At 59.5% G+C, this 56,913-nt stretch carries 49 protein-coding genes and 1 pseudogene; 18 read left to right on the top strand and 32 right to left on the bottom strand.

Translation table 11 applies throughout. From position 1 onward, the window contains the following. Nucleotides 1-161 precede the first annotated feature (161 nt). Together zapE and E3O56_RS19810 are read left to right on the top strand one after the other, a co-directional pair. Entirely contained in the window at nt 162-1,268 is a 1,107-nt protein-coding gene (gene zapE / locus E3O56_RS19805; RefSeq protein WP_148853717.1) for a cell division protein ZapE, read from the top strand. Between the two features lie 165 nt (nt 1,269-1,433). Continuing rightward, nucleotides 1,434-1,928, top strand: coding sequence for a GNAT family N-acetyltransferase (locus tag E3O56_RS19810; protein ID WP_248128866.1), 495 nt, complete (start codon nt 1,434-1,436; stop codon nt 1,926-1,928). Between the two features lie 98 nt (nt 1,929-2,026). Here E3O56_RS19810 and E3O56_RS19815 read toward each other — a convergent pair whose 3' ends face one another. The 4 genes from E3O56_RS19815 to E3O56_RS19830 all read right to left on the bottom strand — a co-directional run bounded on the left by E3O56_RS19815 (nt 2,027) and on the right by E3O56_RS19830 (nt 6,820). Next, nucleotides 2,027-2,239, bottom strand: coding sequence for a hypothetical protein (locus tag E3O56_RS19815; RefSeq protein WP_032875909.1), 213 nt, complete (start codon nt 2,237-2,239; stop codon nt 2,027-2,029). Between the two features lie 142 nt (nt 2,240-2,381). Further along, nucleotides 2,382-4,619 carry a TonB-dependent siderophore receptor gene (locus tag E3O56_RS19820; protein WP_248128867.1) on the bottom strand — a complete coding sequence of 746 codons (2,238 nt, stop codon included), beginning with the start codon at nt 4,617-4,619 and terminating at the stop codon, nt 2,382-2,384. A 127-nt stretch (nt 4,620-4,746) separates the two neighbouring features. After that, the gene (locus E3O56_RS19825) at nt 4,747-6,489 is read right to left on the bottom strand and encodes a phosphoethanolamine transferase CptA (RefSeq protein WP_103734322.1); all 1,743 of its coding nucleotides are present in this window, start codon (nt 6,487-6,489) and stop codon (nt 4,747-4,749) included. Between the two features lie 154 nt (nt 6,490-6,643). Continuing rightward, nucleotides 6,644-6,820 (bottom strand): DUF6026 family protein, encoded by a 177-nt coding sequence (locus E3O56_RS19830; protein WP_157243918.1) that lies wholly within the window; start codon nt 6,818-6,820, stop codon nt 6,644-6,646. 259 nt (nt 6,821-7,079) lie between these two features. Here E3O56_RS19830 and gnd point away from each other — a divergent pair, with 259 nt between their 5' ends. From gnd to E3O56_RS19845, 3 genes are read left to right on the top strand one after another with little or no spacing between them, the layout of a single operon-like run. Then, nucleotides 7,080-8,063: a phosphogluconate dehydrogenase (NAD(+)-dependent, decarboxylating) gene (gene gnd / locus E3O56_RS19835; protein ID WP_032875901.1), complete on the top strand. Its 984-nt coding sequence runs from the start codon at nt 7,080-7,082 to the stop codon at nt 8,061-8,063. Beyond that, the gene (zwf, locus tag E3O56_RS19840) at nt 8,060-9,583 is read left to right on the top strand and encodes a glucose-6-phosphate dehydrogenase (RefSeq protein WP_005788671.1); all 1,524 of its coding nucleotides are present in this window, start codon (nt 8,060-8,062) and stop codon (nt 9,581-9,583) included. The genes gnd and zwf overlap by 4 nt, the downstream gene beginning before the upstream one ends. Beyond that, entirely contained in the window at nt 9,580-10,404 is an 825-nt protein-coding gene (locus tag E3O56_RS19845) for an HAD family hydrolase (RefSeq protein WP_248128868.1), read from the top strand. The genes zwf and E3O56_RS19845 overlap by 4 nt, the downstream gene beginning before the upstream one ends. A gap of 67 nt (nt 10,405-10,471) precedes the next feature. On the opposite strand, the gene E3O56_RS19850 is transcribed toward E3O56_RS19845, so the two are convergent. Further along, nucleotides 10,472-10,732 (bottom strand): hypothetical protein, encoded by a 261-nt coding sequence (locus E3O56_RS19850; RefSeq protein WP_032875895.1) that lies wholly within the window; start codon nt 10,730-10,732, stop codon nt 10,472-10,474. Between the two features lie 344 nt (nt 10,733-11,076). Here E3O56_RS19850 and E3O56_RS19855 point away from each other — a divergent pair, with 344 nt between their 5' ends. Further along, on the top strand, nt 11,077-12,399 hold the full coding sequence (locus E3O56_RS19855; protein WP_078821498.1) for a sigma-54 dependent transcriptional regulator: 1,323 nt from the start codon (nt 11,077-11,079) through the stop codon (nt 12,397-12,399). 543 nt (nt 12,400-12,942) lie between these two features. On the opposite strand, the gene E3O56_RS19860 is transcribed toward E3O56_RS19855, so the two are convergent. The 7 genes from E3O56_RS19860 to E3O56_RS19890 all read right to left on the bottom strand — a co-directional run bounded on the left by E3O56_RS19860 (nt 12,943) and on the right by E3O56_RS19890 (nt 18,911). Beyond that, the gene (locus E3O56_RS19860) at nt 12,943-14,250 is read right to left on the bottom strand and encodes an autotransporter outer membrane beta-barrel domain-containing protein (protein WP_032875889.1); all 1,308 of its coding nucleotides are present in this window, start codon (nt 14,248-14,250) and stop codon (nt 12,943-12,945) included. A 49-nt stretch (nt 14,251-14,299) separates the two neighbouring features. Continuing rightward, nucleotides 14,300-15,043 (bottom strand): hypothetical protein, encoded by a 744-nt coding sequence (locus tag E3O56_RS19865; RefSeq protein WP_032875886.1) that lies wholly within the window; start codon nt 15,041-15,043, stop codon nt 14,300-14,302. A gap of 37 nt (nt 15,044-15,080) precedes the next feature. Beyond that, a complete protein-coding gene (locus E3O56_RS19870) occupies nt 15,081-15,761 on the bottom strand; it encodes a C39 family peptidase (protein ID WP_103734319.1) in 681 nt (226 codons plus the stop codon). A 60-nt stretch (nt 15,762-15,821) separates the two neighbouring features. Next, the gene (locus tag E3O56_RS19875; RefSeq protein WP_103734318.1) at nt 15,822-16,559 is read right to left on the bottom strand and encodes a hypothetical protein; all 738 of its coding nucleotides are present in this window, start codon (nt 16,557-16,559) and stop codon (nt 15,822-15,824) included. A gap of 69 nt (nt 16,560-16,628) precedes the next feature. After that, nucleotides 16,629-17,177 (bottom strand): hypothetical protein, encoded by a 549-nt coding sequence (locus E3O56_RS19880; protein WP_032875877.1) that lies wholly within the window; start codon nt 17,175-17,177, stop codon nt 16,629-16,631. Beyond that, nucleotides 17,177-17,617: a hypothetical protein gene (locus E3O56_RS19885; RefSeq protein WP_005788654.1), complete on the bottom strand. Its 441-nt coding sequence runs from the start codon at nt 17,615-17,617 to the stop codon at nt 17,177-17,179. The genes E3O56_RS19880 and E3O56_RS19885 overlap by 1 nt, the downstream gene beginning before the upstream one ends. A 298-nt stretch (nt 17,618-17,915) precedes the next feature. Beyond that, nucleotides 17,916-18,911: a FecR family protein gene (locus E3O56_RS19890; RefSeq protein ID WP_032875872.1), complete on the bottom strand. Its 996-nt coding sequence runs from the start codon at nt 18,909-18,911 to the stop codon at nt 17,916-17,918. A gap of 149 nt (nt 18,912-19,060) precedes the next feature. Between E3O56_RS19890 and E3O56_RS19895 the strand changes: the two genes are divergently transcribed. Next, nucleotides 19,061-19,330 (top strand): PepSY domain-containing protein, encoded by a 270-nt coding sequence (locus tag E3O56_RS19895; RefSeq protein ID WP_032875869.1) that lies wholly within the window; start codon nt 19,061-19,063, stop codon nt 19,328-19,330. 20 nt (nt 19,331-19,350) lie between these two features. Here E3O56_RS19895 and E3O56_RS19900 read toward each other — a convergent pair whose 3' ends face one another. Beyond that, nucleotides 19,351-24,489 carry a DUF6543 domain-containing protein gene (locus tag E3O56_RS19900; protein ID WP_248128869.1) on the bottom strand — a complete coding sequence of 1,713 codons (5,139 nt, stop codon included), beginning with the start codon at nt 24,487-24,489 and terminating at the stop codon, nt 19,351-19,353. Nucleotides 24,490-24,659: 170 nt separating this feature from the next. Between E3O56_RS19900 and E3O56_RS19905 the strand changes: the two genes are divergently transcribed. Beyond that, nucleotides 24,660-25,691 carry an Ldh family oxidoreductase gene (locus E3O56_RS19905; RefSeq protein WP_078821494.1) on the top strand — a complete coding sequence of 344 codons (1,032 nt, stop codon included), beginning with the start codon at nt 24,660-24,662 and terminating at the stop codon, nt 25,689-25,691. Between the two features lie 33 nt (nt 25,692-25,724). Here the strand turns inward: E3O56_RS19905 and E3O56_RS19910 are convergent, their stop codons facing one another. After that, on the bottom strand, nt 25,725-26,045 hold the full coding sequence (locus E3O56_RS19910; RefSeq protein WP_032875861.1) for a DUF883 family protein: 321 nt from the start codon (nt 26,043-26,045) through the stop codon (nt 25,725-25,727). A 162-nt stretch (nt 26,046-26,207) separates the two neighbouring features. Between E3O56_RS19910 and E3O56_RS19915 the strand changes: the two genes are divergently transcribed. Beyond that, complete coding sequence (locus tag E3O56_RS19915) at nt 26,208-26,462, top strand: hypothetical protein (protein WP_003190904.1); 255 nt, start codon at nt 26,208-26,210, stop codon at nt 26,460-26,462. On the opposite strand, the gene E3O56_RS19920 is transcribed toward E3O56_RS19915, so the two are convergent. Further along, nucleotides 26,434-27,354: a LysR family transcriptional regulator gene (locus E3O56_RS19920; RefSeq protein WP_248128870.1), complete on the bottom strand. Its 921-nt coding sequence runs from the start codon at nt 27,352-27,354 to the stop codon at nt 26,434-26,436. The two genes, E3O56_RS19915 and E3O56_RS19920, sit on opposite strands and share 29 nt — an antisense overlap. 90 nt (nt 27,355-27,444) lie before the next feature. Between E3O56_RS19920 and E3O56_RS19925 the strand changes: the two genes are divergently transcribed. Beyond that, nucleotides 27,445-28,371 carry a carbon-nitrogen hydrolase family protein gene (locus tag E3O56_RS19925; RefSeq protein WP_078821493.1) on the top strand — a complete coding sequence of 309 codons (927 nt, stop codon included), beginning with the start codon at nt 27,445-27,447 and terminating at the stop codon, nt 28,369-28,371. A gap of 70 nt (nt 28,372-28,441) precedes the next feature. On the opposite strand, the gene E3O56_RS19930 is transcribed toward E3O56_RS19925, so the two are convergent. Together E3O56_RS19930 and E3O56_RS19935 are read right to left on the bottom strand one after the other, a co-directional pair. After that, nucleotides 28,442-28,903 carry an LEA type 2 family protein gene (locus tag E3O56_RS19930; RefSeq protein ID WP_248128871.1) on the bottom strand — a complete coding sequence of 154 codons (462 nt, stop codon included), beginning with the start codon at nt 28,901-28,903 and terminating at the stop codon, nt 28,442-28,444. Between the two features lie 12 nt (nt 28,904-28,915). Next, nucleotides 28,916-30,346 carry a nucleobase:cation symporter-2 family protein gene (locus E3O56_RS19935; protein WP_078821492.1) on the bottom strand — a complete coding sequence of 477 codons (1,431 nt, stop codon included), beginning with the start codon at nt 30,344-30,346 and terminating at the stop codon, nt 28,916-28,918. Between the two features lie 233 nt (nt 30,347-30,579). Between E3O56_RS19935 and E3O56_RS19940 the strand changes: the two genes are divergently transcribed. Continuing rightward, a complete protein-coding gene (locus E3O56_RS19940) occupies nt 30,580-32,205 on the top strand; it encodes a methyl-accepting chemotaxis protein (RefSeq protein WP_103734313.1) in 1,626 nt (541 codons plus the stop codon). A gap of 15 nt (nt 32,206-32,220) precedes the next feature. On the opposite strand, the gene E3O56_RS19945 is transcribed toward E3O56_RS19940, so the two are convergent. From E3O56_RS19945 to E3O56_RS19970, 6 genes are all read right to left on the bottom strand, one after another. Then, nucleotides 32,221-32,592: a hypothetical protein gene (locus E3O56_RS19945; protein WP_078821490.1), complete on the bottom strand. Its 372-nt coding sequence runs from the start codon at nt 32,590-32,592 to the stop codon at nt 32,221-32,223. A 119-nt stretch (nt 32,593-32,711) separates the two neighbouring features. Then, a complete protein-coding gene (locus E3O56_RS19950; RefSeq protein WP_032875844.1) occupies nt 32,712-33,692 on the bottom strand; it encodes an NAD(P)-dependent oxidoreductase in 981 nt (326 codons plus the stop codon). Beyond that, nucleotides 33,689-34,981, bottom strand: a complete 1,293-nt coding sequence (locus tag E3O56_RS19955; protein ID WP_032875841.1) for an MFS transporter — start codon at nt 34,979-34,981, stop codon at nt 33,689-33,691. Before E3O56_RS19955 ends, E3O56_RS19950 begins: the two co-directional genes overlap by 4 nt. Before the next feature lie 45 nt (nt 34,982-35,026). Then, a complete protein-coding gene (locus E3O56_RS19960) occupies nt 35,027-35,968 on the bottom strand; it encodes a sugar kinase (RefSeq protein ID WP_248128872.1) in 942 nt (313 codons plus the stop codon). Then, nucleotides 35,961-36,743 carry a sugar phosphate isomerase/epimerase gene (locus E3O56_RS19965; protein ID WP_248128873.1) on the bottom strand — a complete coding sequence of 261 codons (783 nt, stop codon included), beginning with the start codon at nt 36,741-36,743 and terminating at the stop codon, nt 35,961-35,963. The genes E3O56_RS19960 and E3O56_RS19965 overlap by 8 nt, the downstream gene beginning before the upstream one ends. Before the next feature lie 86 nt (nt 36,744-36,829). Then, nucleotides 36,830-37,891: a LacI family DNA-binding transcriptional regulator gene (locus E3O56_RS19970; RefSeq protein WP_078821486.1), complete on the bottom strand. Its 1,062-nt coding sequence runs from the start codon at nt 37,889-37,891 to the stop codon at nt 36,830-36,832. A gap of 261 nt (nt 37,892-38,152) precedes the next feature. Between E3O56_RS19970 and E3O56_RS19975 the strand changes: the two genes are divergently transcribed. From E3O56_RS19975 to E3O56_RS19985, 3 genes are all read left to right on the top strand, one after another. Further along, nucleotides 38,153-39,397, top strand: a complete 1,245-nt coding sequence (locus E3O56_RS19975) for a hypothetical protein (RefSeq protein ID WP_103734310.1) — start codon at nt 38,153-38,155, stop codon at nt 39,395-39,397. A 178-nt stretch (nt 39,398-39,575) separates the two neighbouring features. Beyond that, nucleotides 39,576-41,576: a hypothetical protein gene (locus E3O56_RS19980; protein WP_103734309.1), complete on the top strand. Its 2,001-nt coding sequence runs from the start codon at nt 39,576-39,578 to the stop codon at nt 41,574-41,576. Nucleotides 41,577-41,848: 272 nt separating this feature from the next. Then, nucleotides 41,849-44,116 carry an autotransporter outer membrane beta-barrel domain-containing protein gene (locus tag E3O56_RS19985; RefSeq protein WP_078821483.1) on the top strand — a complete coding sequence of 756 codons (2,268 nt, stop codon included), beginning with the start codon at nt 41,849-41,851 and terminating at the stop codon, nt 44,114-44,116. 61 nt (nt 44,117-44,177) lie between these two features. On the opposite strand, the gene E3O56_RS19990 is transcribed toward E3O56_RS19985, so the two are convergent. The 6 genes from E3O56_RS19990 to E3O56_RS20015 form a co-directional block, all read right to left on the bottom strand. After that, nucleotides 44,178-44,639, bottom strand: coding sequence for a hypothetical protein (locus E3O56_RS19990; RefSeq protein WP_032875821.1), 462 nt, complete (start codon nt 44,637-44,639; stop codon nt 44,178-44,180). A 252-nt stretch (nt 44,640-44,891) separates the two neighbouring features. After that, nucleotides 44,892-45,491 carry a LysE family translocator gene (locus E3O56_RS19995; protein WP_032875818.1) on the bottom strand — a complete coding sequence of 200 codons (600 nt, stop codon included), beginning with the start codon at nt 45,489-45,491 and terminating at the stop codon, nt 44,892-44,894. Nucleotides 45,492-45,545: 54 nt separating this feature from the next. Beyond that, nucleotides 45,546-46,385, bottom strand: coding sequence for an AraC family transcriptional regulator (locus E3O56_RS20000; RefSeq protein ID WP_032875816.1), 840 nt, complete (start codon nt 46,383-46,385; stop codon nt 45,546-45,548). 72 nt (nt 46,386-46,457) lie between these two features. Further along, complete coding sequence (locus E3O56_RS20005) at nt 46,458-47,099, bottom strand: DUF1345 domain-containing protein (protein WP_032875813.1); 642 nt, start codon at nt 47,097-47,099, stop codon at nt 46,458-46,460. A 138-nt stretch (nt 47,100-47,237) separates the two neighbouring features. Continuing rightward, the gene (locus E3O56_RS20010) at nt 47,238-50,336 is read right to left on the bottom strand and encodes an efflux RND transporter permease subunit (protein WP_248128874.1); all 3,099 of its coding nucleotides are present in this window, start codon (nt 50,334-50,336) and stop codon (nt 47,238-47,240) included. 6 nt (nt 50,337-50,342) lie between these two features. Next, nucleotides 50,343-51,485, bottom strand: coding sequence for an efflux RND transporter periplasmic adaptor subunit (locus E3O56_RS20015; RefSeq protein WP_248128875.1), 1,143 nt, complete (start codon nt 51,483-51,485; stop codon nt 50,343-50,345). A 227-nt stretch (nt 51,486-51,712) separates the two neighbouring features. Here E3O56_RS20015 and E3O56_RS20020 point away from each other — a divergent pair, with 227 nt between their 5' ends. After that, entirely contained in the window at nt 51,713-52,414 is a 702-nt protein-coding gene (locus tag E3O56_RS20020; RefSeq protein WP_005788610.1) for a response regulator transcription factor, read from the top strand. A gap of 3 nt (nt 52,415-52,417) precedes the next feature. Next, entirely contained in the window at nt 52,418-53,719 is a 1,302-nt protein-coding gene (locus E3O56_RS20025; protein WP_078821478.1) for an ATP-binding protein, read from the top strand. Here E3O56_RS20025 and E3O56_RS20030 read toward each other — a convergent pair whose 3' ends face one another. From E3O56_RS20030 to E3O56_RS20040, 3 genes are all read right to left on the bottom strand, one after another. Continuing rightward, nucleotides 53,720-54,394 carry an anti-sigma factor gene (locus tag E3O56_RS20030; RefSeq protein WP_078821477.1) on the bottom strand — a complete coding sequence of 225 codons (675 nt, stop codon included), beginning with the start codon at nt 54,392-54,394 and terminating at the stop codon, nt 53,720-53,722. After that, nucleotides 54,391-54,918 (bottom strand): sigma-70 family RNA polymerase sigma factor, encoded by a 528-nt coding sequence (locus E3O56_RS20035; RefSeq protein ID WP_103734303.1) that lies wholly within the window; start codon nt 54,916-54,918, stop codon nt 54,391-54,393. Before E3O56_RS20035 ends, E3O56_RS20030 begins: the two co-directional genes overlap by 4 nt. Before the next feature lie 61 nt (nt 54,919-54,979). Next, complete coding sequence (locus E3O56_RS20040; RefSeq protein ID WP_248128876.1) at nt 54,980-55,501, bottom strand: DUF3455 domain-containing protein; 522 nt, start codon at nt 55,499-55,501, stop codon at nt 54,980-54,982. A gap of 121 nt (nt 55,502-55,622) precedes the next feature. Between E3O56_RS20040 and E3O56_RS20045 the strand changes: the two are divergent. Next, nucleotides 55,623-55,928: pseudogene (locus E3O56_RS20045) on the top strand (SAM-dependent methyltransferase); the annotation flags it as partial. Between the two features lie 82 nt (nt 55,929-56,010). Then, a complete protein-coding gene (locus E3O56_RS20050) occupies nt 56,011-56,796 on the top strand; it encodes a sulfite exporter TauE/SafE family protein (protein ID WP_078821474.1) in 786 nt (261 codons plus the stop codon). Nucleotides 56,797-56,913: the final 117 nt, after the last annotated feature.

Here is a 56,913-nt window from a genome sequence, read left to right on the forward strand (position 1 = left end):
TGTCGAATTCCGGCCAGCGTGGTTTAACGGGGCGCCTGAGATCAAAAGCAGATCAAGATCAAGAGCGGCTCGCTTCGCATCGTGGTTACGGTTGGTGACTACAAACCAGGCTCAACGGGGCGTGCCCCCTCTCATATTTAGTCCGCAGAGCAGCATCTGACATGACGTTCGACTCGCCCCTCATTGCCTACCAGCACGCTATCGCCCAGCAAGGCTTCGTCTCCGACGACGCCCAGCGTCGGGCGGTGCAGGCTTTGCAAACCTGTCACGAGGGGTTGCATCAAGGCCATTCGCCAGTTGCCGGGGTCTATCTGTGGGGGCCGGTGGGGCGTGGCAAGACCTGGCTGATGGACCAGTTCCACCAAAGCCTGCGTGTGCCCGCGCGGCGTCAGCATTTTCATCACTTCATGGGGTGGGTGCATCAGCGCTTGTTCCAGCTCACCGGAACCCAGGATCCTTTGCGGGCGCTGGCTCAGGAGCTGAGCCAGGAAGTGCGCGTGCTGTGCTTCGATGAACTGTTTGTCAATGATATCGGCGACGCGATCATCCTCGGGCGGCTGTTCCAGGTGATGTTCGAGCAAGGCGTGGTAATGGTGTGCACCTCCAACCAGCCGCCTGATCAGTTGTATGCCGATGGCTTCAATCGCGAGCGTTTTCTGCCGGGCATCGACGCGCTCCAGCAGCATATGCAAGTGGTGGCGGTGGACGGTGGCGAAGATCATCGCCTGCATCCGGGGGTGGGGCAGCAACGCTATTGGGTGAATCAACCGAATGCACTGGCTGCGGTGTTCAAGCAATTGAGCCAAGGCCAGGCCGTAAGCAGCGGGGCGGTGAGCGTGGGGTACCGCTCCATTGTGGCGGTGCAGGCCAGTGATACGGTGCTCTGGTGTCGTTACGCCGAACTGTGCGAGCAACCCCTGGCCGCGATGGACTTCATGCTGCTGTGCGATCGCTTCGAGGCCATCCTCCTGGGTGAGGTCCCGAACCTCAGCGCCCAACAGCGCCCGGGGCGGATTGCCCGTGGCACCGAGGACGGCGCCGAGCGTGTGATGGCCGGGGACCGCCAATTGCCGCAACTGTCGGTTCATGATGACAGCGTGCGGCGCTTTATCGCCTTGGTGGACGAATGCTACGACCGTAAGGTGCCACTCTTTATCGAGGCCCGGGTACCCTTGGAGTGCCTGTACACCGAAGGCTACCTGGAGTTTCCATTTCGTCGCACCCTGAGCCGCTTGCAAGAGATGCAACTGCAGCGCTTTGCTGTCTAGGAAAAATCCCCACTCCAGGGGCTTTTGCGCGATTTGATGCGAGCAACCTTCGCAATTTCCGTCAGATATTTGTAGTTAATCTCCTTCATCTACTGCCGACTCCACGCTTACAATCGAGGCTCTCAAAGGGGAACGAATCCCTGGTTGTCGTTATCGAGGAAGGAAATGGACACCCCAGACATCCTGGTGCTGCAAGCCAGCTATACCAACGAGGTGCACGCCAACGCCATCGGCTTGCTGCTCAACCACTATGCGCAAGACCCGATGGGCGGCGGCCACGCCTTGTCAGCCGATCTGTTGCAGCAACTGCCGGCTGAACTGGCCAAGCGTCCTCATGCGTTAAGCGTGCTGGCATTTGTCGGTGGCGAACCGGCGGGGTTGGTCAATTGTTTTGAGGGCTTCTCGACGTTTGCTTGCCGCCCGCTGGTCAACGTTCACGATGTGATGGTGAGGGAACAGTTTCGTGGCTTGGGCTTGAGCCAGAAAATGCTGCAGAAGGTCGAAGAAATCGCCCGCCAGAGGGGCTGCTGCAAGATTACTCTGGAAGTGCTTGAGGGCAATGAACTGGCGCAATCGGCGTATCGCAAGTTCGGGTTCGATGATTCAGTATTTGATCCGAAGTATGGCCATATGTTGTTTTGGAGCAAGTCGCTGTCATAAATGACTGGCGAAAAAAAGGCGCCATTAGATGGCGCCCAATAAACCTTTGCCAACGGAGCGGGATGGCGCAGGGTATTACGGATTAACTAAGCATTAAATCAACTGTTCGGTTGTTCCTGGCTGACGGTATCGACTTTCAACGTCTTCCCGTCGGCAGAGGCCATTCGTTGCTCTGCTGTGCCGTGAGTTTGCTGTTGAATGAAGCTGAAGTTGTCGTAGAACTCCTTCGAACGCTCTGAACCGCCCTCTGCGAAGGCAGCGGCGGAGGTCAGGGTCATCAGGCTGGCAAGCATCAACGTCGAGATTTTCATCGCGGTATTCCCATTAAGAGTGATAGGTGTCTGGCCGTTCCTTGATCAGAATCATGGAGCGACTATGGCGCTATCTTATTAAGTGGGAATTAACTGACAGGCACTGCGAAGTTAACGATTTTGTTAACTTCGCAGGGAGCGACTACAGCCTCCAGTCCAATGCAAGCGTGATAGATCGCGGGTCACCCCAATACACACCATTATAAAAGCCGACACGTTCGTAATATTTTTTATCAAATAGATTGTTAACGTTAACCGAGGCGGAAACCTGTTCGTCGAACTGGTAGCGTGACATCAGGTTGACCACGGTGTAACCCTGTTGCGTGATCTTCGCCCGCGTGGTTATCGGCCGACCTTCGCTATTGCGTGCCCCTGTGGGCCGGTTACCGAAATCGTAGATTTCGCTTTGCCAGTTCACCGCGCCACCGACGGTGAGGTTGCGCCATGCGCCCGGCAGGCGATAGGCGCTGGAAACCTTCAACAGGTTCAAGGGCTGGCCCGTATTGGTACGTTTGTCTGAGCCATTAAGCGAGTGGGTGTAGGTGTAGCCGGCGGTCAGGTTCCAGTCCGGCCGGATTTCGCCTGCGGCTTCCAATTCGAAGCCGTTGACCTTGTTACCCTTGCCGCCAGACTTGTAGTACTCCTCGCCAGTGACGGGGTTGGGTGGGACCGAGTCATCGCGCTCTGCAACGTTGTCCTGGGTGCTCCAGAAATAGGCGGCCGTCAGGTTCAGGCGCTCATTGAGCAGGCTGCCCTTGAGCCCCACCTCATAATTGCTGCCCACCACCGGTTCCAGGTACTTCTTGTTGACATCACGCCTGTCCTGCGGCTTGAAGATATCGGTGTAGCTTGCGTAAACGGTGTACTGCGGGGTGATGTCATAGAGCAGCCCGGCGTAGGGCGTCCACATGTCGTTGTGGGTCTGGCGTGTTTTGCCGGCAGCCGTCAGTTGATCATTGTCGTTGTATTCAGGCGTTGCGCTTTCCAGCTCCCAGCTGCCGTAGCGGCTACCCAGCACGGCATGCAAGCGGTCCGTAAGGCTCAGTCGAGTGGCGAGGTAGCCGGCTTTCTGCTGTTTTTTGCTGTGTTCGCCCTTGAGGTCGGTGACCGTGTCGGCGAACTTGCCGATATCGCCCATGTGCTTCCAATCCTCGATGGGGTAGTAGCTGGCAGGCAGGTCGTTACGCATAAAGGGCGAGACGTCCCGTTGGGCGGCCTCGCCATAGCCCATCATCAACCCGTGTTCGCGGCCCAGCAGGGTGTAGCTGCCGGCCAGGTTGAAGTCGATGGCTTCCATCCGCGACGTACCGCGCATATGACTGGCCCAGGCCGTCATGCCGCTGCGGTCCGCATTGGGAAAACCGGTGCCGCCGTAGTAGACCTTGCCGTCGGTGTCACTTTGGCGATGGGTATAGGCAGCCTTCAAATGCCAGTCGCCGCCGAGCCGATGGTCGAGGGTGGCGAAGGTGGTCTTGTCAGTCAGCGGCCAGGAGCTCCAGTGCGCCGCCATATTGGTGGAGCGAGGCAACCTTGCCTTGCCGCCCTGGCTGTTCCAGTAGGGCACAGTGCCCCAGGAGGTGCCTTGTACCTGTTTGTCCTGGTAATCAAAACCTACAGCCAGCACCGTATCGTCTGAAAGGTCACCTTCGAGAATGCCGTAGCCAACTGCGCGCTGCAGCCCATAGTTATCGCGAAAGGATTTGCTGTCACGGTAGGCCAGGACGCTACGCCCGCGCAGCTTACCGTCGAACGCCAAAGGCCCACCTACGTCGATGTAGCTGTAGTAGTTGTCATGGCTGGCGCCACTCACACCGGTCTGTGCCTGCCATTGGGCAGTAGGGCGCTTGCGCACCATGTTTACGGTGGCCGATGGGTCGCCCGCGCCTGTGGTCAGGCCCGTGGCGCCGCGTACCACTTCGATACGGTCGTAGATGATGGTGTCGGCGTCGGACTTCATGTAGCCGAATGTGTTGAGCATCCCATCAACCTGGAAGTTGTTGATGCCGTAACCGCGGGAGGAGTAGTAGACACGGTCCGAATCGTTATGTTGAACGTTGATGCCGGTGGTCTGGCGCAGCACTTCGGTCAAGGTGTTGAGGTTGAAGTCATCCATCTGCTGGCGTGTGATCACCGAGATCGATTGCGGGGTTTCCTTGATGGAAAGGTTCAGGCGGGTGGCGGTATTCATCGAACCGGTGGTGTAGGCACCGGTGTGCTCGGTGGTGGACCCAAGGCCGTCGGCGCTGATAGTGGTCGCGCCCAGCTCCAGGGCTTTGCTGGAGGCTTGTCCGGGGTCGATTTCAGCCAGCAGATCCGGGCTCAGCGCAAGACTGAACAGACCGAAGGTAATGGTCATGGAACGGGTAAAAGGCGCGAACATTGCGGCAGACTCCTTGTCGTCTTTTAACCCTCCCGGGGTGGGAGGGCATGGTTCAAAGACGAAAGGAGGTGTGGAACTTTAGGCTTAAACGAGAACGATTGTTATCTTTGTGTTGCAGCGCCCCTGATTACTTCGCCACCACTTCGGCGCCATTGGCCTTCTTCGGCTTGATCAGGCTGAAGTCGATCAGGGCCTTCTGCTTGGTTTCGTAAGGGTTGCCGATCAACAAGGGCCGAGGCTTGAAGCTGTCGCTGACCAGGCTCTTGCTGTGGTCCAGTTCGTCAAAACTCAAGCCTGCCATGTCGGCCCAGGTATGGATCAACTGCGAACTGCTGTAAGGCCGTTGCAGGTCGCCGGCGAAACTCCAGTCGTGGCTTTCGCGCCACTTCGGTGAGGCGTAGGCCATGAACGGGATAGTGTACATCGGTGCAGTCGGCTTGCCTTCGTTGCGGCCCAGGGTGTCGTGGCCGGCGGAGTCGAACACGTCTTCGCCGTGGTCCGAGAGGTACAGCAAAAAGCCATTGGGGTCGGTCTTGGCGTAGTCCTTGATCAGGCTGGAGACCACGAAGTCGTTGTACAGCACTGCGTTGTCATAGCTGTTGTAAGTCGGCAACTGCGCGTCGCTGACACCGGCCGGCACGCCCTGGCGGTCGGTGAACTTGTCGAACGTCGGCGGGTAACGGTACTGGTAGCTCATGTGAGTACCCAGCAGGTGCACCACGATGAACTTGCGCTCGGCGGTATCGGCCAGGGCCTTGGAAAAAGGCGCCAGCACATCGCCGTCGTACTGGCGGGCGTTCTGGTTGCGGTTGTTGTTCAGATACACCTGCTCGTCGGCCTGTTCGGAAAAGGTCGTGAGCATGGTGTTGCGCTTGGTCATGGTCTGCTGGTTGGTGATCCAGAAGGTCTTGTAGCCGGCCTGTTTCATCACGCTGACAATCGACGGCGTCTTGAGGTACAGGTCCGGGTTTTCTTCATCGGCAAAGGTCAGCACCTGTTGCAGCGCTTCAATGGTATAGGGGCGAGGGGTGATGACGTTATCGAACACGGCCAGTTGGTCGCGCAGCTTGTCCAGTTCCGGCGTGGTGTTGCGCGGATAACCGTACAGGCTCATGCGCTGGCGGTTGGTGGACTCGCCGATTACCAGTACCAGCGTGGACGGCTGGCCGGCCATGCTGTCCTTGAGGTTCTTCAATGGCGGGATCTGGCTGGCGCTGTTGAGCATGCCCTGCATATTGTCCAGCTGTTCGGTGTAGCGACGGTAGGCGACGATCATCTGCCAAGGCACGGCAGGCTCGATACGGGTTTCGAAACGATCAATGGCCAATTCCATGGTTTCGCTGGTGGCGATTTGCTTGACCAGCGGGTAGCCCACAACCGCCAGGACAATGGCGATGGCCGCCACGATCGACTGGCCGCGAGGCAGGTACACCGGGCGCAGGCGCGTCCAGAGGAAGATAGCGAAGGCGGTGTGGGCTATGAACGCCAACACGATCCACCAGGCAAAATATTGGGTCGCGTATTCGCCCGCTTCGGAGATGTTCGACTCGAACATGATGAAGATGACGCTCTGGGAGAACTCCTGCTGGTAAATGAAGAAGTAACCCAGGCTGGCCATGGAGCAGGCCCACAACACCACACCGATCAAGGCGGCAAGCAGGCGTGTCTTGCGCGGGAACAGCAACATCGGCGCCAGCCACAGTGCACTCATGAAGAATGCCTGGCGGAAACCACTGAAGCCGGACGTGCCGGTCAGTTGGATAAGAAGCTGGGTAATACCCGAGAAATACCAGAAAAACAGGAATAGCCAACCAAGGCCGGCCCAATCAAAGCCTTTCGCAGTCGTCGTGCTGCGTTTGAACATCGCCATCCAGCGCCCCATCAGTCAATGATCGTCGCGCAGAGTCGCGCGACATCGGGCCGCTCAGAACGTGAGCGGCATCGCGGGCGGGAGTATCAGGATAAGTGTGTGAAAACTTTGTGAGTTTTCCGTAGGTATTGCCTTACAAACTGACCAGGTGCGTTCAGCAGAGCGCCGGCTTGGCCTGGGATGGCAGCTCGAGCTGGGCTTGAAGGTGTGAACGCAGACGCAGGACTTCCTGTTGCAACTGATCGCGCTCGTCCTTCAACTGGCGCAATTCATCGCGACGGATGCTGACGTAGAGGGTCTGTGGCGGGCGGGTCATCTGTGCTGTGCTCATTGCTTACCTCGCAAATAGCCGGTAGATCGCGCTGCTCAAACAGGGTTTGGGCAACAGTCGGAAGCAAGTTTGAATTCTTTTTTGCAGCAAGGGAACTTTTTTATTTTTGGCGGTCGTGTGACTTTTCAGGCGGTGATGGTGAAACGATGGCAACTTTTTTGTCATGAAACTACACGGATCCGCTCTGGACTAACCCTCATTAGCCTCATTGCGCTATAAACTATGTCACACATTTTTTAGAAGTTAGGAGCATCAGCACATGCAACTGGGGATTATCGGACTAGGCCGCATGGGCGGTAACATTGCGCGGCGCCTGATGCTCAATGGGCATACCACCGTTGTATACGACCGTAACGAAGCCTTCGTCAAAGCCTTGAGCGAGGAGGGCGCCACTGGCGTCGCCGACTTGAATGCCCTGGTGGCTGGCCTGCAAAAGCCCCGTGCGGTCTGGGTAATGTTGCCGGCGGGCGCGCCCACCGAAGACACCATCAATGCCTTGAGCGAGCTGCTCGAAGACGGCGATGTGATCATCGACGGCGGCAATACCAACTACAAGGATGATGTACGTCGCGGCAAGGCCCTGGCTGAAAAGGGCCTGCACTACGTTGACGTCGGCACTTCCGGCGGCGTCTGGGGCCTGGAGCGTGGCTATTGCATGATGATCGGCGGCGACGTCGAGACCGTGCAGCGCCTGGACCCGATCTTCAAGAGCCTGGCCCCCGGCCTTGGCAATATCCCGCGCACCAAGGACCGTTCGGCCGCAGCCGACCCACGCGCCGAGCACGGTTATATCCATGCAGGCCCGGCGGGTTCCGGTCACTTCGTCAAGATGATCCACAACGGCATTGAATACGGAATGATGCAGGCGTTCGCCGAAGGTTTTGACATCCTCAAGACCAAGAACTCGGAAAACCTGCCGGAGGATCAGCGCTTTGACCTCAACGTTGCCGATATCGCCGAAGTCTGGCGCCGTGGCAGCGTGGTGTCGTCGTGGCTGCTGGACTTGACCGCCGACGCCCTGGCCACCGACCCGAAACTCGATGGTTACTCCGGTTCCGTAGCGGACAGCGGCGAAGGCCGTTGGACCATCGAAGCGGCCATGGAACAAGCGGTGCCGGTACCGGTGCTGTCGACGTCGCTGTTTGCGCGTTTCCGCTCCCGCCAGCAGAGCACCTACGGCGACAAAATGCTGTCTGCCATGCGCTTCGGCTTTGGCGGCCATGTGGAGACCTCCAAAAAATGACCGCCAACGGCAAGAAACCCAAGGCCGAACCTGCTCCACCTACCACGTTGTTTCTGTTTGGCGCCCATGGCGACCTGGTCAAGCGCCTGCTCATGCCGGCGCTGTACAACCTGAGCCGCGACGGGTTGCTGGGCGATGGCCTGCGTATTGTCGGCGTTGATCACAACGCCATCAGCGACGCAGACTTCGCCAAGAAGCTTGAGGATTTCATTCGCACCGAAGCCGCCAGCAAGGTCCGGGGCAATGCTGAACATGCCCTGGACCCTGCGCTGTGGGCGCAACTGGCCAAGGGCATCAGCTATGTCGAGGGCGACTTCCTCGACGACGGCACCTACGCGGATATTGCGCAGAAGATCGCCGACAGCGGCACCGGCAACGCCGTGTTCTACCTCGCCACTGCGCCGCGCTTCTTCAGTGAAGTGGTGCAGCGCCTGGGCAGTGCCGGTTTGTTGAATGAAACGGACGATGGCTTTCGGCGTGTGGTTATCGAGAAGCCGTTCGGCTCCGACCTGGCCACCGCCGAGGCGCTGAACGCGTGCCTGCTCAAGGTGATGAGCGAGAAGCAGATCTACCGCATCGACCATTACCTGGGCAAGGAGACGGTGCAGAATATTCTGGTCAGCCGCTTCTCCAACGTGCTGTTCGAAGCGTTCTGGAACAACCATTACATCGATCACGTGCAAATCACCGCGGCTGAAACCGTCGGCGTTGAAACCCGAGGTAACTTTTTCGAAAAAACCGGCACACTGCGCGACATGGTGCCCAACCATCTGTTCCAGCTACTGGCGATGGTCGCCATGGAACCGCCGGCAGCCTTTGGTGCCGATGCGGTGCGCGGTGAGAAAGCCAAGGTGGTGGGTGCGATCCGTCCCTGGTCGCTGGAAGATGCGCGGGCCAACTCCGTGCGTGGTCAGTACACCGCTGGCGAAATCGCTGGCAAGCCATTGCCCGGTTATCGCGAAGAAGCCAACGTCGCACCCGACAGCAGCACCGAGACCTTCGTTGCGCTCAAAGTGATGATCGATAACTGGCGTTGGGTCGGTGTGCCGTTTTACTTGCGAACCGGCAAGCGCATGAGCATCCGCGACACCGAGATCGTGATCTGCTTCAAGCAGGCGCCTTATGCGCAATTTCGCGATACCGAAGTCGATGAGCTCAAGCCCACTTACTTGAAAATCCAGATCCAGCCGAACGAAGGCATGTGGTTCGACCTGCTGGCCAAGAAGCCTGGGCCGACTCTGGAGATGGCCAATATCGAGTTGGGTTTTGACTACAAGGACTTCTTCGAGATGCAGCCCTCGACAGGTTACGAAACCCTGATCTACGACTGTTTGACCGGCGATCAGACGTTGTTCCAGCGTGCCGACAACATCGAGAACGGTTGGCGCGCCGTGCAGCCGTTCCTGGATGCATGGAAGGAAGACGACGGTATCCAGGCCTACAAGGCTGGCGAAGATGGCCCGGTGGCAGCGGATGCGTTACTCGCTCGTGACGGCCGCACCTGGCACAGCCTCGGATGAGTGACGTAACGATTCATCCCATCCGCTTTGTCCTCAGTGATGTAGACGGGACGCTGTTGCACCCCGACCACAGCCTCAGTCAGCGCACCGCCGACGCAATTGCTGCGATGCGTGAAGCCGGGGTGCTGTTCAGCCTCGCCAGCGGGCGTCCGCCCAAGGCGATGCTGCATTTGATCGAGACGTTTGGCATCGATGTGCCGGTGGCCGGCTTCAACGGCGGCACGCTGGTCAACCCGGATGGCAGTATCCTGGTGGCTCACCATTTGCCGGCAGACGCGGCACTGGTCACGCTGGCGCTGTTTTCTGCCGAGCCGGACGTGGAGGTGTGGGTGTTTGCCGACGGCGATTGGCTGCGCCGCGACCCGCCAGGGCCAATGATGCAGCGCGAAGCTGATGGCTTGGGCTATGGCCCGGTGGTCGTGGAGAGTTTCGAGCCCTACCTGGACCGGGTCGACAAGATTGTCGCGGCCAGTAACAACACGCAGTTGCTGGTGGAGTTGGAAGCGCAGTTGCAGCCCAAGGTACAAGGTTTGGCTCAGGTATCGCGTTCGCAGCCGGTGTATCTGGACGTGACCGCAATGCTGGCTAACAAAGGCGAAGCCTTGAAAACCCTGGCCGAGCACCTTGGCGTGCCGCTGAACCAGACCGCCGCCATCGGCGACGGCGGCAACGATCCGGCGATGTTTCACGTGGCTGGGTTGTCGATTGCCATGGGTCAGGCTGAAGAAACCGTCAAGCGTCAGGCCAATGTGGTGACCGGCAGCAACGTCGAGGACGGGGCTGCCGAGGCATTCGAGCGGTTTATTCTCGCGGCATGCTAAGTACTTGAAGTGTTATTGCACAACTTCCAGCCGATGTTTGACGTTGGCTGGAAGTTGTCGCATTGAATTACTTCGGCATTGCCCAGGACTGTAACTGGTAGCCATCTTTGTCGAGCTCGGCGCGAGCCTGCAACAACAGGTCTTCAAGTTGAGCCGGGTCGGTATAGGCAGTCGACGATAGCTGTTTTCTGCCGATACGGGTGTTGGTCCGGTCGATGACGCTCAGGCTGAGGGCGCCATTGCCATCGTGCCAGGCCACGCACTGAAAGGGTTGGAAGGCACGGTCTGCAATCAAAAGAGCTTCGTTGATGCGCAGCGGAGCGTTCATTTGGGTCTTCTCTCTGTATGCCCATTCAAGTGAGTACCGGCGGTTGGGCTGACCGTACGGTGGGTTACTTGTACTGATGCACGATGATGGGGTGCGGGTCACATGCTAGAGCAAGAAATTTTAACTTTCCCTGACTAACGTCATGTAAGCGGCTGTTTTGAAAGCTGATTGAAAGTTTCGGCAGCAGCAAACTTTTTGCCCCCGATTAAACACACATGGCTTTTTGCCCGCACTTATAGCGAAATAGTACAAGGTGAGCGTCAAGATCTTGCTAGGGTTAGCGCCAGGCGCCCCAAATCCTTGTTTCTAAATAACTTTAATAATCTTGGCGCCAAGGAATCGTCATGATTGTGACACCTGTTCAACGCCGCTTGCTGGTAGTCGAGCCCTGTGATGACTGTCACAGGCTACTACCCGGCTTGCGCACTGCCGGCTGGGAAGTTGACAGCTGTGCATTGCAGGCGGTGGGGGATCGTTCTTGCGATGTGGGCCTGCTCCGCTTGCAGCCCTGCCATCTGGAACGCCCCGAGGCGGTCAAGGAGTTGATTGGCCGCAGCGGTACCGAGTGGATCGCCGTGCTCAGTCCTGAAGTCCTGCGTTTGCAGAATGTCGCAGACTTTGTCTGCGAATGGTTCTTCGATTTTCATACCTTGCCGTTCGATGTGGCTCGGGTCCAGGTGACCATTGGGCGTGCGTTTGGCATGGCGCGACTGCGGGGCAAGGGTGTCGTGCCGGTAGATGAAGCCCACGAGTTGTTAGGCGACAGCCGCCCGATTCGTGAACTGCGCAAACTGTTGTCGAAGTTGGCGCCCACCGAATCGCCGGTACTGATTCGTGGCGACAGCGGCACCGGCAAAGAGCTGGTCGCCAAGACCCTTCATCGACAATCCCAGCGCCACGCCAAGCCGTTTGTGGCGATTAACTGTGGGGCGATCCCTGAACATCTGATCCAGTCGGAACTGTTCGGCCATGAAAAGGGCGCCTTTACCGGCGCACATCAGCGCAAGGTCGGACGGATTGAGGCGGCCCACGGTGGCACGTTGTTTCTGGATGAAATCGGCGATTTGCCGATGGAGCTGCAAGCCAACCTGTTGCGCTTTCTTCAGGAAAAACATATCGAGCGCGTCGGCGGCAGCCAACCCATTTCGGTGGATGTGCGGGTGCTGGCAGCCACCCATGTGGATCTTGAAGCCGCGGTGGAGAAGGGCGCCTTTCGCGAAGACCTGTATTACCGCCTCAATGTCTTGCAAGTAGTCACGGCCCCATTGCGCGAGCGCCATGGTGACGTGGCGATGCTGGCCAATCATTTTTCGCGTTTCTACAGCCAGGAAACCGGCCGACGCCCGCGCAGCTTCAGCGAAGAGGCATTGGTGGCGATGGGGCAACACCCGTGGCCGGGCAATGTGCGTGAGCTGGCCAACCGTGTGCGCCGCGGTCTGGTGCTGGCCGAAGGGCGCCAGATCGAAGCCGTGGACCTGGGGCTGCAAGGCCAGCAGGTACTTTCGCCGCCGATGGCGACACTGGAAGACTACAAGCACCGCGCCGAACGCCAGGCGTTGTGCGATGTACTCAATCGGCACAGCGATAATTTCAGTGTTGCAGCCCGTGTGCTGGGGATTTCCCGGCCGACGTTCTACCGGCTGCTGCACAAGCACCAGATCCGCTAAGGCGGGTTGTGGAGGGTAATGCCGGTCAGTTAAGCGCAGATCCCCTGTGGGAGGGGGCTTGCTCCCGATGGCGGCCTCAGGACCGGCCGGGATGTTGGATTAGACCGAGTACATATCCGTTATTTGGGTAACGGCTGCTACTGGTTCCGCTCTTACAGCGGGTCACTTTTGAAAAGAAGAGCCCAAAAGTAACCAAAAGGCTCTTGCCCCACCACTCGGCACCTCGCCTGGGCTCGGTGTGCCCGTAATCCGCCAGGGATTTGGGGGGCCGCCGCCACGCGCCATCCATGGCGCGGGGCGGCTAAACCGGCATCCCTGCCGGTTTACCCCCCAAATCCCTGTCGAATTCCGGCCAGCGTGGTTTGACGGGGCGCCTAAGATCAAAAGCAGATCAAGATCAAGAACGGCTCGCTTCGCATCGTGGTTGCCATTGGCGACTGCAAAGTTGTGTAGATACCTATGCCCCGATAGCGGTGGATCAACCAACATCAATGTTTGCTGGGCCGACGTCTTCGCGGGCTTGCCCCTCCCACTTTTTCGCGGTCAGAAGTAGTACGGGAATTTCAGGCTGAACGTAAAGTCCGGCGCATCATCGGTCATCCCGATCGCCAGGTTCGGCACAATGGTCAGGTTATCCGAGGCGGCAATCGTCATGCCTACGTTGAAATAACCCGCGTTGGCATCGCTGGACACCACCGATTGCCAGTCGCCGCCGTCCGGCTTGAGCTTGCTCTTGCGCTGCACCAGATCGGAAACCGAGAACGACATGCTCATCTTCTCGTTCAAGGCGAACGCCACACCGACACCGAACTGGAAGCTGTCGCCCAGGCGTACTTTGCCCCCCACCTTCTGGTTGACTTCACTGCTGATGTCATCGAACGAGTCTTCGAAGTTGTGGGTATACGACAGCGAACCGAACAGCACCGCCGGGTCGAAGGTCTTGACCAGGGAAATGCCCGGTGTAACCGACCAGACCCCGTTGCCCGTAGGCAGGCTTTCCGGCAAGTAGAGGTTGTCGTTATTGGGTTGCCTGACCAGCTTGATGCCGAACGGCTCTTTACCCGTGGGCGCCTTGACGCGCACAGACACTACCGCATCCGGCAAGGTCGGCGTTTCGTCGAGGAACTTGTAGGCCACGCCAAAGTTGACGTCACCGATGGTAGGGTCGCGGGTCACCGAGGCTTCCGAGGTAGCGGTGGCATCGTTGCCGGCGCCGCCGGACTGGTAGGTCGAATCGCGGTACACCACGGGGACGTTCAGATCGAACTGCCAGCGGTTGTCGACGTTGTAGCGCCCGGTAAGGTCCAGGGTCCAACTGTCGGACTTGATCCGGTCCAGGTTGATATTGCCCAGAAAGATCGAGTCCAGCGCCAGGAAGCCATTGAGGGTCAATTGGCGTGCGTCGTAACGGGCATAGGTGATGCCGGTTTCCACGCTGAACTTGCCATTGCCGAAAAAGCCGCTGGCCTCGTTGTACAGGTTGCTCACACTTTGCGCAGGGGCCGAGTCGTCCTTGAGGGATTGGCCGTAGGAGCTGCCGCCACCGCCTGCACCACCTGACGCTGCGGCTGCACCGGTACCCGTGGCGGCGACAGCGTTAGCGCCTTGCTTGAAGTCGGCAGGTGATTTGGCCAAGCGCTTGGGGGCGGGCGCTGCGGGTTGATCCTCTACCTGACGCACGCGTTGCTCCAGCACGGCCAAGGCTTTTTGCTGCACGTCATAGCGTTGCTTGAGTTCCAGCAGTTCCTTTTTCAGGGTTTCGATATCGGCGTCTGGCGCGGCATACAGCAAGGATGCGGGCAAGAGCGTACTTAAACAAATCACCGCGCGTAGCGATAACGATCGATGCATGAAATAAGCCGTCCTGTTCTAATGCGAAAGTGTCGAGGGTCAGCGTAGTTCAATAACCGAGCGTGCGTAGGCCTTTGAGTTGATCCAAATTGCAGTTCAACGCGCCGTTGTTCAAGCCGTTATTGTTCATCACGACGTTGAGTTGGGTGATGTTTCTGACAAGGTTGCTGTTGCCGGTCAGCACCGTTCCCTGCAGCACATTGCCGCCGCCGATCTGCTGCAGGCTGTTGCCCTGGTTGTGGTTGGCCTGGATCGCCATCTGCACGCCGCCATTGTTGGCCGAAACGCTGACGCGGCCCGCCGCGCTGTCGCCGGTCACGGTGCCGCCGGCCATCAGCACTTGCCCCGTTTGCAGGTTACTGGCGGGGGCGACACCATTCTCGATGCTGATGCCCACATCGTTGTAGGCGGTGTTGCCATCGCCTGCGGTGCGCACGCTTTGGGTTACGCCCTGGCCGCTGCCGAGGCCGGCGCCACCGACCACATTACCGGTGCCGGTGTTTGGCAGGCTGCCGTTACCCGTGGAGCCGGTGGTTTGCACATAGAATTGCGGAGTAACGGTGGTCTTGTCGATCTGCATGTTGGCCGTGCCGGTAATGCGGTCACCGACGGCGTTGGTCCAGGTGCTGCTCATGACAATGCCGAAGCTGATGATGCGCCCCGGCATTACGTAACGGCCACGCAAGTCGGCCATCTGCGCATCATTGAGTTCGATCGGTTTGAAAGCCGATGAAGCATAGGCGGGCATAGAGGCTGCCAGACACAAGACCGTCAGCCAACGGAAAGTGTTCATCTGCTGCTCCTGGGGCGTCCTGCCCCTTATTGCGCTTCTAGAAGAAGTCGCTCTGGATAAAACCGAAATCCATCAACTCGGCATCGCCCACGGGCCGGAACGCGTTCAACTGGTTCTTGGCCGTCAGCGGAGTGGGCGGGTCAAGCAAGACGTTGGCCTTGTCGTAACCTTCACCCAGCACGGCAAACACAATGCCATTCCAGCCTTTGACGAAGTCGTCACGGGAATAGCGCTTGTGCCCCAGCACGGGATCGCCGATATACACCCAGTCCTTGTCGGCCCGCTGCATCACCACGAAGTGCTTGTAGCCACGAATCTCCAGCAGCACCACCACGGGAATCTTCACCGTCACCAGGGTATCGGGTGCGATCTTGTAGCCGCGGGCACGCATACCGATGCTTTCGAGGTAGCGCTTCATATCCAGCATGGAAAAGCCTTGGGTGCGCACCAGGTCCTGGTCGGCGGTTACCAGCATCCCTTTGATGATGTGGTCTTCGTCGACGTCCAGCCAATAGGCCTGGCGCAGGATGGTCGCGAGTGCCGCGGCACCGCAGCTGAAATCGGTTTTCTGTTCCACCAGGTTGGCGAACCGGCGCTCACGGATGCTCTCGACCTTCTTGAAGATCACCGCACCGCCGGGCATGGCGGAAATCGCCATGGTGCCTGCCCAGGTTGTGCCGGTGAGCAACATCAAGAGGGTGAGGGTCGCGATACGCATGATCGAATGACCTGTTGGGCACTGAAATAAAAAGGGCCTTGTTGCCAAGGCCCCGTTGGATCAGAAGCGCACGCCGCTAGGGCAGGCGGTGCAACCTTGACCGATCACCAGGCTGTTGCTGCCCTGGTTGCCCGCACCGGATTGCAGGTTGACGCCTACGTTGCCTGAGTTGCGGTTGACCGAGTTGTCGAGGCTGGAATTGTTCGACACGTATTGAGCTTTGCCACCATAGCCGTGGCTGCTGGCGGCGGTGCTGAGGAAGTTGTTGGCAAGCGAGTTTTGTTCGGTATTGGCTGCCGCCGCGATATTTTTCCCGTCAGCGGTCACGATAGCCAGGTTGTTTTTACCTTGGTTGCCTTGACCGGACTGGCCGTTGTAACCGACGTTGCCGGAGTTACCGTTAACAGCATTATCCAGGGAGGAGTTGTTTTGCGTGCCTTTGTTGATGAAGCTGTTCAGCCCGCTGTTTTGATTCACGTCGACCACGCCGAACACGGTCGCTGCATCGCCTTTGGCGCTGGAGATGGCGGCAGAGTTGTCGGCCTGGTTGCCACTGCCAGACTGCACGTTGACGCCGACGTTACCGCTGTTGCCATTGACGGAGTCATCGGCAGACGCGTTGTTTTCGGTTTTGGTGTCGTTGAATTTATTGCCTGCGCTGTTTTGTACATCCGTGACGACAGCAGCAATTACGCCCGTTGGCTGAGGCGCTGGGTGCCAGCCACCCGCTTGAGCAGCTGCTGCCATGAGTGCGGCGAGAGCGAAAACCAGAGGTTTCAGAGCCATTTGAGGTTTCATGGTGTTTCTCCTTGCTTCTAATTAGTTGGGTTAAGTGTTGGTACGGTCTAACTAACGTCTACCAAGCGGTTACTTGATAGTGATGCCCAGGGTGTTAGCCACTCGGTTCCCCACCCCGGCACTCTGGTTCACCTGAATCACTCCTCGGCTGCCGGTGAAGGCCTGGTCGCTGGTCGCGACCTGGCGGCTGCCAGTGGTGGGGGTGAGCCCTGAGTCGGTCAACTGCGTCGTGTTCTGTTGCAACAGGACGCTGTCATCGATGCTTTGCGGGCCAGGGTTGAGGCTGATCCGCACCGCGTTGATTGATTGGTTATTGGCCCCGGCCGACTGGTTAACGCCCAGCACGCCGTTGCCATTGATAAATGAAGCGCCCTGAATCGCCACCTTGGCACTCAAGGACGGGTCGACGTTGCCGTCGAGCCGCTGGATATTCACATTGGTGGCCTGGCCATCGAGCGCGATTGCGCGGCTGTTGGACATCTGTTGCTGGTTGCCGGCGGCCTGGTTGATCGACAGCACACCTTCGTACTGTTGGCCGCTGTTATTGATAACGGCGGTGTTGTCGGCCATTGCCGAGACGCTGCCCAGCAGGGCGATGGTCAACAGGATGCGCTTCATCATTTGCCCCCCAGCATGTTGCCCAGATTGTTCAAGGGCGCCATGCCGCGCTGGATCGAACCATTGATCTGCCCAGCCATGCTGCTGCCCGCGCCATGGCCGGCGGCTGCACCGGCGCCCTGGGTCGACAGGCTGTTTTGCGTGGCGCTCAGGCCAGACAGGTTGCCGTTGGGCTGGATGGATCGCGCAAGGCCAGAACCGCTGCGGATGCCGCCAATGTCCCGATCACTGAGTTCGCCGGAGGTGGCACTGATGATTTCTTTGCTGGGGTTGGCGTTGGCAGTGGTGGGGTATGGATCGGGGAGGGAGGTGCGCCCGTACATGTGACCCTGCACGGTTCGCCCTGTCACGATAACGCCATCGCCCGCATGGCTGATGCCGGCGCTGAGCACGCAGCTGATCAGCAGTACGGTTATCGAGGCGTGTGTGAGTGTGATCACGGCGGCAGTCCTTGTTCTGAACGCTGACCCTAAACAGCGTTATCAGGGAAAGAGCAGAACCCGTGCCGCTTTTTGTTTACGTAGAAAATTCAATGGGTTGCGGTTTTGCTGCGCGCATCAGCGATAGCAGTGTTTCAAGCATGAAACAGTCGCTGGGCGGCGCGATATGCCCGGCCACACTCTTCAACTGTGTCAGCGATGAAACAGTGTTCATGACAGATGCATGAATCCGCAGCCGCTGGGCGATTCAGCGTACCGAGGTGTTTCAAAAGTGGACACTGAAGTAAAAAAGCGCGCCTCAGCCCTTGGGCGTTTTACCCGGGATGGAGTTGAGTACGGGATTGCCATCCTGGTTGCGGGTCAGGTAGACCGGCAGGACCTTGGGCAGGGAAGGGATGAGGTTGTTGACCTCACTGAGGTTATAGATGCCACCAATGCGAATACTCCCGGTACCGGCATCCGCCAGCATCACTGGCTTGTTCAGGTATCGGTTGATCAGCGGCAACGCATCGGCCAATGCGAGATTATCAAGCACCAACTTGCCCGTACGCCAGGCAAGCGCAGGGTCATTGGGTTTGATCGCGGCGACTTGCGGCGTGGCGTCGCCGCGGTGGTAGCTGGCCTGCATCCCCGGAGTCAACGGCACGCTGCCATGCACCGCGTCGCTGGTGATCTGCACCGAGCCTTCCAGCAACATTACCCGCACCTGGTCTTCATACTTCCACACATTGAACTGGGTGCCCGTCACCCGAACCTGGCCTTCGCCAGCCTGCACGATAAACGGGTGCTCGCTGTCGTGGGTGACGTTGAAAAACGCTTCGCCCTTGGCCAACTTCACCTGGCGACGATCCTTGTAGTGGCTGTAAACCAGCTCGGTGCCCAGGTTCAACTCCACCTCACTGCCGTCACCGAGGGTAACTTTGCGCAGCCCGTTGGTGGCGTCAAACCGCTCGTATGAGCTTGGCAACCAACCGGCTTCCCAGCCCGTGAAGGCGGCCAGCGGCAGAGCAGCAAGGCAGATAGCGGCTGCCACCGCATAAGAGCGCCAGCGTTTACGAGGCTTGAGCGGCACCACAAGCGGTGCAGGCGCATTGCGGGGCAAATGATCGGCCACGTCCCAGATTTCCAACATCGCGGCATACTCGAAGGCGTGCAGCGGGTGGGCATCGTGCCAATGTTCGAAGGCCTGACGTTCAGCCGCCGTGCAGTCGCTGGCATGCACACGCATACACCAATGCGCAGCGGCGTCGGTGATGGCGTCGTATTCGGCTTCTGAAAGGGACTTTTCGCTCATTTATCCATCCTGATTTCCCCACATTCTACCCCCCCGAGCCTTACGGCGAGAACAGCATCATGGCGATTGCATATCAATTGGAACTTATTCTTGTTTAAACGCGCCTAAAAAATCAGGAAACACACTGTCATCCACCAAGGAGTACGAAAATGTTGAAGAAAACCTTAGCCGCCCTGTGTGCAACCACCGCGCTGTTGAGCGCCGGCGCTGCGCTGGCAGACAAGCCGGGTGCGGGCTGGATTCCGATTGAAAAAGCTATTGAAGTGGCGAAGACCAAGGCTGGGTATGTCGAGGTCTACGCCGCCGAAGCCGATAACGACGGCTACTGGGAAGTCAAAGGCCGTAAATCCGACGGCGTGGTGTATGAAGCACGAATCGACGGCGCCTCGGGCAATGTCCTGCGCGACCAGAAAGATTGATTCACGTGTTGGGGGCCTGCTCAGGCCCCCTCATCCAGCATTCTCCCCAGATGTGTAATCAGGTAACTGACTGAGTCGGCGTTGGATAGAATGACGTCAATACGCTTGTCGACATTGCTCATGAAAACTTCTCGGGCCTCATTCAGGGTCTTGGCACCCGTGATATTCAGGACTCTGCGTTTGAGGAAGCTGGTGGCGGTGAAAAAGCCGTAATCCTCCCAGGTATTGGATATGTCATCCCATGCCTTGAATAGCATAGTTGCCGGCGTCAACGTCGACAGCCCGCTCGTTTGCAAATCATCTTGGCGCGTCTTCACCGCCTGAGCACCCGGCTTTGCCGTATCGATCAGGTCTCGGAATGGCTCCAGGCTCCGCAGGTAGGCAATGTCCTCTGTCTTGAACCGCAGATGCGTCAGCTCATGGATCAGGGTAGAGGCTCTGGCATGGGCGAACATGTCGAAAGGTTCACTCAGTATGGTGGCGTATTCAGCCAGGTTTGGATGGAAGAACCTTTCGAACAAGTACACTTTGCGCTCGCTGTCACCGAGAAGCACCATCGCGTAATCAGTGGTGGGGGCTTTCACGCTTTCACCGCTGACAAAGCGCATTGAGTCAGGCCCGATCAAGGTGGGGTCGCTTAACTCATCCAGTATTCCATCGATGATGTCCTCGATTTTCTTCACTTGGGCCGGGTTCAGATTGAGAGTGCCGAACAGGTCGCACAAGAACAGGCCTACCCGGCTATCAGGCTTGAGCAGCTCTGCAAAGTGATGGATGTTGCGCTTGCAGTTGACGGCGTAGTAAGTCGATACGTTCAAGGCTTCGTCGATGACTTGGGCTTTCCAGCTTGACACTGCAGCGATCGCCCTTATGCCCTGCGCTTCAATATTGATGTCGCGCCTTTCGGCTCGTCGCACTTTTTGCCGCGTCCAGGCCTGGCCGAAGCGGGGCTTGTGTATGCTCAGGTCCATTACCCATTTGCCATCAGCATTGCGACCGACGTAGGGGCCCTGCTGATCGTCGTTGTCCAGGCGCCAGTGCTCCTTGGTTTTCTTCACCGGATACACCTTGCCTGCCAGCGGCACGTAACTCTTGGCGCTCGCCTTATCCTTGTAGACATGGGTGGAGGTGTCCAGCTCAAGGTCCTCCAGGGCGATGTCGTAGCCCTCCAAGCGCTGCAACCGCGTTCGCGAAGTGGCGGTGACGTCCCGCAGGCCCGGGGCAGTGGCGGTGGGCAGGCCGCCTTCCGGCAGGTCGACCAGGTCAGCGTCATCAGGCGGTGGGGTTTCGCTGCCATCAAGCTCGCTGTACAGGGCGGCCATTTGCACCACGGCCAGGCTGAAGTCCTTCATCGCGGCTTTCCACTGGTGCAGTTGCAGCGCTTCAGCCGAGCGCTTGACTAACTGGTAGCTGCGCCAGACCACAAGTGGATAGGCGAGTTTACCCGCCATGAAGTGCACTGCCGCGGGTATGCCCTTGCCGAACACGCCCACCACTTTATCCCAAAGCAGCTTGGAGCCTTTTTCGAACTGGCAGGCGAGCATTTTTAGCAGGATCAGCGTGTTCTCACTGAATAAATAGTGCAGCAGGTTGCCGGTCACGGCAGATGAGGCCAGGCTCATATCCGAAGAGCGATGAAGGTTGTTTTGCAGCAAGCTGCGGTAAACGGCCTGGTGCGGATCTTCCAGGTGCTGAATGACCCAGTCCTGCAGTTCCCCTGGTCGCTCCACCTCATCCAGCAGCGCTTGCTCGTTGTCATATTGCTTGAGCACGTGGTTTTCACTGTAGGGCGCATAGAGCACTACCGGACCGGCCTCTTTACCTCCAGGGCTGATCAGGTACATGCCCAATACCTTGGCGGCAGTAGCGCCTGCAGTCGCCACCAGCTCAACGGGCCGGATCAGCGTCGATACGTCCTTCAACGCCGCACGTGCCAGGCCGTCAGGCATGTCGAACACCTGCTGGACCAAGCCCAAGGCCTTGTTTGACAGGCGTTCTTGCAGATGTTGCTCGTGGGCGTATTGCAACACCTGCCATGGCAGTTGCCGACAGAACAGGCGCCGGCGTTTGCGTGCAGCTTCTGTGCGGGTGTCCATCTCGGTTTGCAATCGCTTTTGGTACACCGATTTCAAGTCCAGTTGCCGCACCAGTTGAACCAGCGCATTGGCATCCAGGGTGTCCGGCAGCGGTGTGGCGGTGCGCGAGCGGGGGCGGATAGTCTGGTTGTTCAGGTCCGGCCAGTGACGCAAGGCAAAATCGGTCAGGCTGTAGTCATGGATGTCGAGGGCCTGGTGCACGGGAATCAGCACGTCATCGGGGCTGAGTGCGTGTTCGGGGAAGCGTGCCTGGAGCAGCTTGCTCAGGGCGCCAAAGGTGTGCTCGCGCAGGGACAGGATGCCCTGCAGGTAGTCTTCCTCTTCCGGGGCGCTGTTGTGGTATTGCTCAAGCAGTTCTGCATGGTAGATCTGCTCCTTGGCGGGCGCCATTGCCAGCCACACGGGCAGGGCCTGCTGGGTGACCATGGCATCGGCCAGCGCCTTGGCTCGTGCAAGGTTGGTGGGCGCCGGGATCTGCAGGATCTCATCCAGGCGGTCCTGCACGGCGCGCGCCGGCAAGTCCATGGCCAGCAGTCGGTCCACCGAGTCCATGACGTAATCGCCGTAGGTTTTCAGGCGATTGTCCAGCAGGTTATCGTCAATACGTTGCAGCGCAGCCAGGCGATACGCCTGATGAGGCACGCGCTGGGACAATGACAGATTCTCCAGTAGCGACAGTCGTTTGATCGGATGCGCCAGGCGCTGGGTGAGCGCCTCGCGCAGGGTCGAGACCGACGCAAAAACCTCATGACCACGCCGAGGCGTCCATAGGATCGCCTGGCCCGAATTCTTGGGGTCAAGGCCGCCACGTTCGGTCAGTACAAACAGATTGGCCAGCGGCAGCAGCGCGTCGGACGTACCTTTGTGCAATGCCAGCGCATAAGCATCCGGCAGAAACCCGTTGATCCCATGTCGGGTCAGGCGCGCCAGGCTGTCAGTTCGCAGGACCGCATCAAGAATGGCGTTGCTGCGGTGCGTCAGCGTTTTACCCAGCAGTCGCAGTTCAGCCTCGCTGCGCAAGCCCAACAGCATCGAGTGCGCGTGTTTATCGCGGATATTGTTCAGGAACAGGCGCGGGAGTTCACGCATCTCGTGGCCGGCAAACACCTTCAAGACCCGTTCGATCATGTTGTTGAAGGTTTTGAGGGGCATGTTATTGAGCTTCAGGGCGACACCCTGGTTGCGTTCTGCGTAAAACCCAGTTCTGGAAGACACTGGGAGCGGCTTGCTCTTCTGGCCGAGGCGCTCGATGAAATGTTCAACCATGCTCAGCGAAGACACAGGCGCGCGCTCCTCACGCTGCTCGGCGCGGGACGCGTAAGTGTTGACATAAATCTCGTCGGCCTTGAGGTCCAGTCGTTGGGTTTGCAGTTCTGTGTTCAGGGCCAGGGTGGCCATGCTGCGCAGTGTCGGGTGCTTAAGGCGCTCGATCTGCAATCCTTCTTGGGCAGCGCGCAGGCGTTGCAGGTGCAGCTTGGCGCGCTCGGCTTGCACCGTGGAGGGGCGGCCATTGCCGCTGCTGACGGGATGTATCGTCCAGCGCCCATCGGTGTCCAGGTCGGCCAGGCGACTGTCGAGCATGGTGCGGATGTCCAGGGCGTAATCGAGCAATGCTTCCAGGTCCACCTGGCCGGCGCTGCTGCGATAGAGGCTCAGGGCATGGTTCATATTACTGGTCTGCTTGGCGGCGATGTCTTCGATCATGTCGGTGAACACGTGCCCGGTGACGGGGTGTGCGGCAACGTTGATCTGGTCCAGGCCGATAAAGGTGTTGCGCTCGTCCAGAGAGAGGAAATTGAGCAGTTCATCTTCGTGCCCGGCGGCGGTGAGCATGGTCAATAGCGTGTCTTTGAGATCGTCCAGATCCTTAAGTACCTGCAAGCCACGGGATTGGGTGTAAAGGTAGGCATGGCTGTCATGCAGCATCAGGGTACTGGCCAGTTCCACGTAGTGCTGGTAGGGCGCGTAGATGCGCACTTTTTCCACGCTCAGTTTGGCGGCGTAGGTGCTGCGAGCGCCCTGGTCGCTGAGGAGCAGGGCCTGGAGCATATGGCTTTCGTCAGCACTGAGGATGCCGTTCTGGCGCTTGAGCAGCACATCGAGGCGGAACTTGTCAGCCAGGATTTGCGCGAACAGGTCAAGGCGTGAGGTGCCGCTGTCGATGTCTTCGTTCCAGTAGGTCTGTAGCAGGCTCTCGAGCAATTTGGACAGCGTACCGGAGGTTTGTTCGATGAGCGTGTCCCAATACTCGCGATCTTGTTGCAACTGGGGCTGGGTGAAGTGGCTGGTGACGTGCTTGGGGTTGATGAATTCGCGAGTTTGCCCCAAGGGCCAGGCATGTTTGACATAGAACTGCAATAACGCATCACGTAACGACAGGGAGTCGATCCAGCGTCGATCGGCATCCGTCGGGCTTTGGAGAAAGCAGTTCACTTGCGTTTGCCGCTGATCCAGGCCGGGGAAATGAGGGTGCGCCATGATGCCGAGCAATGTGTCGAGCATGGCGGACAAGGTCGGGGTCCTCTGCAAGTGCTCAAGCATTGCTTGCACGTTGGCCTGTTGGCAGGCCTGCAGGGTTTGTTCCTGGTCTTGCATGACCGCACCCAGGACCGGCGAAGTGGTCAGTGTCAGAGCGCTATCCGCTGGCAGACTGTTGCGCTGTGCAATCGACAGAAAACTCAGCAACTCCACGCGCTGTACCGAATCAGCCAACGCCTGACTGACCTCGGCAAGCAGCGAGGCATGGCTGTCAAACACCTGGATGCCACCATAAGGCGTGTACAGCAGAGCCTTGGCACCGTCGGGCGTGGAACTCATCACAAACGCGCCGGCCAGTGGGATCGCAACCTGCCCCGACACATTGATCATTAGCTTTTCTACACGCATGGGCGGGCTTTGCAGGCGGGTATCCTGACGGCTGGCGTCGCTGGCGTAATACACGCCGTGCAGCCATTCCAGATCCTTGACGGTGAACCCCAGGGCGCGTTCGCGCTCGCTCAATGTCGAGCGATTGACGGGTAGCAGGAACTCGTCGAAAAAATAGGGCGGGGTGACACGGGTCATCGCCTGTCTCCAGCGTGAATAGGAAGACACAGGGTAGGCAGGCACCGATGACTGGCGGGGGTAACTATTGAGTCTCGTCGTAAGTTGACAGTGAGCGCTGCAGGTGGTGTTTAATCGACGGCCTGGATGTCCATTCGTTGCCCCTTCCAATCATAAAAATGGAGCTTCAAATGTCTGCGCAGTCTCCGACAGTTGTCACGGCCTTCATCAGCTTCACTGAGTTGGTGGGGGTGCTCCAACAGATTTTCGTCAGGCACGGCACCTCGCCAGAAGTGGCGGCGATCCTTGCGCACAATTGCGCCAGCGCTGAACGTGATGGCGCTCATAGCCACGGTATTTTTCGTATCCCGGGTTACCTCTCGACCCTGGCCAGCGGTTGGGTCAATGGCGCCGCCGTGCCGATCGTGACCGACGTTGCGTCAGGCTTCGTACGGGTCGACGCCGCCAATGGGTTCGCCCAACCCGCTCTGGCGGCCGCGCGTGCGTTGCTGGTGAGCAAGGCCCGCAGCGCCGGCATTGCGTTACTGGCTATCCACAATTCCCATCACTTTGCTGCCTTGTGGCCGGACGTCGAACCTTTCGCCGAAGAAGGGCTGGTTGCACTCAGTGTGGTCAACAGCATGACCTGCGTCGTACCCCATGGCGCTGATCGCCCGTTGTTCGGCACCAACCCCATCGCGTTTGCTGCGCCGCGGGCCGATGGCGCGCCGATTGTGTTCGACCTGGCCACCAGCGCCATCGCCCATGGCGACGTGCAGATCGCCGCGCGCAAAGGCGAACGGCTCCCACCAGGCATGGGCGTCGATAGCCTGGGCCAGCCGACCCAGGACCCGAAAGCCATTCTGGAGGGGGGCGCGCTGTTGCCATTTGGTGGGCATAAGGGGTCGGCGTTGTCGATGATGGTCGAGTTGCTGGCGGCGGCACTGACAGGCGGCAATTTTTCGTTCGAATTCAATTGGGCCGATCATCCGGGAGCGCGTACGCCCTGGACCGGCCAATTACTGATAGTGATCGATCCGCGCAAAACCGCCGGGCAAAGCTTTGCCGAGCGCAGCCAGGAACTGGTGCGGCAGATGCATGCGGCGGGGTTACGGCGATTACCGGGGGATCGGCGCCATCGCACACGGGCGGAGTCGCAGGAAGCAGGCATAGAGCTTGACGCGCAGGACCTTCGGCAACTGCGAGAACTGGCGGCGGGGTGAAACAGGCTGCGCCATGGGCGCAGCCCGTGCTGATCAGTTACGGCGACCCAGCAGCAGACCCACCACCAGGCCAAAGCCTGCGGAAATGGCCACGGTCTGCCATGGATGACCGCCGATGTAGGTCTCGGTGGCGTCCACGACTGGCTTGCTGCGCTCACGGACGCTGGACACCGAATCCAGGGCTTGCTTGAGTTTGATGGCAACCTGCTCGCGCAGGGTTTCACCTTCCTCGCCTACCAGGGATGCGCTGCTTTTGAGCAGTTTGTCCGATTCTTCGATCAGCGCGGTCAGTTCGCTGAAGGCTTGATCCTTGATTTGTTCTTCGACGGCTTGGGCGGCGGTTTTGCGGGCCATGTGTGACTCCTTGCAAGTGAATGTGACAGTGAACAATGGAGTATCGGGCAGCGGCAAAAGTTGCAGTTATTTTGCGAGCCGTCCATTTGCGGCACAATGGTGATCAGGCCCTTTGGGCCTACAGTGTAAGATGTCAGTCATTTGTGCAGCAGGTAATTCAACATGAGCTTCAATCTCGCCAACAAGACCCTCGCCGAACGCGCCGAGCTGGAAGACGAAAAGTCGCGCCTCTACGACCTTTGGCAAACCAACCTGGGCAAAGCCAAGGGCGAAGCGGCCCGTTTGTTCGGCGAGCGCGCCAAGCGCAAGGGAAAATGGGCCGAGTGGGTGCGCGCCGAACTTGACGGCATGTCGCCGCCGGAGTTTTCCAACATGGTGCGCAGTGAAGTCAACAAGCTGATGGCGGCGGCGAAATAAAGCACGCCACGATCGCCTCGCGAACCTTGAGCAACAGCGGATCAAGCTGGGCCTGGGTACGCCAGCCCAACTCCACCGGGTAGTGCGGCAGCGCCAGCGGGCAGGGCAGCACACGCAAGCCGGTCATCTGCGCAATCGCTTGGGCCGCATGACCGGGGATCGTCGCCACCGCCGCGCTGCCTTTGAGCAGGTACGGCAGCGCCGCAAAGTGGCTGGTGGACGCACATACCTGGCGGCTCAAGCCCTGCGCCGCCAACCCTTCATCGGTAATACCGATAAACCCGCCTGACGACACCAGCACATGGTCGCGTGCGATGAATTCTGCAAGCTCGATACCTTGCTGATCGGGCGCCAGGCTACCTGGGTCAACCAGGCAACGGTAGTCACCTTCGCCCAGCACTTGCCGACTCAGCCTGCGCTCGGCAAACCCGCCGGCGGTAATGGCCAGGTCTAGGTTGCGGTCGAGCAGGGCAGCCGCAACGATCTGGCTGTGGGTCTGGCGAAAGATCACCCGCAGTTTCGGCAGGCGCTCTGCAATGGCGTCCATCAGCTGCCGGCCGTAGGCGATTTCGAAATCGTCTGACAGACCTAACACCACCGATCGCCCCTGATAATGCGGGTTATCCGGGTGGATCATCGCCAGGCTTTGTCGGCAGCGGTCCAATGCCTCGCTGATCACCGGTTTCAACTGATTGGCCCGCAGGGTGGGCGCCAGGCCGCGACCGGTGCGTACGAAAAGTGGGTCGCCATATAGTTCGCGTAAACGCCGCAAACCGGCGCTGATTGCCGATTGCGTAACGCCCAGGCGCAAGGCAGCACGGCTGGCGCTGGACTCGTCGTGCAGGGCTTCGAAGGTTTTCAGCAGGTTCAGGTCAACCTGGGCGATATTCATTTGGCTCATATCATTTAGCACTGAGGTGGGCTTTATTCATGATCGAGTCTGGCCGGAGAATGGGCAACCCTTATTACTGGAGTGAGCACAATGCCCGTATCGATCGTCGCAGCCCTGCAAATCGGCTCCTTGCCTGGCGGCAAAGCGCAAACCCTGGCGCAGATCCTGGCCTATGAAGATGAAATACAGCGCAGTGGCGCGCAGTTGGTGGTGATGCCTGAGGCGTTGCTGGGGGGATATCCCAAGGGCGAAAGCTTCGGCACGCAATTGGGCTATCGCCTGCCCGAAGGCCGTGAAGCCTTTGCGCGGTACTTTGCCAATGCCATCGACGTGCCGGGCGTGGAGACCAAGGCGCTGGCCGGGTTATCGGCGCGTACCGGTGCGAGCCTGGTGCTCGGCGTGATCGAGCGCAGTGGCAGCACGCTGTATTGCACCGTGCTGTATTTCGAACCGTCGAGCGGTTTGGTCGCCAAGCACCGCAAACTCATGCCGACCGGCACTGAGCGGCTGATCTGGGGCAAGGGCGACGGCTCAACCTTGCCGGTGATTGACGCGGCTGTCGGGCGTATCGGCGGGGCGGTGTGCTGGGAGAACATGATGCCGCTGTTGCGCACGGCGATGTATGCCAAGGGCGTGCAGGTGTGGTGTGCGCCCACAGTGGACGAGCGCGAGATGTGGCAGGTGAGCATGCGCCATATTGCCCATGAAGGCCGTTGCTTTGTGGTCAGCGCCTGCCAGGTGCAGGCATCACCGCAGGCCTTGGGTGTGGAGGTTGCCAACTGGCCGGCGGAGCGCCCGTTGATTGCCGGTGGCAGCGTGATCGTCGGTCCCATGGGCGATATTTTGGCGGGGCCGTTGCTGGGGGAGGCGGGTTTGTTGACGGCGCAGATCGATACAGATGATCTGGTGCGGGCACGCTACGACTACGACGTAGTGGGGCATTACGCTCGGCCGGATATTTTTGAATTGGTGGTGGACGAGCGCGCCAAGTCAGGCGTGCGCTACATCACTGATTGAACCGGGTCAACCCAAGGCTTTTGTAGGCGCGAGCTTGCATTTCGCAGATTTGGATCAGATCACTCGCGCATCACCAGGTGGCGGTATTGGGCAAATCCAGAGTGCCACGCTCTACAAAGCGCATGGTGCCGAACAATCCGCCCGCCAGTTTGCCGCGCAGCACATAGGGCAGGTTATTCAGGCTTTGGGTCTGGCTCAGGCCCAGGGTTTGGCGCAACACCGAGAACGCCGAAACACTCACGGGGACCATCAGCACCGTCTCGGAAAAACGTGGGATGCTGCCGGCCTGGTCACTTACCCCGGACGCCAACGGCCGGCCATTGACTTCCAGATCCAGCGCCACGCCGTCGTAGTCGATTGCCGTTTCATTGGGGTTCTGCACCCGCAGCTTCACGGCAAAGCGCACTTCCAGATCCTGGCTTTGCAGGGGCTCGATGCCCACCACGTTGATATTCACCGGGTCGCGATTGGGGAACAGCGCGCAGGCGCTCAAGCTCAGCAACAACAACGAAAGAACCATGAGCTTGCGCATATAAAAGTGCTCCTACTGTTTCGTGACGTCCGGGTCCTGCATGACCTTGAGGGTAGAGGACTCCGGATCGAATTCATCTTCTTCCAGCTCTATGAACTCTTCGGGCAGGAAAATGTTCAGCAGGATTGCACAGAACGCACCCACAGTGATCGGCGATTCGAAGATGTTGTGCAGCGCCTTGGGCAAATCGCGCAGCACTTCCGGCACTGCGGCGACGCCCAGGCCCATCCCCAGGGAAATCGCCACGATCAGCACATTGCGCCGGTGCAGGCCGGCTTCGGCGAGGATCTTGATCCCGGCCACGGCTACGGTGCCGAACATGATCAGGGTCGCGCCGCCAAGTACTGGTTTGGGCATCAGTTGCAGCACCGCGCCGATCATCGGGAACAACCCCAGCAGCACCAGCAGCCCGGCGATAAAGTACGCCACGTAGCGGCTGGCCACGCCGGTCAGCTGGATCACGCCGTTGTTCTGGGCGAACGTCACCATCGGCAGGCTGTTGAAGGTGGCGGCCATCGCCGAGTTGAGGCCGTCGGCCAGCAGGCCGGACTTGATGCGCTTGATATAGAGCGGGCCCTTGACCGGTTGTTGGGAAATCATCGAGTTGGCAGTCAGGTCACCGGCGGCTTCCAGAGGCGAAATCAGGAAGATCACCGCCACCGGGATAAACGCCACCCAGTCGAACGAGAAACCGTACTTGAACGGTACCGGCACGCTGATCAACGGCACTTGGGGCAGGGCGGCCATATCCACACGGCCCAGCAACCACGCCACCACGAAGCCCAGCGTCAGGCCGATCACGATCGAACCCAGACGCAGGAACGGGTTGTTGAAGCGGTTGAGCACCACGATGGTCAGCAGCACCAGCGCCGCCAGGCCCATATTGCTGGCGGCGCCCAGGTCGCCCGCGCCATAGCCGCCGGCCATATCGGTGACCGCCACCTTGATCAGTGACAGGCCCATCAAGGTAATGATGGTGCCAGTCACAACCGGGGTGATCAGCTTGCGCAGTTTGCCGATGAACTGGCTCAGCACTACTTCGATAAACGCGGCGAAAAAGCAGATGCCAAAGATCGTCGACAGGATTTCATCGGTGCCGCCGCCCCGGGCCTTGACCATAAAGCCCGCACTGAGAATCACGCTGATAAACGAAAAGCTGGTGCCTTGCAGGCACAACAGGCCCGAACCCACTGGCCCGAAGGTGCGTGCCTGCACAAAGGTGCCGAGCCCCGAGACGAATAGCGCCATGCTCACCAGGTACGGCACTTCGCTTTCCAGGCCAAGTACGCCGCCGACGATCAGGGTCGGGGTAATGATGCCGACAAAGCTCGCCAGCACATGCTGCAAGGCGGCAAAAATCGCAGCGGTGAAGTGCGGGCGGTCTTCCAGGCCGTAGATCAGGTCGGATTTATAGCGCGGGCGAGGGGCTTGAGCGTCAGACAAAATGATGGCTCGGGTCGGAAAATGGAGGCGAAGAATGCCAGAAACCGTCAGTCGTCAGAAGTGTAAAAAAATATTAATAAAGACCCTGCGCAAAAAAACTGTCCCGGCCGATAGTGAATATAGGCCCACATTACAACGACAACAGTGGTGACCAAGGTCTGGCCGGCGCGTTGACGCTGACAGATCGTTTCGCGACAGGGACGTTCGCAAACACTACTTCTGAGAGCAGCCCTATGTCCCTTCGTCACCTGAATATTGCGCCTCGAGCGTTTCTCGGTTTCGCCTTCATTGCAGTGTTAGTGGTCATCCTGGGGGTGTTTGCGGTCAACCGCATGACGCAGATCCGGCAGTCTTCCGTGGACATGAGCGCAACCCAGCTGCCCAGCGTGACGTCCCTGGGCAACATCACTGAAAACGTACTGCGCATGCGCATCCTGTCGTTCCGGGTGTTGGTCAACCGCGAACCGGCTGCCCTGCAGGAAGCCGAAACCCGCATCGGCGTGCTGACCGATAAGGTCAAGGCCGCCCAGGCCCATTACGCCCAGCTATCGATGGGCGAGCAAGAGGCGGTGATGTACAAGACCTTCAGCGTGACGCTGGATAATTACTTGAAGGCCCAGGCCGACATGCTGGTGTTGTCCAAGCAAGGCAAGGTCGATGAAATGCGCGCGCTGATCAACAGCCGCATCAAGGACGGCACCGACCAGATGGGCGAGCAGTTGAACAAGCTGATCGCCCTCAATGCCGCCGATGCTAAAACCGCCGACGCGGCGGCTGGGCAAAGTTATGAGGGCGCAATCACCGGTGTGGTGGCAGTGTCGGTGGTGGCCGCATTGCTCACGGTGCTGTTGGCTTGGCTGCTGACCCGCAGCATCGTTACGCCATTGCGCAAAGCCGTGGAAGTTGCCGAGACCATCGCCGCCGGCAACCTCAGCAAAACCTTCGCGGACGATGGCAAGGATGAACCTGCGCGCTTGCTCAGTGCCTTGTCGAGCATGCAGGCCAACCTGCGCCAGACCATCCAGCATATCGCCGGCTCGGCCACGCAGCTGGCTTCGGCGGCAGAAGAGCTGAGTGCGGTGACCGAGGAAGCCTCTCGTGGCCTGCAGCAACAGAACAATGAAATCGATCAAGCCGCCACGGCGGTCAACGAGATGACCGCAGCGGTAGAGGAAGTGGCGCGTAATGCTGTCTCCACCTCCGAGGCCTCCGGGCAGTCCAACCACGTGGCGCGCGAAGGCCGCGACCGGGTGATGGATACTGTCGGCGCGATCCAGACCATGACCCAGGATGTGCAAAACACCGCCGTGATGATCGAAGGCCTGGCGACTCAAGGACGGGATATCGGCAAGGTCCTCGACGTGATCCGTGCGATTGCCGAGCAGACCAACCTGTTGGCGCTTAACGCCGCGATTGAAGCCGCCCGTGCCGGCGAAGCCGGGCGCGGCTTTGCGGTGGTTGCCGACGAAGTGCGGGCCCTGGCCCATCGCACCGCGCAATCGACCCAGGAAATCGAGAAGATGGTCGCTGGCATCCAAAATGGCACCGGTGAAGCGGTGCAGTCCATGCAGCAAAGCAACCAACGCAGCCAGGCCACCCTGGAAATGGCCCGTGCTGCCGGCGTGGCCCTGGAGCAGATCACCCAGTCCATCAGCCTGATCAACGAACGCAACCTGGTGATTGCCAGCGCCTCGGAAGAACAGGCCCAGGTCTCCCGCGAAGTAGACCGCAACCTCGTCAACATCCGCGACCTGGCTACCCAGTCAGCGGCGGGCGCCAACCAGACCAGCGCGGCCAGCCATGAGCTGTCGAGGTTGGCGGTGGATTTGAATGGGATGGTGGCCAGGTTCGTTATCTAACCGCTCAGCGTGTTCTCATGTGGTTGTCTTCAAGGCCAGGCGCAGGAATGCGCCTTTGGAGTTAGGGCTTACTTGGCCGGAGGTGTTGGTGATGGTGTAATAGATCAGGTGAACACCGTCTGGAAAGGTACGTAGCACATCGCCAGTGATCGGGACAATTGCTGCGGTGGTTGTGCTGGTAATAACGTAAGGAACGATGGGTTCTTCGTCAGGCCCCCCGATCCGCATTCCTATCTTGCTTCCTACGACTTGCGTGGGATAAACGGGAACTGTCACCAGTAGTGTGTCGCCGTTGGCTTGCAGGTAGGCGGGGGTAACGCCATTGGCGACCTCCGCCGGTAACTCAGGTTTGACGGGAACCGGACCTGTGCTGTTTTCAGGCGTCATGACATTACTCTCCTTGAGTTAGTGCCCCTGCCTCAGTTGGGGCGCAAAGTCATTCCAGCGCTTTTCTGAGCACAGGGATACTGTCAAGGTTCACAGCTAGGCACCGCAGTTTTGGCGTGTTAAGAACGCTTCCACACATGTGGATTGACCAGATTCTGTGGCCGCTCGCCTGATAACGCCTGCAGCAGATTATCCACCGCACACTTGGCCATCGCCTCGCGCGTCTCATGAGTCGCCGAGCCGATATGCGGCGTCGCTACCACGTTGTTCAAGCGCAGCAACGGCGAGTCGTGGCTGAGCGGTTCCTTCTCGAACACATCCAACCCAGCCGCCCGGATGGTGCGTTGCTGCAACGCTTCGACCAGCGCAGCCTCGTCCACCACCTTGCCGCGGGAGATATTGATAAAGATCGTCTCCGGCCCCATCAGTGCGAACTCTTCGGCGCCGATCAGCTTCTCGGTTTCGGCGGTCAACGGCAGGGTCAGGCAGACAAAATCCGCCTCTTTGAGCAAGTCCTGGAGGCTTCGGTACTGCGCGCCAAAGCGCGCCTCCACCGCAGGCTTTGGCGAATGGCTGTGGTAGATCACCGGCATGCCGAAGCCAAAATGCCCACGCTGGGCCAAGGCTTCGCCGATGCGGCCCATGCCGATGATACCCAACGTCTTGCCATGCACATCGCTGCCAAAATGCGCCGGGCCGATGTTCTTGTTCCACTGGCCGGCACGCACCATGTCGGCCAACTCGACCACACGCCGGGCGGTCGCCAGGATCAGCGCAAAGCCGGTGTCGGCGGTGGTTTCGGTGAGCACATCCGGGGTGTTGCTGAGCAGAATGCCGCGTTGGGTCAGGTAGTCGATGTCGTAGTTGTCGACCCCGACCGAGACGCTGGCCACGGCTTCCAGCTTGGGTGCCAGGTCGAGCAACCGGGCATCCAGGCGCAGGCTTGCACCCAACAGACCATGGGCGCTGGGCAGCGCATCGCGCAGTTTGGCCAGGCCGGCCTCATCCAGTGCATCGATCAGCGTGACCTCGGCCTGCTCATGCAGGCGGGCCATCAGCGGCGCGGACAGTTTCTTGTACAACACAACGGACTTTTTCATGAGGTTTTTACCTTCAACTCCAGGGTTGGCACCGGCGAGCGGTCACTCGCGCCGGGCTTGAGGAAAATCGTCAGCACCACCGACAGCAGCAACGCGCCGCTCATCAACAGGTACGAAGCGCCAGGCGAGCCGGTGCTGCTGTTGAGGTAACCCACCAGGTACGAGCCACCGAACGAGCCCAGCGCGCCCATGCTGTTGATCAGCGCCATGGCGCCACCGGCGACGTTGGCTGGGAGGATTTCCGGGACAATGGCAAAGAACGGGCCGTAGGGTGCATACATGCATGCACCGGCGATCACCAGCAGGGTGTAGGACCACCAGAAATGTTCGGCACCCAACACGTAGGACGCGTAGAAGGCGATGGACGCAATCAGCAATGGTGGCCACACAAAGCGCTTACGCTTTTGCAGTTTGTCCGAGCCCCAGGACACCACCAGCATCCCGATCACCGCCGCCAGGTACGGCAGCGCCGAGAGCCAGCCGGCTTCGACCATGTCCATCTGCAAGCCGGCCTTGAGGATCGACGGCAGCCACAGCACAAAGCCATACACGCCGATGCTCCAGCAGAAGAATTGCAGGGCGAGGATGATCACCTTGGGCGAACGGAACGCCTCGGCGTAATTCTTCACCGCCTTGATACCCACCTGTTCGGCGGCGAGGGCGGTTTCCAGGTCTTTTTTGTGCTGTTCACTCAGCCACTTGGCGTCGGCGGGTTTTTCATCCGCCAGCTTCCACCAGATGAACGCCCACAGTACGGCCGGCAGGCCCTCGATGATAAACATCCAGCGCCAGCTGAAGTGCTGCACCAGGTAGCCCGAGACCACCGACATCCACAGCATGGTCACCGGGTTGCCGAGGATCAGGAAGGTATTGGCCCGCGAGCGTTCGGCACGGGTGAACCAATGGCACAGGTACACCAGCATGGCTGGCATCACCGCGGCTTCGACCACCCCGAGCATGAAGCGGATGGCGATCAGCATATAGGCGTTGGACACCACGCCGGTCAGCGTCGCCAGGCCGCCCCAGAGGATCAGGCTGACGAAGATCAGTTTTTTGACGCTGCGCTTTTGCGCATAGATTGCTCCCGGTACCTGGAAGAAAAAGTAGCCGAGGAAAAACAGCGCACCGAGCAGCGAAGACATGCCGGGCGTGATCATCAGGTCTTCGGCCATCCCGGAGGCGGCGGCAAAGCCGTAGTTGGCTCGGTCCAGGTAGGCCAGGCTGTAGGTGATAAACACGATAGGCATGATGTACCACCAACGACGGGTGGCGAGTTTCACGGTTTCCATGGGGTTGCTCCTGAGCTTGTTGTAGTTGTGGCAACAGGTAATGGGTTACGCAACGGATCGAGTGGGTAATTCGGCGCGGGTCGGCAAACCCTCCATATCGCCACGGCTCTGCACGGCGCGGCTGCCGATCCAGTTAGCGCGCTGGACGGCCTCGGGGAAGCTTGAGTTTTCCAGCAGGGCACTGATCATGCCCACGGCAAAACCATCGCCGGCGCCGACGGTGTCCACGACTTTTTCCACCTTGACTGCGGCGATAAAGCCCTGGTCCATGTGGGTGCGGTAATAGGCGCCTTCGGGGCCGAGCTTGATCGCCACGGCTTCGGCGCCCTGATCGAGGTAGAACGCAGCGATATCCGCAGGATCCTCGAAACCGGTGAGCAGGCGGCCTTCACCCAGGCCCGGCAACACCCAGTCCGCCAGAGTGGCCAGGGCATTGATTTCGCGGATCATCTGCGCCTGGCTGGCCCAGAGCGAGGGGCGCAGGTTCGGGTCGAACGACACGCTGCGCCCGGCGTTGCGCATCTGCGTCATCAGTTCGAAGGAGAGTTCACGGGTGGCATCGGACAATGCCGGTGGAATCCCGGTAGCGTGCAGATGGCGGGCTTGCAACAACGCAGGGCTGATATCGGCGATGGACAAATGGCTGGCCGCCGAGCCTTTGCGAAAGTACTCGACCTGGGGATCAGCGCCGGCCTCTTCGCGCGACTTGAGCTGAAACCCGGTGGGATGCAACGGGTCGACGGCCACATGGCGGCAATCAATGCCTTCCTTGCCCAGCGTGTCGACCACAAAGCGCCCGAGGGAGTCGTCACCTACTCGGCTCAGCCATGCCACGTTGAACCCCAGGCGCGACAAGCCGATGGCGACATTGCTGTCGGCGCCGGCAATGCGTTTGTGAAACTGCGCGACCTGGGCCAGATCGCCGGTCTGCTCGGCGACAAACATCGCCATGGTTTCACCAAACGACAGGATATCGATCTCAGACATGGGCGTTCTCCACGCGGGGTTGGCCAAGGCAGGCGAGGGTGGCGACCTGTTGTGCAGTGACCTCGACCAGGTCATCGCCCTGCAACGGAAATTCCACCGCCCGCGTAATACCTTGAGTCATGTGTTTGAGCAGTTGTTCCCACAGATGCAGGTCGGTGGCGCCCGGCGGCAAGGCCACGAGCTTGCCGTCGGCGCGACGGGCCACGGCCTTGCAGTGCAGGTAATCCACATGCCGGCCCAGCAACCGCGCAGCAGTGAGCGCGGACTGGTCTTGCCACTGCCAGTTACCGATATCGAAGGTCATTTTCACCGGAAGGCCCAGGCGTTCGACTTCGGTGAAAAACCGTTGCATCGGTTCAATGCGTCCACCGTGCAGGGTCTGGTCGTTTTCCACCAGCAGCTTGACCGGGTGGCGATTGAGCAGGGCGTGCAGGCTTTCCAGATCGTTGGTATCGGTGAAGTAACCGAGCGAGACCTTCAGCCATCCCGAGCCAAAGGCCTGGGCAAGGTCCAGGGTGGCGGCCAGCTCGGCATTGGGCTGGGCACGGCCGGCGACCCACAGCTCCAAGGGCGAAGAAAATACTGATTCCAGGCCTTGTTCTGCAGCGGCCAGGGCCAGCTCGGCCGGTTGCTCGGTGGTGAGCAGTTCTTCACGCCATTCAATGCGCTGGGCACCGGCGGCGCTGAGCAGCGCGACAAAACTCAATTGACCCTGCTGGCGAACCAGGTCGGCGCCGTAGCTGGAAAGGCTGATGGAGACGGGGTATTTATGCATTGTTGTTTACCTCTGAAACCGGTTTCATTTTCATGCGCAGAACGAAAAATGTGGGAGCGGGCTTGCCCGCGAAAGCGGTGTGTCAGTCAGCTTGGAAGTGGCTGACCTATCGCTTTCGCGGGCAAGCCCGCTCCCACAGGGGATTGGGTAGAGCCGCGGATAATCAGCTCCGGTAAAAAATCCAGGGTGCGCGTGGGGGCGGTATCGCCGCGCAGGCGCTTGAGCAAACAGTCAAAAGCGCTGGCGCCAATCGCTTGCGTCGGTTGGGCGAGGGCGGTAATCCCATTACCCACCAGCGGGTACCAGTCCAGGTCATCCAGGGCGATCAAGCCCACCTCGCCGAACAGGTCGCAGCCCAGGGCCTTGAGTACACGGGTGCAGGCCAGTGCTGCCACGCCGTTGGCGCAGAACAGTGCCTTGGGGCCGGATTTGGCGAGAAAGGCTTGCAGACGCTTTTCCAGTTCGCCATCCAGTTCAACCACGGCACCTGTCAAAGCCGGGCGTTTGGCAATCTCGGTGTTGAAACTCTCCAAACGCTCCAAACGTGAACTGGTGCCATCGGTGGCCTCGCTCACCAGCAGCACGTCGCGATAACCCTGTTGCTCAAGATGCTCTACCGCAATACGCACCGCCGCCGGGTTGTCCAGGCCCACCAAGTCACTGTGCAACGGCTCGACCTTGCGGTCCACTAACACCAGGGGCATTTCCCGTTGCAGTTCCAGCAATTGGTCGAGGTGATGGCCCAGGGTGTTCACGATCAGCCCTTCGATGTTGTACGAGCGCAGCGCCGCCAAGTGCTGGCGCTCCTGCTCGTCATCGCGGTCGGTGTTGCACACCACCAGGCTGTAGCCGTGCTGGCGGCAGGCGGTTTCGACGCCGTGCATCACCGCGATGGAGTAGGGGTTGCGGATATCAGCCACCAGCATGCCGATCAGGCGCGTGCGCCCACGCTTGAGGCCACGGGCCATCTGGTTGGGGCGGTAGCCGAGTTCTGCGATGGCGTGTTCGATACGCAGGGCGATGGCATCGGAGAGCAGGGCGCGGTCATCGCCGATAAAGCGCGACACGCTGGCCTTGGACACGCGCGCTCGCTCGGCGACGTCGAGCATGGTCACGCGGCTGCGCTGGGCGGCGGAAAATGGAGTCACGGCAAAGCCTTTCTTATTGGAATGAGTAACGGGATGAAACCGGTTTCAGAAAACACTAGCCCATCGTCTTCGTCAAGAGAATCTTGGTCGTGTGAAGCCACTGGTCAGCAGGGAGATCCGACGAGCGGTGGTCCTACCTGTGAGTTTTGACAGTATCGGCTGGGCCAGAGGAGGTGTTCAATGGCGCCAACAGAACCTCTGGTATTGGCATGCTGAGAGCAGGGGGCGGTTTAGAAAATGCTTGAATGACGGGAGGTTTAAATGACTACTTCCACTACTGGCCAGAGTGCCAATGGGCCTACGGGCTCAGGAGGCATCCTTGTGCTTGAGGCGCCAACAGTCGTCGACGTATTACCAGATGGATTATTACCCGCTCGATTCAATTTCACTGATCTACGCATCTTGCTTGAGACACCTTGGGCGGTTTTGCCCGGCCCCGGAAGGTTTCAGTACGTGATTTTCGAATGGCATGTCCGAGGTGCCAGGTCCGTTGATACCCCGCCCTTTGAGCTGCGTGGCCCACTGACGGATGCCGACTTCCCTCTGCCCATGACGATTCCTCAGGCGTTCCTGCTGAGCAGTGCCATCGTTGACCTGCGCTACCGGATTCATAACACCCGGCCAGATAGCCCGAGTGTCGATACCTCGTCGCCCGTGACGATCAGAATCGACCGCGACGCTCCAGGCGTCGGCTCGTTACTGGCGCCTGCCATTTTCCCGATCGATCCGATCACCCAACCCTATCTGGATGCAAATCCCATGGTGCGCATGGAGATCCCCGAGAGCTATCTCGGACGTGAAGTCGGGGACAAGGTGCTGATGTACTTTTCGGATATGAATATGCTGCCAACCGGCCTACCCACTTGGGTTTCGCCACCGCTGACCAGTGATAGCGGCCGCATTTTTGTGGAGGTGCCTAATGACGTGTTCCGCGCCTACCCTGGCGCGCTATGGCTTTTCTGTTTTTATCGTTTGGAGGATCGCGCCGGTAATGTGAACCCGACCTTTTCATTGTTGGCGCGGGTCGGGTTGGCAACCGATCTTCCACCCATCCAGTTCACTCGGCCTGAATTTCCTCAGGCTTTGCTTCACCCAAACCGGTATTTGACCTGCAGCACCCAACCGCCAATCTGGTACGGAGTCGAGGTGGCAATCCCGGCAGACCCGAACATCCAGCACGGGGATTTGATCACGCTGAGGTTTCAGGGGTATGGCCAGTATCCGGACGTCGACCCAGATCCAAATGTTGTGGAAACCCTTGAGCATTACTGGGATGCAGTGGCGGATGCATCCGGCTACAACTTCTGGATTCGTGATGTCGAGCGTGTGATCCGGCCATTGAAAATGAATGCCGGTGGAGAGGCTCATTACCTTGTGACCAGGAATCGAACGCCCATTGGTCGTTCAGCTTCCAGGTATGTGCAGTTCGACCGCGTGGTGCCTACATCGCCACTACCGCCCAACCCGGTTTACTGCTGGGAAGGCGGCAATGGTCCCGAGCCCTGAGCCAGGGTGCGGGTTTAGTAGAACATTTTGAACTGAATGTAGTTGGTCGAAGAATCATTCGGCTGAAGAGAGTGTGTCCCGGTTTCAGTCTCCTGGCCGTAACTCAAGTGACTGAACGAGCGTTTGCGGCCCGCCAGTGCGCGCGGTGCCTATTCTAAAGCAGCAAGGAGAGACTGAAATGAGTAGAAAACGTGGTTCGACTACGACGCCAGCGCCTTTGGTTCTCAATGCACCCACGATTGACGAGGCGTTGGATGATGCGACTGGCCTTATCCCGGCGATGGTTGCCCCTGTTGGCATTAACGTCCAGTTACGGACCGGGACAGCATCAAGGGGCACGGACTGGATGGGCGTTGAAATCCGGGATATCACTGTGAGCCCGCCTACCTGGACCACCTTGGTGGCGCCTTATCAAATCAACCAGACGCCCGTTCCTCCGATAATCAGCAGGTTTATTCCCGCGCCGGTACCTGAGTATCGACATGGCTACTACGAGCTCAGGAATACTCAATACCGTAATCAGGCCGGCATACCAGGCCCCTCCCTTGACTCCTCCAACCCGGGTGCTTTTCGGGTTGATACCATTGCACCCTATGCCGTAGCGACTTCACGCGAGCAGCCGCTTGTTCCAGTCTTCGCAAATGTGCCGCCGGGCACGGTCATTAACGATGCCTTCCTGATCGATCAAGGCGGCGTGGAGATTGAGATCCCCCCGAATGACTTTGGTCCACAGACTGGGCGATTCGAAGCGGGGGATATGATTAACGTGTACTTCAGCCCGGTGATGGACCCGCGCCCCGAGTATCTGGTGAGTGGCTCAGGTGTGCCTATGTTGCCATCCCCTGATGTAAGCACTTTTTTCCTGCCCAGGAACCTGATTGTCCTGAGCGGGCTATATTATATTTTCTACACCATCACTGACCGGGCAGGTAACGTCAGCCGTCCCTCGTTCAATGATTTTCGAACAGTCTCGTTGTTGGACGATCCGCAGCCTTTGGAGCCGTTCCTGCCCTTGGCGCCGGCACCACGTGCCGGCAGCACGGATGATCTTCTCGATATTCAGGATTATCGTCAGGGGATTGAAGCCCACGTTGAAGATTATCCTGACCACGCCACTGGCCTGGACAAGTTCGAGATGCAATGGGAAGCACAGCCCTTTGGGCCGCAAACCGCTGAGCTGGTTGATTTTCCGGTGGTCTTCAGCAATATGAATGATGCGATTAAAGACGCATATACCGCAACGCTGGGGCCGCAGACGGTGACCCTGCGCTACCGTATCGAACGAAATGGCGTGTTTTTCCCTTCTCCTGATAAAACGGTGCGGCTTGACCTGTCGGTGGAGGGGCCTGTTCTTCCAGGCACTCTTGAACCCGGCGATGTAAACCCAGCGCTGAACCTGGCGCAGGTGTTCGGCGGGGGGCCCACTCCGGAGCTGAACACCCTGCGCATTGGCGATGCGAATCAACCCGTCACCATTGTGATCCCGCTCTGGACCATTGCAGCGCTGCCCCATGCGAATAACGAGTTTGTCCTGTTGTGGGGGGCTACGAAAGAGCGAGTAGGGCCTTTCCCGCTCAGCACGACAGTGCCCGGAGCTGACGCGACGTTCACCATTCCTTGGGAGGTCGTTGCCCGCCACGGCAATGAGCTGCAGCCCGTCAGCTATGTGGTCATTGGCCCCGGCACCACGAATGAAAACCCGTCGGGCGTTACCATGGTCGACGTGATCGATGCAGTGAGGGTCGTACTGCCGCCTGCTGAGTTCTTACACCTTGACGCCAACGACGAGTGGAGTTGCCAATCGCTGCGAACCCGCGCGCCCGGAGCACCACCGACGCTTTACGCCGAGCTCTTCATTCCAGGCGATCCGAGGTTGGAGGTAGGTAATAGCGTGACGGTAACCGTTACGATCTTCAGTGAAGCCTTTGGCTTTCCACCGGGTCCATTCACGCAGACCTTTACCCACCCATCATTGAGCCAAGGGGATAAGGACAATGGATTTGTCGTTGAAATCCCTTATCGTCCATTCCTGACCCAGTCCGTGCTTGGCCCTTGCGAGGTGACCTACTCAACGATCGTCAACACTGGGGCTACCGGTAACAGTGAATTGGCTGAGGTGTACACGGTATTTTCCAACCCTGAGACATACTGTGATGGGGTAACTATCGTAAGACCTTGAACTCAATGAAAAACGTTAAATACAAAAGGGAAGCACGGCTTCCCTTTTGTGTGTCTGACAGTTATGTATTGCTCCTTGTCGGAAAGACCTTCAGCTTCTTTGTTAAGTATGTTTTTCCAACACTCTAAAATATCAATCGCTACATCCATCTAAGATAAATCCTACAGCCATGGGTATGTTCGCTGCGTAACCTCTGCGCCGCACCGGTAAGGCTTCATTCCGAGGGAACGAGCCAAACCGTTTCGAAGGCTCCACCCAGAGGATGAACTCACATGCGACTGTTAACTGAATTCGAGCTCAAACCTTTGAGCAAGATGATGAAGGTTCCAACTATTACTTTTTTGATGTTTGCGGCTGTGCATTCCACCGCTCAGGCAGACCACCTGATTGGTGAGTCAAAAACCATTGAAAGCAACGAACTCAATAATGACTGGCAGCTGGATTTCAGATCTGAACTGACCGTCAATGGTGCTCGTGCCCAACATATCCTGGTCAACGATTCGGCACTGATTGTCAATGCGGGCAGCCGCATCAATGACATCCGAGCCACCCAAGGCTCTTTAGTGAGCCTCGACGGCGCCACCGTTGATTCAAGCCACGCAGTGTTTGGTGCGGTGCGTCTGGATGACAGCGATGCGCTTATTAACGGCAGCAACATCACCAGCCATACCACCATGGGTCTGCAAGCGTTCCAGAGTCACGACTCTGACAAGGGCGGGGTAGCCGAAGTATTCAATAGCACCATCCGTGGTCACATCGGTGGCGCAGTGGCGACTGGCAACAGCGAGCTGCACTTTAACGACCACACGTTGGTCGAAGGTACCGGCGTCGATAGTTTTGGCGTGTCGCTCGATGGTGCAACGGCAACTGCCAGCCAAAAAAGCAGGATTATCGGTGGCAAGAACGGCGTGGTGTTCACCAATGACCTCAACAGCGCGAATACGGGCAAGTTGGTATTGGATAACTCCAGCGTCGAAGGCCGCAGCGGTGCCGCCATTGCCGTCAATGGTTTTCCCGGCGAGGCCATGGCCGTTGAGATCGATATACGCAACGGCTCGACCTTGATCGGCGGTAACGGCTCATTGCTGGAGGTCAACGGCGGCGCCGTAGCGAGCATGAATGTCGATAACAGCGACCTACGTGGCAACGTTATCGTCGAGGACGGCAGCACGGCGCATTTGAGCTTGCAAAACCGTGCCGGGCTGACGGGCCAACTGCAGAATGTCACCAGTCTAGCTGTCGGTGATCAGTCTTATTGGGCGTTGACGGGCGACAGCCAAGTGGGCGCCTTGAGCCTCGCCGGCGGTACGGTGAAGTTCGGTGATACCGATGCGTTCTACCAGTTGGACGTAGACAGCCTTGAGGGTAATGGCACCTTCGTCATGGGGACCGATTTCGCCCGTGGCATTACGGACTTCTTGAACGTCGAGGGCGAGGCCAAAGGCGACCACAAGCTGTTGCTCGCAGCCAGCGGTGCGGAACCGACCAACCCGCAAGATATCCGCGTCGTTCACACCGGCGGCGGTGATGCACAGTTTTCCCTGGTGGGCGATGTAGTCGATGTCGGCGCTTATTCCTATGGCCTGAAAAAGGAAGGTACCGACTGGTTCCTCGACCCGAACAACCGTGTGATCAGCCCCGGTACCCGCTCGGTATTGGCGCTGTTCAACACCGCACCGACCGTGTGGTACGGCGAGGCGACATCCCTGCGTTCGCGTATGGGCGAGCTGCGTTTCGAGCCTGGACAGGCGGGCGTGTGGATACGCGGTTATGGCAACAAGTACGAAGTGTCCGACAGCACCGGGATTGGCTACAGCCAGAACCAGCGGGGCTTTACCCTCGGTGCAGACACACCCTTGGCCGACAGTCAGTGGCTGGTGGGCGTAATGGCCGGTCACAGCACCTCTGACCTGAACCTCAAGCGCGGTACCTCGGGGAACGTGAAGAGTTACTACCTGGGTGCGTATGCGACCTGGCTGGACGAGGAGAGCGGCCTGTATTTCGATGCGGTGGCCAAGGTTAACCGCTTCCAGAATGAGTCCAAGGTGGGCCTGAGTGACGGCACCTCATCCAAGGGCAAGTACAACAATACCGGTGGCGGCCTGTCGGCTGAGTTCGGTCGTAACATCAAGCTGGACGACGGGTTCTTTATCGAACCTTACGCGCAAATGTCTACGGTGGTGATCCAGGGTGCCAATTACAGCCTGGATAATGGCTTGGAAGCCAAGGGTGAGCGTACGCGGTCGATCATGGCCAAGGCCGGCGCGACCGTCGGGCGGGATATACAGCTCGACTCCGGCAGTGTCGTGCAGCCTTATCTGCGCGCAGCGATGGTGCATGAGTTTGCCAACAACAATAAGGTCTCGGTGAACAACAATGTGTTCAACAACGACCTCTCTGGTTCTCGCGCCGAATTCGGGGCGGGTATGGCGGTGAAGCTCTCGCAGAACCTGCAGCTGCATGCCGACCTTGAGCACAGCAGCGGCGGCCGGGTTGAACAGCCTTGGGGCGCTAACGTAGGGGTGCGTTACACCTGGTAAAGACGTAACACACAACAACGCCCGTATCGAAAGATGCGGGCGCTTTTTTTTGCGAATAACATCAACTGGTCAGGTCGAAGTCGACGTCCAGGACGTGCGCATGCCCGTTAACATCATGATCGGTTGTAGCATGCAGCGTACCTCTGATTTTAATGACGCCGGCCGCGAGTCCCCGAATGATCAAAGTACCCTCAATGGCGCTCACTGTATAATGATCCTGGGGTAACTTTACTGAATACCAGACCTTAACATTCGTGAACTCTTGTTTTGCGAGGTCGATCTCCTGGCCTACCCGAACGTTATCGGGTATCTGAATGAATATTTCTTTTATGGTCACTGAGTTATCGGCGTGTCGGCCATTGATTCTATAGACAGCTTGTTCGAAGTCGTGCACCACGGTGGTGGTTTGAAATTCGATGGGGGATAAATCGACCTTCGCCTCGAAGAGGCCAGTCGCAGTAATTCGTTTGGGACGTAATGCCTTTTGTTGCGCCAAGGTTAACGGTTGCGCTAGTACGGTCATGATCGCTTCTCCATCGCTGATGATTGTGCGAGTAACAGAGGTAGAGGGGGGCTCTGCCTTGTTCATGTAACAGCAGTGCATCGACGCCGTAAACTGTCAAAACTAACAGTATACAAATCTTGCTGCGTGTGGCTCTCTGGCGCCCGGCTTGCTTGGGCGTACGATGTATTAGATGCTTCTTGACGGGCGTGTCTACTGTTAAGAATGACAGTCTGGAAATTTAACTCTGTTTAGATCCCCTACCGAAGAATCTCACATGATCGTACTTATCCAGGTTGAACTCATGAGCAACAACGCCATGCATTGATTGAAACGTCGCTGCGCATGGGGGGACGCCAGCCATCGATTAGAGCCTGCCCCCAAGACTGCCCAGGCGCTGAGGCAAGGCAGCGATATCAAAAAAAATATCAGTGACAAAGACAGTATCCGTTTTTGCTGCTCTGCACCGTTGCCGGCAAATACGCTGACCACAGCGAGTGCCATCATCCAGGTCTTGGGGTTTATCAGCTGCAAGCACGCTGAGCCGAACAGGCCGAGTCGCCTGTGCGCAGATTGCTCCCCTATGACATGTGGCGGTGCGCTGAAGATCTGCCAGGCCAGGTAACTTAGCCAGGCCATGCCGACCCACTGCATCGCCGTTTGCACTCTGGGCATCTGCGCCAGCGACTGGCCCACACCGGAACCCACCAGCAGCACGATCCCCGACGCCCCCACACCAGCCCCCAGAATAATGGGCAATGCAGCCTTGAAGCCGTAACGGGCGCTGTTGCTCAGCACCAGGATATTGGTCGGGCCGGGGGTGATGGAGGCGACAAAGGCGAACAGCATGAAAGGCACGAACGTGGACAGCATGACGGGGGACTCCGGCGAGCTCATTTAGAGCGCCCATCTTCACAAGCCCGGGCGTTACCGGTCTGGAAGATTTGTGCAGCGTTTGCGGTACGCGGCCGGTGTCAGCCCATAAGCCCGCATGAACCAGCGGCCCAAATGACTTTGATCGGCGAAACCCAGGGCCATCGCCACGTCTGCCGGTTGATCGCCCTTGGCCAATAGATACCGGGCACGGGCCAGGCGCAGTTGCACCAGATACGCGTGGGGCGGCAGGCCGAAGGCGCTCTTGAACGCGCGGCTCAGGCGAAAGCGGTCGACGCCGCAGGCCAGCCCGAGTTCATCCATGCCGACGTCCTGATGCAGATGGGCGTGCAGGTATTCCCGGGCCTTGTGCGCCACCTGCGGCAAACGTGGGTCATCGCGGTAGCGCATGCGCCAATAGAGCTGGCCGGTGAGGCGTTCCAGCAAGTAGTCCAGCGCGCTCTGCCGCACGATCCGCAGTTCGCCGTGGTGCAAACTCTCAAACGCCTGACTGGTGGCCAGGGCCAGGCGTGGATCGCTGGCCAAGGTGCGGGCGAAACTCAACTGATGGTGGGCGGGTGCTTCCTCGAAGACACTGGCGATTTCCCGTTCCAGCCACTGCGGGTCAAGGTAGAGCATGCGGTAAGTGAAGCCGTCGACCGTCGGGGCATTGCCGTCGTGGAGTTCCCCAGGCTCCAGCAGGAATACCTGCCCCGGCACGCTGTCATGGCGCATGCGCCGGCAGTTGAATTGCTGCACGCCTTGTTCGGTGACGCCCACCAGGTAGCTGTCGTGCCAATGGGGGTCATACGCATGGCCTTCGAAATGCGCGCGCAGGGTCTCGATACCGGTGTCGGCGTCCTGGGACAAGTCGATCCAATTGTGCGCAGGCATACAACACCGAGGCGGAAAGTGAAGGGCTATTAGCGGCAACACCGGGGTGGGCGTCTAGAAGGTTTGTGCAGTCTAGCCAAACAACCCGGCGGCGATGTTGATCGAAAAGCCCAGAATAGCAGTGTTGAACAAAAAACCGATCAACGACTGCCCCAGCACCACCTTGCGCAGGCCACGGGTGGCGACGCCCACATCCGAGGTTTGTACCGCTACGCCGATGGTGAAGGAAAAGTACAGGAAGTCCCAATAGTTGGGCGTGAGCAAGCCTTCGGCAAAACGTAGGGCGGGCTCCTTGCCTGGCCAAGTGTAATAGAGCCTGGCGTAGTGCACGCTGAAAATCACCCCGATCAATAGCCACGAGCCGATCACCGTCAGCCCGGTAAAACCGTAGTGCAGCAGGCGCTCGGAAGCAGCCAGGTCCTTGCTGCCCACCAGTTCGAAGGTGATGGTCGCCAGGCTGGCGATGGCGGCAATGCACACCATGAACAGCACCAGGCCGGCGTTCTCGTCTTCGATTTCGGCGATGCGCTTGACGTCTTCGGCCTTGGCGCGAATGGTCAACCACAGCATCAGTATCAGGTAGGTCCAGACCCCGGCGTTCCAGCCGATCAGGATTTTGCTGGCAAGGGTGTCAGCCGGTACCAGAATGCCCACGGCAAGGCCCAGTACGGCGGCGGACGAGAGGCGAGGGTGGGTGCGGGCGAGGAAGGGCATGGTTGGTCACAGCTGGCGATAGTTGAGCAGACTGTACCTGATCCTGTGGGAGGGGGCTTGCTCCCGATGGCAGTGTATCAGTGCCAAATAGGCTGACTGAAACGCCGCCATCGGGAGCAAGCTCCCTCCCACATTGGATTAATCTTTGTTGTGTCGTTTGCGCACCAGCTTCATCACCACCACAAAGAACACCGGCACAAACACCACCGCCAAGGTCGCCGTGATCATCCCGCCAATCACACCGGTACCAATCGCCTGCTGGCTGGCCGAACTGGCTCCGGTGGCAATTGCCAGCGGCACCACGCCGAGGATAAACGCCAGCGAGGTCATGATGATCGGTCGCAGTCGCAACCGCGCAGCCTTCAAGGTGGCTTCGATCAAGTCCTCGCCCTGGTCATACAAGTCCTTGGCGAACTCGATGATCAGGATCGCGTTTTTCGCCGACAGGCCGATGATGGTGATCAGGCCGACCTTGAAGAACACGTCGTTGGGCATCCCGCGTAGCGACACGGCCAAGACCGCGCCCAGCACCCCAAGCGGCACCACCAGCAAAACCGAGGTCGGGATCGACCAGCTTTCATACAGCGCGGCCAGGCACAGGAACACGATCAGCAATGACAGGCCCAACAGCAAGGGTGCCTGGGAGCCGGACAAGCGCTCCTGCAGCGACAAGCCCGTCCATTCCTGGCCCAGCCCGGCAGGCAACTGGCTGACCAGGCGCTGGATTTCGTTCATGGCCTCGCCCGTGCTGTGCCCCGGCGCCGCTTCACCGCTGATGGCGATGGCCGGGTAGCCGTTATAGCGGGTCAACTGCGTCGGGCCCTGGGTCCACTTGGCTTCGACAAAGGCCGACAGCGGCACCATCTTGCCTGCGTTGTTGCGCACATTGATCTTCATCAGGTCGGCCACCTGGCTGCGCTGGTCGCCTTCGGCCTGCACCACCACCCGCTGCATACGGCCCTGATTGGGGAAGTCATTGACATACGCAGAACCGATCGCCGAGGAGAGCACATTGCCGACGTCGGCAAACGACACGCCCAGGGCGTTGGCCTGCTTGCGGTCGACTTCCAGCTGCACTTGCGGTGCTTCGGCCAGGGCGCTTTCACGCACGTTGGCAAGAATCGGGCTTTTCGCCGCAGCGTCCAGGAGTTCGGTACGCGCGGCCATCAACCCGGCATGGCCGACGCCGCCACGGTCCTGCAAGCGGAACTCGAACCCGCTGGAGGTGCCGAGGCCGTCCACCGGCGGTGGCAGAATCGCGTAGGCAATCGCATCCTTGAGGTCGCCAAAGGCCATGTTGGCGCGGTCGGCAATCGACGCTGCCGAATCATCACTGCCGCGTTCCGACCAGTCCTTGAGCGTGGTAAATGCCAGCGCCGCGTTCTGTCCGGAGCCGGAGAAACTGAAGCCCATGATCATGGTGGTGTCACCCACCCCAGGCTCGCCTGCGTTGTGCGCTTCGATCTGTTCGGCCACCTGCACCGTGCGGTTCTTGCTGGCACCCGGCGGCAGCTGGATATCGGTGATGGTGTAGCCCTGGTCTTCCACCGGCAGGAACGAGGAGGGCAGGCGGCTGAACAACAGCCCCATGCCCACCAGCAATACCAGGTAGATCAGCAGGTAGCGGCCGCTGCGCTTGAGGGCATAGGCCACCCAACCTTCATAGCGATTGGTGAGTTGGTCAAAGCGCTTGTTGAACCAGCCGAAGAAACCACCCTTGGCATGGTGCTCGCCCTGGGCAATCGGCTTGAGCAAGGTGGCGCACAGGGCCGGAGTCAAGGTCAGGGCCAAGAACGCCGAGAACAGGATCGAGGTGGCCATCGACAGCGAGAACTGCTGGTAGATCACCCCCACAGAACCGGGCATGAACGCCATCGGCAGGAACACCGCCACCAGCACCAGGGTGATACCGACGATGGCACCGGTGATCTGGCCCATGGCTTTTTTCGTCGCGTCCTTGGGTGACAAGCCCTCGGTGGCCATGATGCGTTCGACGTTTTCCACCACCACAATGGCATCGTCCACCAGGATGCCGATGGCCAATACCATGCCGAACATGGTCAGCACGTTGATCGAGAAGCCCAGCAACAGCATGGTGGCAAAAGTGCCCATCAACGCAATTGGCACTACCAGCGTGGGGATCAGGGTGTAGCGCACGTTCTGCAGGAACAGGAACATCACCGCAAACACCAGCGCCATGGCCTCAAGCAAGGTGTAGACCACCTTGGTGATCGAGACCTTGACGAACGGCGAGGTGTCGTAGGGGATCTTGTATTCCACATTGGCCGGGAAGTAGCGCGACAGTTCGTCCATCTTCGCCCGCACCAGGGTCGCGGTGCTCAGCGCGTTGGCGCCCGGCGACAGCTGCACGCTGACGGCGGTGGAGGGCTTGCCGTTCAGACGGGTTGAGAACTGGTATTCCTGGCTGCCGACTTCCACGCGCGCCACATCGCCGATGCGCACGGTGGAGCCGTCGGGGTTGGCCTTGAGGACAATGTCGGCGAACTCCGCCGGGGTCGACAATTGCCCCTTGACCAGGATCGCCGCAGTGATTTCCTGGGTGTTGGTGCCCGGCAAGTCACCAATGCTGCCTGCCGAGACCTGGGCGTTCTGCGCACTGATTGCAGCGTTGACGTCCGCTGGCGTGAGGTTGAAACCGATCAGCTTCTGCGGGTCGATCCAGATACGCATCGCCCGCTCGGCGCCATACAACTGGGCCTTGCCGACGCCGTCCAGGCGCTTGAGCTCGTTCATCACGTTGCGCGCCAGGTAGTCGCTGAGCGCAACGTCGTCGAGCTTGCCGTCGTTGGAGGTCAGGGTCACCAGCAGCAGGAAGCCGGCGGAGACCTTTTCCACCTGCAAGCCTTGCTGGGTCACGGCCTGGGGCAGGCGCGGCTCGACGACCTTGAGGCGGTTCTGCACATCCACCTGGGCCATTTCCGGGTCGGTGCCCGGCTGGAAGGTCGCGGTGATCGTCGCCGAGCCCAGGCTGCTCTGGGATTCGAAATACAGCAGGTGATCAGCGCCGTTGAGCTCCTGCTCAATCAGGCTGACCACGCTTTCGTCCAGGGTCTGGGCAGAGGCACCCGGGTACACCGCGTAGATTTCCACCTTCGGTGGCGCGACGTTGGGGTACTGGGCCACCGGCAACTGCGGGATGGCCAGGAAGCCGGCCAGCAGGATAAACAGGGCCACCACCCAGGCGAAAATCGGGCGGTCAATAAAGAACTGCGGCATGACGGGTTATTCCTTTACGAGCGGGCTGTCGTCCACTTCAACTTTTTCGCCGGGGCGTGCATGTTGCAGGCCCTCGACGATAATGCGGTCGCCGGGCTTGAGGCCGCTGCTGACAATCCAGCGATCTTCGATCACCGCGCCCAATTCCACCGGCTGCTGGCTGACGGTCTGCTCGGCGTCCAGCAGCAACACCATCGGGATGCCGGCGCTGTCACGGGTGATGGCACGTTGCGGCACGCTGATGCCTTGCTTGTCCACGGCCTGCTCCAGGCGCACCCGTACAAAGCTGCCGGGCAACAGGTCCAGATCCGGGTTGGGGAACTCGCTGCGCAAAATGATCTGCCCGGTGCCCGGGTCAACGCTGATCTCGGCGAACAGCAGTTTGCCCGGCAACGGGTACAGGCTGCCGTCGTCCTGGATCAGGGTGGCCTTGGCCTGGTCCTGGCCGACCTGTTTCAGGCTGCCGGCACGAAAGGCGCGGCGCAGGTCGTTCAACTCGCGGGTGGACTGGGTGAGGTCGGCGTGGATCGGGTCCAGTTGCTGGATGATCGCCAGCGGCGTGGCTTCGTTCTGGCCGACCAGCGCGCCTTCGGTCACCAGGGCACGGCCGATGCGCCCGGAAATCGGCGCGGTCACGGTGGCATAGCCCAGGTTCAGCCTGGCGCGCTCGACGGCAGCCTTTTGCGCAGCAACCTCTGCGTTGGTCTGGCGCAGGGCGGCGCGGGCGTTGTCGTATTCCTGGCCGCTGATGGCGTTGCCTTCAACCAACTGGCTGTAGCGCTGCTCTTGCAGGCGGGCCTGGAACGCATTGGCTTGGGCCTTGCTCAGGTTGGCCTGGGCGCTGTCCAGGTCAGCCTTGAAGGGCGCCGGGTCGATGCGGAACAGCACGTCGCCCTGTTTCACATCGTGACCTTCCTTGAACACACGCTGCATGACCACACCGGCCACTCGGGCACGCACTTCGGCAATGCGCGGCGCGGCGATACGCCCGCTCAGTTCGCTGGTAATGGACAGGGGCTTGGCCTGCAGGGTTTCGATGCGCACTTTGGCCAGGGGCATTTCCGGCGCCTCGTCTGCAGACTGACCACACGCGCTCAGCGCCAGTGTGAGGGCCAACAGGCAAAACGGCGCAAATAGATTCTTCGACATGCTCTTATCCCAATATTGACTGGCGCATCCTAAAGTCACCTGCGCCGTGGTGCTGTGAAGCTGTGTAGGTCGTGTGTGAAGAAGTGTAAGGTACGGCGCGCGTGGCGTCGGGGGCGTATATCCTTGCACAACCTTGCTTACAATGAAGATCAAATGTGGGAGGGAGCAAGCCCCTTCCCACATGGGATTTGTGTACGACTTATCAGTGTATTTTCTGGAAACACCCTATGCCCAACATCCTTCTGGTCGAAGACGACGCCGCACTCTCCGAGCTGATCGCCAGCTACCTGGAACGCAATGGCTATCACGTCAGTGTGCTCAGCCGTGGCGACCACGTACGCGAACGTGCGCGTCTCAACCCGCCGGACCTGGTGATCCTCGACCTGATGTTGCCGGGCCTCGACGGCCTGCAAGTCTGCCGCCTGCTGCGCGCCGACTCGGCGGGCCTGCCGATCCTGATGCTGACCGCCCGCGACGACAGCCACGACCAGGTGCTGGGCCTGGAAATGGGGGCCGACGATTATGTGACCAAACCCTGCGAGCCGCGCGTGCTGCTGGCCCGGGTGCGCACGCTGCTGCGCCGTAGCAGTCTGTCCGAGCCCCAGGTGGCCAACGACCGGATCATCATGGGCAACCTGTGCATCGACTTGTCGGAACGCACCGTCACCTGGCGCGAGCAGGCGGTGGAGCTGTCCAGCGGCGAATACAACCTGCTGGTGGTACTGGCGCGCCACGCCGGTGAAGTGCTCAGCCGCGACCAGATCCTGCAACGCCTTCGCGGCATCGAGTTCAACGGTACCGATCGCTCGGTGGACGTGGCCATTTCCAAGTTGCGGCGCAAGTTCGACGACCACGCCGGCGAGGCGCGCAAGATCAAGACCGTGTGGGGCAAGGGTTATCTGTTCAGCCGCTCCGAGTGGGAATGCTGAACCATGTTCCGTGTGCTGCTACGCCTCTACCTGATCACTATCGTCACCTACAGTGCAGCCATCTTTCTGATCCCCAAGCTGGTGATCCAACTGTTCGAACACCGCTACATGGACTACAACATCGAACAGTCCCGTGGCCTGCAAAAGCTGATGGTCAAGCAATACCAGCGCGCACCGGTGGAGCACTGGTCCCAGGTGACCGACCAGTTGAGTCGCGATTTTGCGCCATTGAAGGTTGAACTGTTGCTGCGCCAGGACGCTCGCTATACGCCGCAGGAAGAACAACTGCTGGAGCAAGGCAAGTCGGTGATCCGCCTGGGCGAGTGGGGCTGGATGGAAGAAATCAGCTCGCCGATCAACCAGCAGTTCGCGGTCAAGCTGACCATTCCGCCGGACCCGCTGGACATGAACCTGCTGTACTGGTCGATGAACGTGCTGATCGGCGCGGCGCTGCTGGCGTGCCTGCTGGTGTGGCTGCGCCCGCACTGGCGTGACCTGGAGCGCCTCAAAAGCACCGCCGCGCTGTTGGGCAAGGGCCACCTTGGAGAGCGCACGCGCCTTCCGCCCAGCTCCAGCATCGGCAGCCTGGCGACGGTGTTCGACACCATGGCCGACGATATCGAGCACCTGCTGAACCAGCAGCGCGACTTGCTCAATGCGGTCTCCCATGAACTGCGCACACCGCTCACCCGCCTGGATTTCGGCCTGGCGCTGGCGCTCTCCGAAGACTTGCCCCAGGCCAGTCGCGAGCGTCTGCAAAGCCTGGTGGCGCATATTCGCGAGCTGGATGAACTGGTGCTGGAATTGCTGTCCTACAGCCGCCTGCAAAATCCTGCGCAATTGCCCGAACGGGTCGAGGTGGCGCTCGATGAGTTTATCGACAGCGTGCTGGGCAGCGTCGACGACGAGCTGGAAAACCCCGAGATTGTCATCGACGTGGCGCTCGACTGCACCGTGGAGCGCTTCAGCCTCGACCCGCGCCTTACCGCCCGCGCCTTGCAGAACCTGCTGCGCAACGCGACGCGCTATTGCGACAAACGCATTCAGGTGGGGGTCAAGGTGTGTCCCAACGGCTGCGAAATCTGGGTGGACGACGACGGCATCGGCATACCGATGGACCAGCGCGAGCGCATCTTCGAACCGTTCTACCGCCTGGACCGCAGCCGCGACCGTGCCACCGGCGGCTTCGGCCTGGGCCTGGCGATCAGCCGACGTGCCCTGGAGGCCCAGGGCGGCACCTTGACAGCCCTGGCCTCGCCTCTGGGCGGAGCGCGGTTTCGGGTGTGGTTGCCCAGCGCAAGCTGATCAGAGCACTTTGACCGCGCGGCCGATGGCCTGGATCGGCCCGGTCGGTTTACCGGTCGGCGAGCCACGCGGGTCTTCCAGGGTCAGCTCGAACAGCTGGTTGGGCGCAAGCGGCGGCAGCTTGTCCAGCGGTACCGAGAGCGTTTGCCCTGGCTTGACCAGCCCCAACGACACCGGAGCCTGCCAGCCATCGCCTTTGGTCCAGAACTGCAGGGCTTTGTCGTTCGGTACTTCCATTACGCCTAGCGGAATCAGTTGGATCTGTTGGTCATGGCTGGCCTGGATCACCCAACCGGGTGTCTGGCTCTGTGGCGCAACCAACACCACCACAAACGTCGAGTCGGCTACGGGCGGGCGGGTCAGCAACAGTGCGGCCAACACCAGTGTGGTCACCAAACCTGCGCCAGCCAATCCACGCCAGAGCGACAGCAGGTTCCACCAAGGCACGCCGGCATCCTGGTTCGCCGTGCTGTGTTCAATGCGCCGCCACAGCTGTGCGGATGGCGGCACGGGCTCGGCCAAGGCGGTCAGTGGGAGCAGACGCTGTTCCCAGGCATCCACCGCCGCACGCAGCTCGCTGTCATGTTTCAAGCGTTGCTCGACCTCGGCGCGTTGGTTGGCGGGCAGGGTGCCCAGCACGTATTCGCTGGCGAGTTCATCCAGTGGGTTGCTCATGCCATGCACTCGCGCAGCGCGACGAGGCTCCGTTTGATCCAGGCTTTGACGGTGCCCAGGGGCGTGTCCAGTTTCCGGGCGATTTCGTTGTGGGAATAACCGTCGACATAGGCGTGAAGAATGCACGTGCGACGGGTCGGGTCGAGTTGTTCCAGGCAGTTGTACACCTGGCCTTCTCGGGCGCTGAATTCGAAGCTGTCATTGGCGGCGGCGAGCTGCTCGTGTTCATCGCTCAATGCCACTTCCCGGTAGTGATTGCGCACGGCATTGAGCGCCAGGTGCCGGGTGATGCTGAACACCCAGCCCCGTGCCGAACCGCGGCTTGGGTCGAAACTGCCAGCGCCGCGCCAGACCTTGATAAACGCGTCATGCACGACATCTTCGGCCAGGGCTTTGTCACGCACAATGCGCAACGCCACGCCGAGCAAGCGGCTGCTGTCCTCGGCATAGAGTTGGCGCAAGGCGCGTTGGTCGCCACGGGCACATGCCGCCAGGCAGGCTTGATAATCAAACAAACACGGCATCCTTAAAATGGCTGAGTCCTGTGGCGAGCGCACTCGCCACAGACAGCGTAGCCGAGTTTGCTCAGTTGGCCGCCCAGAAGATGTAGTCGGCCTGATACTTCACCACAGCCTGCTGGCCTTTGTTCGCCACCGTGCATTCGCTGCTAGGCGCCACACCGCCTTTGAGGGCGACCCGCTGGATGTAACTCACCCCGCTCATGGCACCTTTACCTTCAGCCGGGTTGGCCTTGACCAGTTGATAGGGCAGGTTGCCTGCACTTGAAGGTGCTACCGCCAGTTGGGTACCGGTGATTTTCGAGCCGTCCTGGGCTTGCCAGGTGGCGGGCGGGCCGAAGTAGCTGCCCACCGGCTTGCCGCTGCGGTCATTCAACACGGCTTTGGGGCCGACAAAGAACCACTCGGTCTGGCCGACGGCGTTGGCTTTGTCACGGCATTCGTAGGTGATTTCGCCGACCCCGGTGGTTTCCATCGTAATCTTGTGCCCGTCGGGCACCTTGATACTTTCAGGCAAGCCGGTCTGGGAGAAAACCGCAGGCGCGGCGGTGAGTGCAGCCGCGAAGCAGAACAGTGTTTTAGCGTTCATGGGTAGTGCTCCATTTGAGTAAAACAGCGGGGTGACTGCAAGGACTACACGCGACACGCCCGATTGGATGCACCGGTTAGAAAATAAACTTCAGAGGGCGCACACTGTGCGCCCGCACCCGCCCTATGAGGCGACACGCCGCGTTTTCATACAGGGCGTTGGCGCGAAGCCTTCACGGGTGAGTACTTTTCCGCACCTGAAATGAGCTGTTTTGCGTATCAGCATGTGGCAACCCCAGGAAGTGATCATGGAACGCTTCCTGTCGGTAAGCTTCATCGCGGCGCTACCAGCCGCGCAAAAGGCCACGGCGACCGAGCCATTGTGCGAGTTGATCGACACACACACAGCGCTGCGTGGGCGTGACACTGTAGCGTTCCGGTATCAGACCCAGCCCTATGTCTGCCATCGTCTGGCAGAAAAGGCATAAAGTCAGATCATATTGATATAAGTGGTTATAAGAAAAATCGCTATCCTGCGCCCAGAAATTTATAAGGCCGCAGGTAGCTGTAATGGATGTGGGTAATATTGGTTTCGTGGTTGCCGGCCTGATCGTTGGTTTTATCGTCGGCATGACCGGTGTCGGTGGAGGCTCCCTGATGACGCCGATTCTGTTGTGGTTCGGTATCAATCCGGCCACGGCGGTGGGCACTGACTTGCTGTATGCCGCCATCACCAAGTCCGGTGGTGTGCTGGTGCACAGCAAGAACCGCAACATCGACTGGACCATCACTGGCTGGCTGACCTTGGGCAGTGTGCCGGCGGTGCTTTTGACGTTGTGGTTCCTGGCCAGCCTGCACACCGACCCCAGCGCGATGAATGCGGTGATCAAGCAGGCGCTGGGCTTTGTGCTGTTGCTGACCGCATTGGCGATCCTGTTCAAGAAAAGCCTGTTGGCCTTTGCTCAGCGACATGCCGGTGATGACTACCACATGCGCCCGCGCAACCTGAACGCCCTGACCGTGGTGACCGGCGCGGTCCTTGGCACCATGGTAGCCCTGACGTCCATTGGCGCCGGGGCCCTCGGCACGGTGGCGCTGTTTATCCTCTACCCATTCCTGGCCACGCGGCGTCTGGTCGGCACCGAAATCGCCCATGCCGTGCCCCTGACCCTGGTGGCGGGCCTGGGCCACGCGAGCATGGGCAATATGGACTGGCATCTGCTGGGCTTCTTGCTGATGGGCTCGTTGCCGGGGATCTACTTCGGCAGCCATATGACCGGCAAGATCTCCGACAGCGTGTTACGCCCGTGCCTGGCGGTCATGTTGATGGCGGTGGGGTACAAGCTGGCGTTCTGAGCCGCATGTGCTCCACATGTGGGAGGGGGCTTGCTCCCGATGGCTGCCTCAGGGCCGACCAGGATGTTGGATTAGACCGAGTACATATCCGTTATTTAGGTAACGGCTGATATTGGT

Source organism: Pseudomonas sp. W2Aug9, from assembly GCF_023127755.1.
GTDB lineage: Bacteria > Pseudomonadota > Gammaproteobacteria > Pseudomonadales > Pseudomonadaceae > Aquipseudomonas > Aquipseudomonas synxantha_A.

Excerpts from the sequence above, each read along its gene's own strand:
- E3O56_RS19960 (WP_248128872.1), bottom strand. The coding sequence starts at position 35,968 with ATGTCTGAGATCGATATCCTGTCGTTTGGTGAAACCATGGCGATGTTT.
- E3O56_RS19925 (WP_078821493.1), top strand. The coding sequence starts at position 27,445 with ATGCCCGTATCGATCGTCGCAGCCCTGCAAATCGGCTCCTTGCCTGGC.
- E3O56_RS19915 (WP_003190904.1), top strand. The coding sequence starts at position 26,208 with ATGAGCTTCAATCTCGCCAACAAGACCCTCGCCGAACGCGCCGAGCTG.
- E3O56_RS19810 (WP_248128866.1), top strand. The coding sequence starts at position 1,434 with ATGGACACCCCAGACATCCTGGTGCTGCAAGCCAGCTATACCAACGAG.
- E3O56_RS19870 (WP_103734319.1), bottom strand. The coding sequence starts at position 15,761 with ATGCGTATCGCGACCCTCACCCTCTTGATGTTGCTCACCGGCACAACC.
- E3O56_RS19845 (WP_248128868.1), top strand. The coding sequence starts at position 9,580 with ATGAGTGACGTAACGATTCATCCCATCCGCTTTGTCCTCAGTGATGTA.
- E3O56_RS19940 (WP_103734313.1), top strand. The coding sequence starts at position 30,580 with ATGTCCCTTCGTCACCTGAATATTGCGCCTCGAGCGTTTCTCGGTTTC.
- E3O56_RS19920 (WP_248128870.1), bottom strand. The coding sequence starts at position 27,354 with ATGAATATCGCCCAGGTTGACCTGAACCTGCTGAAAACCTTCGAAGCC.
- E3O56_RS19980 (WP_103734309.1), top strand. The coding sequence starts at position 39,576 with ATGAGTAGAAAACGTGGTTCGACTACGACGCCAGCGCCTTTGGTTCTC.
- E3O56_RS19820 (WP_248128867.1), bottom strand. The coding sequence starts at position 4,619 with ATGTTCGCGCCTTTTACCCGTTCCATGACCATTACCTTCGGTCTGTTC.
- E3O56_RS20030 (WP_078821477.1), bottom strand. The coding sequence starts at position 54,394 with ATGAGCAACCCACTGGATGAACTCGCCAGCGAATACGTGCTGGGCACC.
- E3O56_RS19900 (WP_248128869.1), bottom strand. The coding sequence starts at position 24,489 with ATGACCCGTGTCACCCCGCCCTATTTTTTCGACGAGTTCCTGCTACCC.
- zwf (WP_005788671.1), top strand. The coding sequence starts at position 8,060 with ATGACCGCCAACGGCAAGAAACCCAAGGCCGAACCTGCTCCACCTACC.
- zapE (WP_148853717.1), top strand. The coding sequence starts at position 162 with ATGACGTTCGACTCGCCCCTCATTGCCTACCAGCACGCTATCGCCCAG.
- E3O56_RS20015 (WP_248128875.1), bottom strand. The coding sequence starts at position 51,485 with ATGTCGAAGAATCTATTTGCGCCGTTTTGCCTGTTGGCCCTCACACTG.
- E3O56_RS19815 (WP_032875909.1), bottom strand. The coding sequence starts at position 2,239 with ATGAAAATCTCGACGTTGATGCTTGCCAGCCTGATGACCCTGACCTCC.
- E3O56_RS19965 (WP_248128873.1), bottom strand. The coding sequence starts at position 36,743 with ATGCATAAATACCCCGTCTCCATCAGCCTTTCCAGCTACGGCGCCGAC.
- E3O56_RS19825 (WP_103734322.1), bottom strand. The coding sequence starts at position 6,489 with ATGGCGATGTTCAAACGCAGCACGACGACTGCGAAAGGCTTTGATTGG.
- E3O56_RS20010 (WP_248128874.1), bottom strand. The coding sequence starts at position 50,336 with ATGCCGCAGTTCTTTATTGACCGCCCGATTTTCGCCTGGGTGGTGGCC.
- E3O56_RS19850 (WP_032875895.1), bottom strand. The coding sequence starts at position 10,732 with ATGAACGCTCCGCTGCGCATCAACGAAGCTCTTTTGATTGCAGACCGT.
- E3O56_RS20005 (WP_032875813.1), bottom strand. The coding sequence starts at position 47,099 with ATGCCCTTCCTCGCCCGCACCCACCCTCGCCTCTCGTCCGCCGCCGTA.
- E3O56_RS20040 (WP_248128876.1), bottom strand. The coding sequence starts at position 55,501 with ATGAACGCTAAAACACTGTTCTGCTTCGCGGCTGCACTCACCGCCGCG.
- E3O56_RS19945 (WP_078821490.1), bottom strand. The coding sequence starts at position 32,592 with ATGACGCCTGAAAACAGCACAGGTCCGGTTCCCGTCAAACCTGAGTTA.
- E3O56_RS19955 (WP_032875841.1), bottom strand. The coding sequence starts at position 34,981 with ATGGAAACCGTGAAACTCGCCACCCGTCGTTGGTGGTACATCATGCCT.
- E3O56_RS19990 (WP_032875821.1), bottom strand. The coding sequence starts at position 44,639 with ATGACCGTACTAGCGCAACCGTTAACCTTGGCGCAACAAAAGGCATTA.
- E3O56_RS19950 (WP_032875844.1), bottom strand. The coding sequence starts at position 33,692 with ATGAAAAAGTCCGTTGTGTTGTACAAGAAACTGTCCGCGCCGCTGATG.
- E3O56_RS20035 (WP_103734303.1), bottom strand. The coding sequence starts at position 54,918 with ATGCCGTGTTTGTTTGATTATCAAGCCTGCCTGGCGGCATGTGCCCGT.
- E3O56_RS19910 (WP_032875861.1), bottom strand. The coding sequence starts at position 26,045 with ATGGCCCGCAAAACCGCCGCCCAAGCCGTCGAAGAACAAATCAAGGAT.
- E3O56_RS19880 (WP_032875877.1), bottom strand. The coding sequence starts at position 17,177 with ATGAAGCGCATCCTGTTGACCATCGCCCTGCTGGGCAGCGTCTCGGCA.
- E3O56_RS19830 (WP_157243918.1), bottom strand. The coding sequence starts at position 6,820 with ATGAGCACAGCACAGATGACCCGCCCGCCACAGACCCTCTACGTCAGC.
- E3O56_RS19895 (WP_032875869.1), top strand. The coding sequence starts at position 19,061 with ATGTTGAAGAAAACCTTAGCCGCCCTGTGTGCAACCACCGCGCTGTTG.
- E3O56_RS19890 (WP_032875872.1), bottom strand. The coding sequence starts at position 18,911 with ATGAGCGAAAAGTCCCTTTCAGAAGCCGAATACGACGCCATCACCGAC.
- E3O56_RS19875 (WP_103734318.1), bottom strand. The coding sequence starts at position 16,559 with ATGAAACCTCAAATGGCTCTGAAACCTCTGGTTTTCGCTCTCGCCGCA.
- E3O56_RS20025 (WP_078821478.1), top strand. The coding sequence starts at position 52,418 with ATGTTCCGTGTGCTGCTACGCCTCTACCTGATCACTATCGTCACCTAC.
- E3O56_RS20020 (WP_005788610.1), top strand. The coding sequence starts at position 51,713 with ATGCCCAACATCCTTCTGGTCGAAGACGACGCCGCACTCTCCGAGCTG.
- E3O56_RS19975 (WP_103734310.1), top strand. The coding sequence starts at position 38,153 with ATGACTACTTCCACTACTGGCCAGAGTGCCAATGGGCCTACGGGCTCA.
- E3O56_RS19865 (WP_032875886.1), bottom strand. The coding sequence starts at position 15,043 with ATGAACACTTTCCGTTGGCTGACGGTCTTGTGTCTGGCAGCCTCTATG.
- E3O56_RS19930 (WP_248128871.1), bottom strand. The coding sequence starts at position 28,903 with ATGCGCAAGCTCATGGTTCTTTCGTTGTTGTTGCTGAGCTTGAGCGCC.
- E3O56_RS19995 (WP_032875818.1), bottom strand. The coding sequence starts at position 45,491 with ATGCTGTCCACGTTCGTGCCTTTCATGCTGTTCGCCTTTGTCGCCTCC.
- E3O56_RS19855 (WP_078821498.1), top strand. The coding sequence starts at position 11,077 with ATGATTGTGACACCTGTTCAACGCCGCTTGCTGGTAGTCGAGCCCTGT.
- E3O56_RS19985 (WP_078821483.1), top strand. The coding sequence starts at position 41,849 with ATGCGACTGTTAACTGAATTCGAGCTCAAACCTTTGAGCAAGATGATG.
- E3O56_RS19860 (WP_032875889.1), bottom strand. The coding sequence starts at position 14,250 with ATGCATCGATCGTTATCGCTACGCGCGGTGATTTGTTTAAGTACGCTC.
- E3O56_RS19905 (WP_078821494.1), top strand. The coding sequence starts at position 24,660 with ATGTCTGCGCAGTCTCCGACAGTTGTCACGGCCTTCATCAGCTTCACT.
- E3O56_RS20000 (WP_032875816.1), bottom strand. The coding sequence starts at position 46,385 with ATGCCTGCGCACAATTGGATCGACTTGTCCCAGGACGCCGACACCGGT.
- gnd (WP_032875901.1), top strand. The coding sequence starts at position 7,080 with ATGCAACTGGGGATTATCGGACTAGGCCGCATGGGCGGTAACATTGCG.
- E3O56_RS20050 (WP_078821474.1), top strand. The coding sequence starts at position 56,011 with ATGGATGTGGGTAATATTGGTTTCGTGGTTGCCGGCCTGATCGTTGGT.